Raw genomic sequence first — 56,555 nt, 5'->3', positions numbered from 1 at the left:
GATGACCTCCGCGACACCGTCAGGCAACTGCGCACCGCTACGCCGGTCCAGGGCGCCACGGCCCCGTAGACCGATCAGGTCACGGTCGTGCGAGATTCGGGCGGTACGCGAGTGACCGGTTGCCCGCAGCATTCGCCAGCCGGTCGCCCACCAGGTGGGGCGCGGGATCGGCGACCTGTGGCACCTCCAGCTTCACCACTGGGCGTAGAGGGTCACCGCTCCGGCGGGCGTGGGCCCGGCCTCCCAGGTCAGGCCGACCACGTTCGTCTTGTGTTGGATTACCTGGTGGGCCCAGCCAGGGGCATAAGCCGTAGAGGCAGACAGCTTTCGCGGTGAAGGATGTTGGTGCGCGTCCCACACCGACCCGGTCTTCGCCGCCCGAAACTCTTTCGGCTGATCAGATCGCTGACCGAATGATACCAGCTGGGATGCTTTGACAGGCCTTGTGTTCGCGAGGCACGGGGCGAATGCAGCTGCGGGTGATGCCGGCGGCATCGGGTCAATAGCGGTAGTGCACCATCTTCTGCTAACCGATCATGATGAGGCAGAGAGCGGCGATGGTGGTGCCGGCGACGATGTCGCGTTTGGCGATGAGACGGCGTACGTCGGCCAGGGGTACCCAGTCGACTTTCTGGCTTTCGTGTTGGTCCTCGGGTTTGCCGAGGTGTGTGGCGTCTGTGGCGGTGTAGATGTGGTGTTCGCTGGTCATCAGCCCGGGTGAAGGTTGGGTGTAGAGCAGTGGGGTGATGGGGCCTTGGGCGCGCCAGCCGGTTTCTTCTTCGGCTTCGCGGGCGGCGGCGGTGGCGGGTTCTTCTCCGGGTTGGATGCTGCCTTGGGGGATTTCCCAGCCCCAGGTGTTGGTGATGAAGCGGTGTCGCCAGATGAGCAGAACTCGGCCGTCGGTGACGATGGCGAGGCCGGCGCCCGGTGCGGCGGTGCGGATGAGGCGGTGGTCGAGGTGGCGGCCGTCGGGTAGTTCGACGTCGGCGCTGGCGAGGTGGACCCAGGGGTCTTGGTAGAGGGTCCGTTCGGAGTGGATCTTCCAGCGCATCAGGGTCCTGTCGGGTCGGTGTGGTGGTGTGCTCGTTGCAGGAACGCGGCAACCGCGGGTTGGGTTGCGTAGGGTTTCAGCGCGGTGGCGACCTGGCGGATGCGGTCGGTGAGCCGTCCGGATTCCATGCCGGTGAGCCGGTCGAGCATCTGGTGTCCGGTGTGGCTGGCGCGGTCGAGGTCGCCTTGGGCGGTGAGGATGAGCGCGAGGCCGGCGTGGCGGTGGACCTGGCCGCGTAGGTGCGTGGCGCCGGCGGTGCGGACGGATTCGGTGGCGTAGGTGTGGGCGGCGGTGAGGTCTCCGAGGCGGCGCAGGGCTTCGGCGATCTGGGTTTCGACGAGGCCGGGTTGGACGTAGGACACTTCGGCGGGTCCGGTGCCGGGGTCCAGGCGCGTGGCGAGGGCTTCGGCCTGCCGCAGGTGTTGGTGGCTGCCGGCTGTGTCGCCGATGCGGGCGTATGCCTTGCCGGCGAGGGAGTGCAGGTCGGCGGCCAGCGCCGGGGAGATGACGGGACCGGCGGCGCGCAGGGCGGCTTGGGCGTACTGCACGACGAGCCGGTACTCGTCCAGGTGCAGGGCCTGGGTGGCCATGATCGCGACGACGTAGGCGCCGAGCGGGCGGTCACCGGAGGCTTTGGCCAGGCGCAGCGCGGTGAGCAGGTGACGTTGGCTCAGGGGCTGGTGGTTGGCGTCGTAGGCGCAGACGCCGGCGAGAGCGGCCAGCCCGGCGACGGCTTGGAACAGGTCGCGGCCCTGCCGGTTGTCGTAGGCGTCGCGCAGCAGTGGGGTGGCGTGGCTGGTGAGGGTGGCCATGATCCGTGTTCTGACGGGGACGCCGCCGACCCGCCGGTACATCTCCTGATAGCGGACGCGGGCGTGACGCAGGCGGGCCACGTCGGTGGGGTCGACGCGGCGGCGGCCGGGCTGGGTGAGGTTGTCGTCGTCGGGTGGGTGTTCCCATTCCCACAGCGGCGCGACGGCCTGCGCGCCGGTCAGCACCGCGCGGGGATGTTGGCCTTTCTGGTCGCCGCGCCAGACCGCGGCGGCCCGCTCGACCAGGTGGGCCACGGCCAGGGCGTTCTCGTCGGTCGGCGTGCGGGTCATGCCGATGTCAGCCGGTGTGACGGTGATATTCAGGCGTTCGCCGATGATCCGGCAGATCAGCAGCGGCACCGGGTTCCGGGGGATCGCGTGGTCGCGGATCCACCGGGCCACCGACGCGTGGTCGTAGCGCAACGTGCGGTCGAGGCGGGTCAGCTGGCGGGCCAGACCGGCGTGGGACAGGCCCGCGCGGTCGAGGAGAGCATCGAGCAGGATGTTCACCTCCGCCATCCGTTCAGCGTAGAACCCGTCACCGCCGCGGCGAAGGGGTGTGACGCGCTCACACCTTGTGTGAATGCGCCGCACCGGCTGCCCGCAACACACCCTGCCGGGGCATCGGCGGTAATCCATACCGTCGGAGACAAGCCGGCGCGGCGGTCGACGCGGTGGAACGCTCGGGCGCCGCGCCGGTACACCCCTACATCCAAGGGAGAGGCCATGACGACAACGGTGCGGATGCCGGCCGCCGAAGCGGTGGGCCGGCGAGCAGCGCAGATCCTCGACATGATGCGGGAACACCCCGGGTGGGAGCGGCTCAACGGCTCCTCGATGAGGTACTCGACGTGTTGGGCCACGTTCACCGGCTACCCGACGGTGGCGCAGTGGTCGCTCGAGCGCGACGCGGCACCGCTGCTGGTCGAAGCGGTGCGGGTGCTGGCGCTCAAGGCCGCCGTGTTCGAGCTGACCGGCGGCGACGAGGAAGCCGCGGAGCTGCTGGTGCCGGCCCCGGTGGACGAGATGGTCCACGCCGTGCTGGCCCAGTTCACCCTGATGAGCCAGATGCAGGCCGACCTCGGCGTGATCTTCCCGCACGCCACCGAGTTGGAGGACTTCGGCTACACCAGCGGCTGCATCACCGACGACTACTACACCGCCGCCGGGTGGGGCGTGCCGCCGGCCCGGTACTGGCTCGACGCTGCCGAGGTCGACCGGCGCCTGGCCATCCTCAACGCGCACTACGGCAGCGTCGGCATCGGCCGCGGCGGACGCAGCCACGACCTCACCTTCAGCCCCGACGGCAGCCCGCAGTTGGCCGCCGTCTGACCCCGCGGTCTCACCGGTTGGCCAGCTCGACGGAGAGCACCCGGCGCAACGCCGCCACCACCGCGCCGGGTGCGAACCGTTCACCGGCCAACCTCTCCGCCCGCGCCACCGCCGCGAACAGGCCCTCCTCCGGCGCGACCCGCAGCGTGGCCACCAGCCATCCCTCCAGGTCGTCCAGCTCCGCGGGCAGTTCCAGCGCCGCCGCGCTGGGCGCGGGCCGCTGCCCGGCCACCTCCGGCAGCCGCTCACCCGCCGAGGCGTAACGGCCCGGCGGCAGCCCGACCCGGAACGGATGCACACACACCGGCCGCCCGTCCGGTCCGACCCGCCACCCCGCCGCCGGCCGGTAGGCGTACTGCGGGCCCGGCCGGTCGACCACGTCGAACCGGCCCGGCCCCAACGCCTGTGCCGGGCACACCGCGCAGGTCTCGTCCTCCCACCGCGGCAGTGGACCAGGTTCCATACCCGCCATGCTACGAGCAGCAGGAGGCCCGCACCGTGACCGTCCTCGCCACGCCCCGCCACCCCCACATCACACAGGCACTCACAGATGCCCGCACCTGGTGCCACGGGCACCTCATCGACGACCGGCCCGCCCTCGTACACGCGGTCCGCGTCGCCGTCACCCTCGCCCGACACCTACCCGACCCGCCACCCACCCTGATCGCCGCCGCCCTCCTCCACGACGCCCCCGACGTCGCCCCCGACGACATCGACCTGCCCGACCTCCTGACCCGCCGCTACCACCCCGAGCTCACCCGCATCGTGTACGCCCTACACGCCGAACACACCGCCCTCGACACCCCCCACCCGCCGATCGACACCAGCGACCGCCCGGTCCTGCTCATCTCCACCGCCGACAAGATCGTCGCGTTCACCTCCCTCGTACGCCGCGCCCACACCAGCGGCGACCCCGAAGCGTTCTTCGCCGCCCGGCCTGCCCTGCGGCGCCTGCTGCCCCACTTCCACACCGCGTGCCAGGCCGCCACCGCACACGTACCCGCCACCATGGCCACCCACCTCCACCACGCCCTCACCGCGCTGACCCACGCCGCCGACCCCCGATGCTGACCGCCGCCGCCACCCGAGGACTCGCCCACCTCACCGACACCCTGCACCTGCCCGACGTCACCCGCGAGCCGATCCGGACTTGGTCCCGCAGCGGCGTGGAACGGCTCCGCCTGCCCGACAGCACCACCCTGGTCTACAAGTACGCCGCCGCACCGTTCACCGACGAAGCCACCACCCTGCGCCACCTCGCCGCCCACCGAATCCCCGTCCCCACCGTCCACGCCGCCACCATCACCACCGGCGTGCTCGGCATGATCCTCGACGACCTCGGCCCCACCACCCGCCACCCCACCGCCCAGGACGCGGCGACGGCCGCCGCCCAGCTACACACCGCGCCGCCGCTGCCGTCCCTGCGCACCCTCGACGAGCACGGGCTTCGCGCACTCCCCCACCGGGCCATCGCCCACCTGCGCCAACTCGCCGCCCGCAGGCAACCCACCGCCGACCTGCTTGCCCTGCTCACCGCTCTACGCGCCGCCGCCGCACCCCGCGCCGCCGACGCCCACCTAGCACCCTTCACCATCTGCCACTCCGAACTGCACCCCACCTCCCTACACATCAGCGGCGACCGCTGGCACCTGCTCGACGTCGCCGGCGCCTTCAACGGCCCCGGCATCCTCGACCTCGCCACCTGGCACGGCACCCGCCACCCACCCCAACCCGCCCGCCTACGCCACCTCCTCCACACCTACGTCGACGCCGGCGGCCACCCCGACGCCCTCACCCCCCGCGCGGGACTGCCCGCCGAAACCTGGGCCCTCGCCTGGCACCGCATCTGGGCCGCCGAAACCCTCCTGCACCAAGCCACCCTCACCACCACCCCCGCCACCCCGCACACCCTCACCGCGATCCGCCGCCAAGCCACCGGCGCCCTGCGCCTGTTCACCCCGCCACCCTGAACCCGAGCAGTTCCTACCGCCCCCACGCATACGTCACTGTCAACCCCTCCCGCCCTGCCAGCCGCGCGCGAGGTTCGGCCCCGACGATCGCGCGCGTAGCGCGGCAGTCGAAGCCCGCCGGGATCCCGCGGGGCCTGCTCCAGCGTCATCGGCCGCGCTGACCCGGCATCCTGTCAACCGGTGACCGCGTCGCCGTCGCGGTGTGGCCGCTTGTGCCCACCGCCCGCGTTCGGCGACTCTCATCGGGTGCCAGGGCCCGGGTCGACAGGCGCCGCGCTGTCTCCCGAGGCAACCTCGGATGTCGCCTGGCGGCGTGATTTCCGGTGGCGGTGGGCCGCGTTCGCCGCCAGCGAGTTGGGCGCCGCTGTCGGCTACTCCGCGTTGCCGATCATCGCGGTGCTGCTGCTGGACGCATCCGACCTGCGGGTGTCGATGCTGACCGTCCTGTCCGGCGTGGTCGCCGCCGCGGTCGCCCTGCCCCTCGGGCCGTGGATCGAGTACCGTCCGAAACGACCGGTGATGATCGGCACGGACCTGCTGCGGTTCGTCGCCGTGGCGTCGGTGCCGGCCGCCGCGCTGCTGGGCTGGCTCACCTACTGGCAACTGTGCCTGGTGGCCGTGGCACAGACCGCCGGCACGCTGGCGTTCAACGCCGCGGGCGTGGCCAACCTGAAAGCGCTGGTACCCCGCGAGCACCGCGCCGAGGCGAACAGCCGCTTCGAGGCCACCCTGTGGACCGCGAACACCGTCGGCCCGCCCACCGGCGGACTGCTCATCTCCTGGCTCGGCGCCCCCGCCGCGATGACACTGCACGCCGCCGGCTACCTCGCCTCCGCCGCCGCCATCCGCCGACTGGACACTGCTGAAGCTGCGCCGCCGCCACCGGCCAGCGGCCACCGATGGCGCGCGGACATCCTCGCCGGCTGGCGATACATCCTGCGCCACCGCGGCCTGACCGCCCTGTTCTTCAACGCGATGGTCTTCGGCGGCTGCATCACCGCCGCCTCCCCGCTGCTGACCGTCTTCATGCTCCGCGATCTCGGCTTCGCCCCGTGGCAGTACGGGTTGGTTCTCGGCGTCTCCGCGCTCGCCGGCGTCGCCGGGGCCCTCCTGGCACGACCCCTCACCGGCCGCCTCGGCCCACACACCGTGCTGCTGGCTGCCGGCGTCGGCCGCTGCGTGTGGCTCGGACTCATCCCGCTCGCCCCCGCCACCGCCGCCGGCTTGACCCTGATCGCCGTGGCCGAGTTCGGGCTGCTGCTGTTCGTCGGTCTGTTCAACCCCACGTTCGCGACCTATCGGATGAACGCCACCGCCGACGAGTACCTGTCCCGCGTCGTCATGGCCTGGTCGATCACCTCCCGGACCGTCCAGCCGATCTTCATCGCCGCGGCCGGTGTACTCGCCGCCGCCACCACCGCCAGAACCGCTCTCCTCGTCCTCGCGGCGATCCTGCTCACCGCCATCGCCCTACTCCCCTGGCGCGACCAGGAACGGCAGCGAAGCTAACCCTCCCGCGTCCGAACCCCAGCCCGGCAGGACCGAGGCGAGTCATCCGGCCTTCGGCTGACTCCTGGCGGCGACCCGCGTCCTCCGAGGATCGCGCACGCCGGCAGCCCGCAACCCGGCGAGCGCTGCCGCCCGAACAGGTCGGCCCTGAATGAGCCGGCGGCACAGCGACGCGTCCCCGTGTGCCCGCCCAAACCTGGTCACGGAACACGCATGGCGTGTCACGGATTGACGCCGAAATTGCTGCCGTTATCCGTCGCGTCAGATTCCCCGGGCCCACATCGGCGCGGATCGGCCTATCCCGCCAACACAGCGTCGCCATTCGCCTACCAGGCAGCGGAATACGCACGACAGGGCGGCGGGCGGTCCGCGGCGGGATCGGGTCGGTCAATGCCAAGATGTTCAGCGACTCCTGTTGACGCATCGAGTGCCGCACAAGCTAAGGTGTTTACACCCGTCGTGGGTAACACCGCATTGGAAGGAATGTGCCACCGTGGCTAAGCAGATCATTCATAAGCTGGTCGATGACCTAGACGGCGGAGACGCCGACGAGACCGTGAAGTTCGCGCTCGACGGTGTGCAGTACGAGATCGACCTCTCCGCCCCCAACGCCGAGAAACTGCGGGATGTTTTCACTCCCTACGTCACCCATGGCACAAAGGTAGGTCGCGGAGGCGTTGTCGTCGGTGGCCGTACCCCTCGTGGCGGTCAGGCCAGGAACACTGCCTCCGCCGACCGTGAACAGAATAAGGCCATCCGGGCGTGGGCCCGGAAAGCCGGCAAAGACATCTCCGACCGGGGCCGAATTCCGCAGGAGATCGTGGACGAGTACCACACGAAGGCAGGCCGCTGACCGCCGCCGACCCAGCTCACCCGCGTCCCGGGGCGAACTGAATCCGGGGCTCGACGGGCGCACTGTTCGATCAGGGCTTTCGTACACCTCGGTTCCGCTCCTCGTCGGCGTGCCGTCAGCAGGTGACGGTCCTGGTCCTGTGCTGACCTGCCGCCTCATGATGCGCCCCCGGAGAGCGGGGACGGTTGCGGCGCCGTGGTGTCCACCCCTCGGACCGCGCAGCTCGTGTTCGACGCGGCAGGCGGACCGCGGCGGTTGGGTTGGCGCCGCCTGCTGCTGGTGCGGTTCCGGTCGCCAAGGTGGCCGTGGCGCCGGTAGATGGTCGATCAAGTTTGATGGGACCCTGTGAGCCATGAGGTCTCTGTGCTCGCTCTATGTCGATGTCGGTTACCTGCTCGGCGCCGCCGCCGTCCGGGTGACCGGGACGTCGCTGCGCAACGGGGTGCACATCGACTACGCGCCGCTGATCGACGCACTCGTTGACAAGGCCGAGCGCGTGTCAGGGCTGGATGTGCTGCGGGTGCACTGGTACGACTCGGCCAGAGACGGCGTGCCCGACACCCAACAGCAGCGCATCGGCGGGCTACCCAAGGTCAAGTTGCGGCTCGGCCGGTTCGGCATGGACGGCCAGCAGAAGGGCGTCGACCTGCGTATCGGTTTGGACCTCGTGACGCACGCCCGCAACCGAGCCGCCGACGTCTTCGTCCTCGTCTCCGGCGACGACGATCTCACCGAGGCGGTCGAGGAGGCCCAGGGTCACGGCGTCCAGGTCATCCTGCTCGCCGTTCCCAGCACAGAGAACAAGCCCCACGGCATCAGCCCGCACCTGATCCGGGCGGCCGACGGCCTTGACCTCCTGCCCCCGGAAACCGTCGATCAGAGCGTGACGAAGGTCGAAATGCCGCCGGCGACACCACCAATGCCGCAGCCGGCGGCCGTCGCACCACCAGCCAGGCAACCGCAGGTCACGGCCACACCCAAAGACCTCGCCGGGCGAGGACAACCAGGCACGCCCCGTCCACCCTCACCCATGCCCGTCTACAGCACCACCACCGGCCGCCAGCCATACATCGCCACGGCGTATGAGGACCCCACCGAACTTGCCCACCAGATCGACGTAGTGGTCGCCAACGTCCTGACCGCGTTCCTCACGTCCGCCACCGCAGAAGCGTTGACGGAACTCGCGGCGGGGAGGCCATCGATCCCCCGCGACGTCGACAAGGCGTTGCTCACTGACCTATCCGAGCGCCGTGACGAACTCGACTTGAGTGAGCAGGCACGGCACATGCTTCGGGCCCATTTCTGGAAACGCTATGACGAGACCCGGTGACGCAGGTTGCCCGGTCGCGCTGCGCTGGACCGCACCACCGTCCGCGGCGAGAAAGTTGGGAGAAGCCACAGGCCAACTCCGATCGTGGAACGTCGCTACGCCGCACTGCACCTCCACCACCCGCGCCCAGCACGCACCTCACCCGACAACGTCTTGTCCCCTCTCAGGAGCCGACCGTGGCGGAGACAGTAACGGCCTACCGGCAGCGACTGGCCATCCGCGACAACCTGCCGGAACTACTCGCACAGGCCGCGGGATGGGCGCGGTACGCAACGACCGGATCAGCCGTGACCGGCCGACCTTAAGTTTCGAGTGTCCCTCCACGTCACCGTATGCGCCGCCGTAGACGCGTACCTCATCGTCGGTCAGGTCGACGATGTCGCCGCCGAGGTGCACCTTCCACGTCTCCGGCGTGGGATCCGCCGGCCGCACGTAACGATGCTGGGGGCCGAGACTGAAACCAACCGGGATGATGACGCTAGACACAAGTCCAGCCTTTCCGCGACAGGGCAATGTGGCGGTGACGGGTCACCACGAATTCGATCCTCGACAGGGTAGATCACCCGCACCGGTGACACGGCGGCTCTGCCGGGCGACGAGTTGTCGAAGACGAGCCACCAATCGTTGGGAACCCCCTTGTGCCGCACCGCGGAATCGCGACCGGTCGCGTCATGCGTCACCGTTCGAACACGTTGCTACGGGTTGGGTGATGAGAGTCACCGCCGCGCAGCGCGATCGGTACAGCAACGGCGACTGCCCGGTCCTCGCCCGCGCCATCCAGCACCGCACCGGTTGGCCGGCGGTTCTCTAGAGCCCCGACGACGGCTCCAGCGGTCATGTCATGACCCGCATCCCCGATGGCCGGTACCTCGACATCGACGGCCCCTGCGACAGGCAGAGCATGATCGCTGCCGGCTGGCGCCCCGACGACGAGATCGAGATCGGTGACGTCGACAACCTCGGGTGGGGTAACCTCCCGCCCGTCGACGCCGAAACCGAGACGTTGGCTGCGGCGCTCATCGCGGCCGTGCAGTCGCGAGCGGCGTGCGCCTGCCCGGCATACGCGCCGACGTCCCGATCGGATTCATGGCCGCGCTCGGGATCCTGCGTGTCCTGACCGAGGAACGTGGCCACCACACCGCCGCCCTATCCTGGGACCCAGACCGCTGGCACGCGGTGATCGACGGTGGCGGGTGGGAATCACCGCAGGACATCGCCGCCGAACTGGCCGCGGTCATCGACACGATCCCGCCGATGGCGCGCTACCGGGCATCCCACCCGACTGGCCGCCCGCCTGGGGGGCAACGGCCCGGTCTTGCGGACCCGGCGATCCCCCTTCGCCGCGATGTCCGCGACGCGTGGCAACCGCTGCGCAACCCCGCTGGCGCCCGATGGCTCGCCGGCACCCTGTCCGACATAACGCCGGGCGGGATCGGTCCCGAGGAGGCATTCGACCAGCCGGTGCTGCGCTCGCCGTTCATCCAGCGGTACGGCAGGCAAAGCCTGCGGACCTTCTTCAGCGCACCACTGGGGTACGTGCGTCGGGATCCGACACTGATTCTGGATGCCCTCACCACCGGCACACGAGTGTCCGGCTGCATCGGCGAACTGCTGGACCACAGCGCGCACACGGCCGGACTGGACCCGGTCGACCCAGGCCCCTGGGGCGTGCCCGGTGTGACGTGGCTCGCCACTATGGCGCTGCCCATCCTGCCGGTACGCGTCGACCGTCACGGCGCGCTGGCGCGTTGCTGGTACCGATACCCCGGCACCGAGCATCGGCCGGGCAGGCGGCGCATGGCGTGGCCGATGTGGCGCACGCCGCTGAACCTGCCGATGGTGCAGACCCTTCTCGACCACCCGAACATCAATCCCAACCCGGATCCGACCGTCCGGGTCCGCTGGGAGGTGGACCTCGCCGGTCTGACCTCTCTCGGCGTCCTCACCGTCTTCGGCGGCGAACGCCGGCAAAAGCCCGGCAGCAAGTAAATTTGGCCGCTGTTTCCCGGCCCGAACCCGGACCCCGCCCTACGGCTGGTCGCCGACGAGGCGGCTCGACGCGCCGGAGTCGACACACGCGAATGGACCGCGTGCGTGGCGCGACGCCAGGCCCCCACCGAGGACGGGCACCTCAATTCGGGCCGCCCGTTCTGGTGGTCAACGACCGTCGACCAGTGGCTATCGGTACGCCGGCGCCCTCCCGTGTCCGCCAGCCCGGCGTTACGCGAAGGCTCCTCTCGCTGAATTGTCATCAGCGTCAGGTCAACGAATAGAATGGGTAATCCGCCAAGAACTATTCGATGAGGAGCCTGGCGTGTTGGAGCAGCAGTACCGGTGGATCCCGGCGATGCGCGACACCTACACCAGGCGTCTCGCCGGCCACGAACGGCAGGTACAGGACCAATACCCGGGACTGTTGGAACGGATCAGCGAGGCGCTGCCCGCCATCGCCGCGTCCAGCCCGCCGTGGTGTCCGCTGCCAATCGCGGCCGTCGTTGCCCTCGGTGTTCCGCCTGTCCACGCATCGGCAGTGACAGCCGTCGCCGCCTGGCGTCTCGCTGGCCGCCACGTCGCCTACATTCATCCCAGTCGCCTACCCGGCCCCGTCGAGCGGGTGCCGGTCGCAGAGATCCAGGCGTTGCCGATGCGGTGCCTCTACATGGCGACCAGCGACGCTGACGGACAGCCCGCCAGCGGCTACTACACCTGGTTGGAGGACGACGCGGCCGAGGACCGCACCGAGGTACGGATGCAGGTGGACCACCGAACCGGCGGCGACCTGTGGGAAACGCTCACCGACCCCGTGCACGCGGTACGCGGCACCCTGCGTGACGCCGTGTCCGCTACCCAGACCACCGCCCTGATGCGGGCCAGTGACATCTTCGGCGTGCCCATGCCCCCCGTCGGCCGAGGCACCGACATCGACCCCCTCATCGACCGTAAGGCCCACCACCAAGCCCACCTACTGGCCGCCGTCGCCTACCTCAGCACACCCCAGGCCCAGATCATCGACGCCGCCACAGTCCTCAACGAACCCGACCAGCAGAAATGGTCGCACCCGACCGGCCGCACCGACAGCGTCACCCTCTGGCTGGCGTCCTGACCGACCACGACAACCGGCCTCCCGGCCCGCCCGCAGGCCATCAGCGTCGAACGGCGGCCAGTGTGGTGGGCGCTGGTGGCGGTTCGGGTGGGCGGCAGCGAGGCGCTCCTGGGGTTGGGCTGATCCTGGCGTCGATCACACGACCGTGGACACCTCCCCAAAACTTTACATCCGATACGGGAAGTGTAAGGTTTCTGGTGTCAGGGCGACCCGCACCGAAGGCGGCGCCCCTGCAGACCACGACCGACGGCCCCGGCGACGAAATCGACATCAACGACACCGTCATCCGCCTCTGCCGCCGCATCCTCGCCGCCCCGCGCTGCGCCTGCGGCAACATCGCCCAGCCGGTCGTCGCCGCCGGCCGCGTCTGCGCCGACTGCCCCTGAGACGGAGCACCCGATGGACAAGCTGACCGCGTTGCGCCGCTACTGGACCGCCTACTCCGCCGCCGCCACGGCGCACTGCACATCCCGGGTCGCCCGGGAATGGATGGAGCAGGGCGTCCCCGCCGACACGGCAGCCGCGTGGGCCAGCCTCAACTATCTGCCCGCCGAGGCGGCACCCCTCATCGCCGCCGGTATCACCCCGGCCACGGTGGAGGAGATGGAGCGGCACGCCGAGCAGACGGCCGGAGACCGCGACGCCCTGGTCGCCGAGCGAATCCGGCAGATGGTCGAGCGGGGCGAGATCGTCGATCCGGCCAACGTGATACGGGTGCAGGATCCCACCGACCCGACCCGCGAGATCATCGCCCTGCGCGGCGAGGATCCGCGACACCCATGAACACGCAGCAGCGAATCCGCTACCGCCTCGCCGACGTCATCGACGCCGCCGACCTTACCGAGGTCGGCGACTGTGTCGGCTGGACCATTCGCCGAACCGGTAACCCTGAGGGGGGATTCCGACGGATACTTACCAGTGAGGTGCATGGCGCCCTCGACCGCGTCGCCGCCGAGCTACGGGCGCACGCCGCCGCGCCCTCTTGGTGGGCGCGTCGCTGCCTGCCCGCTGACGGGCTGGAGCCGCGTCCCGGCCGGGCCGTTTACGCCACGCCACCCCGTGGTGCCACAACGGCGATGGCATGGCACTGGGAGGCCGCGCTGAACGCTCACCTCGGGGCAGACGACACGCCGCAGCCGCCCACCTGGACCACGTGAGGTGACCCGGATGCCCACCAGTCTCGACCTCGACAAAGCGCAGGCTCTCGTGGTCGCCGCGTTCATCGACGCCACCCGCGACACACACCACCTCGGTGAGCTCGCCGAGCAGCCGTGGCGGGACGCCTACCGCCGCCGCCAGCTGGGCTGGCTGGACGCCGCGGGGCTCATCGCCGCCCATGCCATCCGTCTGCACGCCGTCGACCTGGTCGACCGCGACGACAGCCCGCCCCTGTGGGCGTTCGAGGTGGCCGAGGCCGGCAACGCCATCGGCAGCGACCCGACGCATGATCCGGACCGACGCGCCGTGACCGCGATGGCGATCCGCCGGGCCATCAGCCGCGGACCAGCAGGCGACCCGGATGCCGAGCCGGGCCGGACGCTCGCAGGCTGGCTGTTCCCCAACGCAGACGCGGACGCCGCCGCTGCTCACCTAGCCGCGCACGTCCTCGCTCACGCCCTTCGGTACCGGAAGTGGTGGGGTCGTCCGGCCTGGTACGCCGCGTTCGGCCTGGATCTGCTCGACGTGCTGACCGAGGACCTGCCTGCCGTCGACCCGGCGGGCGGCAGACCACGCCGGGAGGAGGCGCGGCAGCGCGAGGCGCTGCGGGTCGCCGTGGCGGGGGTCCACGCCGCGCGGATCGCGACCAAGGCGCGGATCGCCGAGGCAGCGGGCATCTCCCGGCCCACCCTCGACAGTTGGCTGGCACGATGACCGAGTTCGTGGTCGCCGAGTACACCCGCCCCTCCGGCATGATGGAGTACCGCGTCGTCCCGGCTGGCGAACCGGCCGCCCGTCCGGAGGCGACCTACTTCCAGCGGGGGCAGGCAGACTTCCACGCCCGGATCCTGTCGGCGCTCCCGGCCCGGTTCACGGTGCGCCTGCGGTTCCGCACCGGCGGCAGCACGTGGGTAATCTCAGGCAACATCCCCGGCGACCAAACCGGCCACCGCCAGGAGTGGGAGGAGGGTCGGCTACCGAGCCCGTCCAGCGGGCACGCGACAGCGGAGGAACTGCTGCTAGCCGGTGTCCGGCGATACGTCATCTCAGCACACGGGCGGCTCGCCGAGCAGCGGCACAAGGCGAAGGTCGAGGCGCGGACAAACCCCCAGCCCGACGAGCACGGCACTCTCATGTACGTCTGGTACAACCCGGACGAGTGGGGGCCATGCGCCAGCTGCGGCGAAGAGTACGGTCCGCACGACATGGTGCAGGACACGCCGCACGGGACCGTGTGCGAGAGTTGCTGCCGCTAGGGCGTGGCTGACTGCCAGCCCACCAGCCACACTTCTTTGTCTCGCGCCGGGGACCGGTAGCGGCGGGGCCGCCCAGTGGTTCCGCTGAGCGCGGTGATGTCGGCCTCTGGCTGGCACAGGTAGCGGGCGATCGCCACGTACCGCTCCACCCGCTCGGCGAGATTCGCCGCGGCGGCGTCGAGGTCCCCACCGTGCACGTCGGCCCCCGGGCCGCGCAGGCTGGCCAGCGTCGTGGCCCGGTAGTCGGCGATGGCCTCGGTGATGCTCGGCCGATCGAGATACACCGGTACCGGCATCATCCCCTCGATGCCGGCGGCGGGTTGCACGTCGAGCAGCAGCCTCAGCTCCGGGCGGCCGGTGTTGACGTCGTGTTCGAGGTGCATCCACACCCCGGCGGCGCTGCCTGCATTCGGCTCGGCGACGTAGATGCACCACTGCGGCAGGTCGGCGAGGTCGCCAACGCCTTCGAGGGCATCGGGTACCTGGTGGAGGAGCCGGCCGAGCAGGGCGGGCTCGATCAGGTAGACGGACCGGGTGTACCGCCAAGCGTATAGGGCGGACATGGCGGCGATGGGGCCGTGCGGTCCGCGCTGGGTGGAGGCGAGCAGGGCCGCAGGAGCGCCCATGGGGAGCAGGCACCAGTCGGGCCATGTCTCCGGCGGGTTGCGGCGGACTTGGTCGAGCCACTGCCATGCGCCGGGCCAGGTGGTGGTGATCTGGCGTTCGAGGGCGGCGGCTCGCTGGTGTGCGGCGCGGCCGGCGGCGCGGAGTTGGTCGCGGTCCATCGCCGGGAAGCTTAGCGGGTTGGGCGTCGACGGGCGAGGTTGGCGCTCGCCGGTTGCCGGGGCGTGGGTCGAGTCGGGGATCGAACGGCACACGTGGTGGGAGCTGCGGCGGGAGCCCACCGGCTGAACAGCAAGGCAAAGCGCCACGCTTGAGAAGTGCTTTACCCACCCCCGACCACGCACTTAGAATGAGTTTAAGCTGATTGAGGGCTAGCGATGACTCACGACACCCACACCATAGAGACAGGGCTGCGGGCAGCCGGGGAAGCGTATGAGGCTGCCGGGACCGCAGCCCGCGCCGCCCAAGCGGAAATCGGCTACTGGCTCCGCGCCAACCAGGCGGCGGAGAACCCGCTCCCCCTCGACCGGGCCGACCCCCTGCACGGACTGTCCCGGCCCACCGCCAACCTCGCCCGCGACAACCCGGACCTGTGGGAAAAGATCGCAGACGCCGCCGCCGCGGTGATCGAAGACGGCGACTCCGACGACCATCGGCGCCTGGGACAGTACATGCCGCGTCTCTACGGCTGGTACTGCGCCATCACCTACCTGTCGTCGCTGCGTACCGCCGGCGAGCCATTTGACCCGTGGGACATCACCGGTGGATCCGAACCGTCGGCTGGCGAGAACGCCCTCTGGGCCCGATACAGGGCCGCTGTCGCCGCTCTCGCGGAGGGCCACCCCGACTGGGTGAACGGCTACCTGGCCGTCCGCGACGCGCCGGTGGACTCGGAGCCGGCGTGAAGGCCGCGTTCGGCGCGGAGGCGATCGGTCTCGGCTACGAGAACCAGTCAACCGACCTGATCAACGGCCTCCCACCGGACCTGCGGGCGCCCGTCGCGGACGCCGTCGGCGTGGAGTGGACGGGCCGCCGAGTCCGCGACCCGATCAACCGCCGCCCCTGGGCTGCCGAGATCATCGGCCTGCACGAAAGGTATGGCTTCGACCGCCGGTTCCTCACCGCGCGAGTCGACTACAGCGACGCCAGCAGCACCGGCAACCGTGGCGTCTGGTTCTGGTGGACCTTCGCGTCGGGCCACGTCTATGAGGTGTCGTACCGCACATCGTGGGGCTCCGGCCACCACCGGCGGTACCTGACGGTCAGCGACGACGGGGACGTCATCGACATGAGCGCCGAGGAGGTGCGGCAATGGCTAAGCGCCCACCCGGCGTCGACGTTCTGACGGCCGCCCGGCAGCACATCATGAGGAGCCCGGCTGGCAGTACCACTATCGGTACGCCGTCGTAGAGCCGACAAACGACGAGCCGGCCGCCGACGAACGCGACGCCGCCGAAGGGGCCGACTTACAGCAGGCCAGCACGGTGCTCGCCATCGCCAGAAGACACATCGCCGTCGTCGACGAGGAGGACCGTGAGCCGCGTGACGATCGACACGGCGTGGCTGCGGCACCGCTACCTCCAGGAGCGGATCCCGGTGGAGACGATCGCCGCCGAAGCGGGCGTCACCCCGTCCGCCGGGCGACTCGGCGAGCCGGGCTGCCCGGCGCGGTCGGGGTAAGCGGCGGATGCCGGAGCACGCCACCACGGAGTGGCTCTCCGATCGGCTCGGCGCGCAGATCACACCCACGGCCATCGCCCGCAAGTTGGACGTCGATCACTCCGCAGTGCAGTGGGAACTGTCCAAACTTGGACTGCTAGAGATAACAGCTCGGGCGTGGGCGACATCGCCCGCACCCCGCTGACCGGCCCCTGCCGGGCCACCGCCGCCGGAGTGCCGGTCGTCGCCGTGTCGGCTGCGCTCGCCGCCCGGGCCCTGCCGTCGCGTCGATCCCGGCGGGATGGCTACGGCGTGCCGGTCGGGGCGGTGGCGGTGGGCGGCGGTGGGCGCGGAGAGTGGCCCGGTTGGTGGTGGGTCGAACTCCCCGTGGAGTGGGGGATGCTCGCGCGCTGCTGGGGCGATGCGATGGCCTTGAGCACGTGCCCTTTGCGGTGGCCCTTGCGGATCCGGAACTGCCGGTGGCGTGGGGTGGGGTCACCGCAGTGGTTGCGGTTCCAGACGGGCGGGGCGGCGGCGTTGGTGATCGACTGACCGACATCGCGCGTAGGTGCGTCTTGTCTAATGCTATACACATCGTCATGTATAGTCCTGGACATGTCAGTGATTACCCTGACGATGCCCGGCGACGAACCCGGCACCATCCGCAGCATCGACCTCGACACCCTCACCCCCCGGGCCCGCGCAATCGCCGAAGCCCTCGCCCAGGCCAAGCTCCCCCGAATCAAGATCAGATCAGTTCGGCCCGCCCGCGAACTCCACGTGCCGGAGTACCTGCCGATGCTGTTCGACGACCCGGACGCACCGGAGACACGCATCCACGACTCGTGGTGGAAGTGGCACGACCTCGACCCCGAGCCCTCCATCCACACGGTTCTAGAGTGGGAGGCGCAGAAGCTCGACGGCTGGTACCCGGTCGCCGACGACGGCACCGACCTGCCGTCATCGCAGGCCGCCCGCGCCGACGACAGCCTCAACCGCGACCAAGCCCTCGCCCTCATCCAGGCGATCTGCCCCGGCGCCGGTATCAGCATCGACACATGGATGCGCAACGCCACGCGAGGGATCAAGGGCTATCCTGCCCCGGTTCGGCACAACGGGCACGTGAGCCTGTGGTCGGAGGCCGCGGTCCGGGCGTGGGCCACCCGCCTCGCCGGACTGGCCGACCTCGGCCGCCAGCGCGAGCGCGTCGAGCAGCATCTGCGGGAGCGGGTCGTCGAGATGGCCGAACTCCCCGACGAGTTGGTAGCGAAGCTGGCTGGCATCACCCGGGTCACGGCCCGCAAGTGGACCGGAAAGGAGTGATCCAGTGCGCACCGACGTATACATCGATGAAGACGGCGAGCCTCACGCCTGGGACGACATCGTGCCGCACGACCCGGAGACCGAGACGGCGACCGGCACCGACGAGCCGCCCTACACCTATTGGGACTCGGTGGTCGATCGAGCGGAGTCGCAGGGCATGACCGTAGACGAGTACCTTGACGGCGACCCGTGGGACTTCGACGACCTGGACGATGATCTATGACCGGCCCTACGCGCCGCCATCGACGGCACCACGATCGTCCTGATCGCGAGGCCGAGCTGCAGCGGCAAGAAGATCCGCTGGACCTGGCACGCGCCGACGCTGGACGTCTACGGCAAGACGTCTAAGGCCGCCCGCCGAAGACGCCGTCGACCACGCCCGCCGCACTCTTGCTGGCCCGCGTTGTGCGGCCACGATGATCGACTCCACCCGCCCCGTCTGCGCCAACTGCATCTGAGGAGAACCCCATGCCCTGGAATCACATGCAGGTCACCATCGAGCCTGCCGACTCGCTGATCCGGCCGATGATCGGTCCTGGCGGTCTGACCCGTGAGCAGGCGATCGGGCAGGTGCAGAGCATCCTCGACCGCCACCCTCACCTCGCGACGACTGCCGGCGCGTGGCGCCGGGGCGCGCACGACGACACCGTGTACTACGGGCCGCTGGTCTGGACGGTCTACGAGTATCCGGAGGGGGAGGATCCGCGTCGGGCCGCACTCGTATGGCTGGAGGAATACGCGGCGACGATGCGCGGAGCGGGCGTTGACCTCCAGGTCGCGCGGCTGCCGTGATGACGGACTGCGTGCAGGTGAACGTCGAAGCCGGCTCCGCGACGAACAAGCTCAGTCCTTTAGGGCCGGAAAGCTGACCGAGGGAAAGACATCGTGAGCCTGTTGAACGAAGTCATCGCCTACCGGGAGCGGTACCTCCGGGCCGGCGACACCGACGCCAGTCGCGTTCGGGCGTGGCTGGACATCAAGGTCGGCCCAGAAGACGCCGTTCTCCTGGAGGGCAAGGGCTACACCCCCGAGACAGTGGCAGCCCGGATCGCCGATGCGCCCGTCCGGTACGGCGACGAACGGGACGCCGAGGCGGCCATCGACAAGATGGTCTACGGGCCGGCTATCTGATGCGCCGCGAGTGGTCAGCGTCGGAATGAGCCATCCGCCATACGAGGAGCCGGTGGGCCAGATCCGCTCCGACTCGGACCCGCTGACCGCGATGTCGGCGGATCGCTGGCTGGCCTTGCCAGCGCCATCGACTCACGGTGGAGTCTGCCTCCTGCAGGACTCCGGTCCCGCCCTTCATTGAGGGGCCGATCTCAGCCTCACGGCTGACGACCGTTCCTGTCTGGGGACCTGCCCCGCCCTCCGATGAGATCCCCCGACCTGTAGGTCGGGGGATCTTTTGTCGTGCTCCGGCCCCGGCAAGTACGGCGAGGACCACAACTGCACCACGAGGTCGCGCGCGCGTACCTCCAGCGGGAAGACCCTGCATGGCGCTGAGCCACCTTGCGGCCCGCCCGCGAGCAGTACCTGCGTATAGGCACGGGCATCGAGTCGTGCGACGCCCTGCTCGCCGGATTGACCCCGAGTTGAGTGCCTCCCTACGGGAGCCCGCTACCGCAGCCGGTGACCGCCGTCGATGACCAGAGTCTGACCGGCAATGAACGCGCCGGCCGCCGATGCCAGGAAGGACACCGCATCGGCGACCTCCTCGGGCATGCCCAGCCGGCCACGTGGCGTCTGGTCGACGACCTGCGCCAGAAACTCCTTCCCAACCGAGCGGGTCATCTCCGTGTCGATGTTGCCCGGGGCGATGGCGTTGACCGTGACCCCGGGGAGCCAACTCCTTGGCGAGCACCTTTGTCAGCGAGGTCACCCCGGCCTTGCCGCGCGAGGGGTCGAAGGGGACGGCCAGGCACGCCGAGACCACCTCGGTCCGGACGGGCAAGACTCCCCAATCCCGCACCCGGCTCCCGCGCCAGCTCCACCTGCGCCGGCTCGATCAGGCCGGCCAGTGCGAGTGCCTGCTCCACCGGCGGCAGTGGGGCTACCCCCGCAATGTCCGGCCGCCCGATCCAGCAGCGGCATCGGCTCCCCCATCGCCGCGCCCCTCAGTCTCGCTCCGCGCGGCCACGGCGTCGGCCAGCCAATCAGCCAGATCAGCGCACACCCAATCAGGCAGATCAGCGCACACCCAATGGTCATCGACCCGCTGCACACGGATGTCGTCTCTGCGTAGGTTCGCCATGGCCTTAGCCGCTTCGGTCTTGGCTCGGCTGCCGTAGCTGGCACCGGGGGCGTGGCGCGGCAACACCGGGCATCGAGGCGCTCATCGTCCCGGCGGTCCCGGAACCGCTGGTATCGCTTCGGGTCAGCTGATGAGCGACGCCGAGGGTGGACATCAAGCTGGGTTCAGGTGATCGGGTAGCCTGACAGCACAGAGGGCCGTTAGCTCAATTGGCAGAGCTGAGGACTTTTAATCCTTAGGTTCTGGGTTCGAGTCCCAGGCGGCCCACGACATTTCGCCCCTGACCTGCGACGGCACCTACACCGCTCCGGTCTTCCTCGGGACACGACCGACTGGATCAGCGCCTACCCGAGCGCTGCCCGGGCTGCGCGCTTCGACCGTCAGCAGGGCCGGGTCAGCGGGCCGAGGTCGCCACACAAGACGGCGGCCTCGGACAATTCCCGAACCACAAGGATGGGGATCTAGCCTCTATTGCTGAAGGCGGGGCGGGTCGGGATTGGTGCGTCCGCCTCATGGTCGGGGTGGTCCGGATCAGCTTCAGCTGCCTCGATCTCATCAAGGGTCATCTGCATGCCGCGGTCGACGAGCGGGTTCCCGGTGGGCACGTGCTTGATGTCATCGAGATTGATGACCTTGCGTCGATCTCTGTGGGTGTCTGTCGTCGTAGCTTCTTGTTCGTCGCTCATGCCGAAGATGTTCGCATTGTCGGGGACAGGCCCGACGCACGGACATGCCGTGATCCGGCCGGGGACCCGCCTTGACTGGTAACCCAGCGTGAGTGGCCGAAGGCAGCTTGGGCTACGGCCGTAGCCCAAGCGGCAGGCAACCCCGCCTGTGTACCTCTGGCGTACCTGGCTCTGTACTTCAAGCCGTACCCCGACATCAGGGATCTCACCGGCTGCCGTCTACGATTGCTGGCCTAGCCAGCGTCCACTTAGCGATGCTTGCTTCCTGGCTGCTTAGCGGCCCTCCTACTTTGGTGAACTCCCTTTCAGTTGCCGAGTGAGGTCCCCGATGCGATGAGGAGCAGGAGGCGATCAACCAGGAGTTCCGCAAGGTCCTTGCTGTGGCTGAGCTTGGAGACGTCATCGATCGTCACAAAGAGAACCCTTAGCCCGTCGCCTTGAGCCATCGCTACCTTATGGTGAGCTGCGGATAGGGAACGAGGATCTCCTGTGATTCCGTTTGCCGCTACTAGGATGCCCAACTCTACGCGACGGTTACGCATCTTGTCGATAAAAGTGCCAACCGTTGGTGCGTCGACCGGGGCCGCCCAGTTCTTGCATTCGACGAGAAACAAATTAGGAAAGCAGGCTAAGCCGTTATTCATGCGTGTGTTGGCCACTGCGATATCGATCTCCTCGCTGCGGAAGGGATCAATTGAGTTTGGCCGCGAGATCAACCCTGGAATTTTGTTGAGGAGGTACTCGAAGAGCTGCTGTAGTGCCATGCCGCGCTGGGTATTGGTAAGGCTCACGTCGTTGCAGCGGGCAAGGAACCCCTCCATCTTGATCCTTGAGTAGTTGGCCACGTCGATCTCACTCCGGAGATTCCGAGAGTCGGTTAGCGATTACGCGCTTAAGATCATGGCCGCGCAGCTCGTGAAGCAGGTCCTTGACTTCGATTGCGAGCACTGGAGGGAAGGAAAAGTCTATATTGAAGCGTCGCCCTAATTCATCGTGGTATATGAGTAGACCAAGGCCAACGTTTCTGCTGAGCACCGACGTCTGGAGACGGCGACCGAAATGATTCAGCTTATAGGGGTCAAGCTCGCCAGTCTTTACCTCAACCAGCACGATGTCTGGAAGTCCGTTGCCGAGGGTGAATGCTGCATCGTATCCAAGATCCCCCCTCATGTGGTCTGGCGTTTCGACTAGGTCTACACCTTGCTCGCGCAGGAGCTGCAGGACTAGGCCGTCGAATCGGTTTTTGCTGGCTTCGGTCGCCGATTCGATCCATCGCGCGAGATCTTCTTCAGAGGTCGAGACAGGGCCTGCCGGCGACTTTCGCCTGCCGACGCTTCCCCTGGTGCGGGGTTGTGGACGATTCAGAGTCGCAATGAAGGCCCAAAGGTGGAGTTCGAGTGCGGCATAGTCGTCGACTGGGCATGGTGCGACCACAAGGGAGCCGACAGGGGTTGGCGCGGTTAGAGGGGGAGGCGCCACGATCAGAACTGGGGTCCCCCGCTCGACGAACCGTCCTAGCCGAAGGATCACGTCTTCGTTGGTGAACCTCTGTGACTTGACGAACTCCGAATCGCTCTCGTGACCAGCGTGGCTGGTCATGCTGGACGGATCAAGGATGCCGACGACCGCGTCCGGCCGATGTTTGAGGACCCCATCGCTTAAGTGGCTCCGCACGAGGGTCTGCTCCGCCACCCCCACGCTTTCGAGGGTGAGCCGCAGAGCGCGGATATCGACCCCCGACGCGGCAACCACTACCGCGGATAGGCGCACGGCCTTTCTCCGTGCGGCTCCCCTCTGCCGTAGCTCGACTCCACTCTCCATGAGCACTCGGTGGATGAAGCCATACGATCTGCCGGTCGAGGCAGCCAATGCGCGGATACTCTCCCCGGACGTATAGCGCCTCACCAGATCCTTGTAAAGGTGTCCCTTGCTGCGATCTTCTGTACCCGCTTCCGGTTGCAGTGACTGCGACCGTTCGGGTGAGCGGGATGCCATCGACATCGCTCTCCTCTCGCTTGACTCATCGGGGCGACGCTGTTCGGGTAACAATCGTTTGCGCACCATAGAAGTCGCAATCGTGCACGTTACATATATTGGGCGTAGCGTGTCGCGATCTCCTCAGCCGGGCTGCAGAACCGAAGTATTTGCTTGACCTGGTCGGCGGTGCGGAGGGTGATGGGGTACCGGCCGTCGAGTTGGGACTGGTTCCAGTTCATCTTGCTCAAGGCGAGGACCTCGGTTGCAAGTTCACGTGGGCTGATCGTGAGTCGAGCCGGGCGGAGGCCGACTGGTCGGGGCACGTACATCCCAGGGTAGGTGGAGTAGAAGTCGACGCTGCCCTTGGTGTAGACGAGGTGTTCCGATGCCGAGAGAGTCATGAAGGTTCCCCGCAGGGGTGGCGCCGCCCCGGGGCGGAACAGTAGGGCGTCCTCGCTGTTGGTGATCCAGATCAAGTCGAGGGCGTACAGCTCTCGATCGTCGGCTGCGGCGGTGAACCCGGCGACCTCGTCGGGGTTAAAGCGGGACGACTTGTGGATGGCTACCCGGGCCGGAAGGGTGCGGTGTTCCCGCTTGTAGACGGCGAGTGCATTGAGCAACAGGTTCTTGGCGTCGGTGGCGAGAAGGTAGGGCTGCTTGTCGTCACGGCTGACATGTGCGGTGCCGCCTCGGACGATGACGCCATCGCCGCGCTCGTTGAAGATGTGTGCCACTGCGGTGTCGAGGGCGTCGGCGGAGGCGGTGCGGTAGAAGGAGATGCCTACGTAGCAGGTGGGTAGATCGGATGATGTCCGTCGCAGACGCCACGGCACCCCGCCGGCCTTGTAGTAGAGCGCGACGTGCAGGTTCCAGGCTCGGGTGGCTTCGTCCTGGCGACTGCGCCTTGGGGGCGGCGGTGCTGACTCGTCCCAGGTGCTGCGACGCAGGATTTGCAGGGGCTTGCCGAGGCGTAGTGCCCGGGCTTTGAGGAGGTCGTGGAAGTTCGCGATGACTCGTGTGGTGGCCCGGCCACGCCGGCGGCGGGTGTCATCATCCTCGGGCTTTGGCGCGGCAGCGAGGTGCACGTCGTCGAGGGTGTCGGGGCGGGCTACCACGATGACGTCGACTCGGTTGTCCTCCGCAATGGCCTCCAGCTCGTCCATGTAGGCGTCGACCATGGCCTTGACCGCGAGTTCGCCTGGCAGGCTGGCTGCCTGCTCAAGCGCCCGCGGGGAGACCTCACGGCAGTTGCGGTCAGCGAAGGTCAGGGTGGTGAAGAGGCCGACCTCCGTGTCGCAGCCGGGAAATGCGGGAAACAGGTGTGGGTACTTCGCGTCCTTGGCATCGATCGGCTGCCGGCAGCGATCGATCCATCGGCGGAGCCCGTCGAGGTGGTATCGGGGCCCGACGAGGCCGAGCCGGATGGCGGTTGGGGCGCCGTCGAGTCCAAGGTCGGCCGGACCGTAGGTAGAGATGCCGAACCTGGGATCGACGTGGCGCTGCCCGCCGCCGAACTCAAGTTCGGGTTCGCTAAGGACATCTATCTGCATCAGTTGCTCTTCCGGCTGTCGTGGCCTCGGGGATGTGGCGCTCGTTTCGTCGCGCGGCGGGGCGAGCGCGGGTTTTTCACCTGAGCCTGCGGGTCGGCGGCTTCGGCCATCTCATTCAGGAGCGATAGAAGGTCATTCTGGTCAACCCCGGCCCGGTGTAGCGCCGCGTCTTCCCTCAGGTCGGTACGGTCGTCGCTGGAATCGTCGTCAGCGCCAGTGCCGGGTGTCGGCCCCCACCAGTGATCGTCGATGCCGCGGTCCACCTCGAAGGTCAACAGCCTGCCGAAGGTGAGCAGGGAACCGGTAGTCAGTAGGTCGCCCTGGAGATGGCCCTCCCACATACGAGTCCAGCCGAGAACCGACGGGTGTCGCTCCAGCCGCTTGATGCCGGCGAGCAACCCGTCGGCGAAAGAAGACTCCTTCCATCCATCGTGGGTAAAGCAGTAGTCGACGCCGAGTTGGCAGAGCCACTGCCCGTCGATCCGCCGGAATCGTGGGTTGAGAGCGGCGTGGTGGTAGTAGCTCACCCGCTCCGGCTCGGTCTTTGAGTAGTGCGGCCCGAACACGGTACGACCCCGCCTGCCGTTACCTCGCCCGACCACACGGGGAGCCAGATCGTGAGTTGCCCGAAAGTGCAGGTGATGGCGGTCTTGGTGCCACTGCACATCGCGTCTGCGATCGTTGACGAGCGTCCGACGCAGCAGGTCACCGAACTGGTGCAGACGATCGTCGTCGTCGCTGTCGGCCCACTCGACAGCGTCAATTCGCTCAATCCCGCCATCACACAGCCGGCGAAGAGGGCGGCTGCGTAGATCGCCGAAGCTGATGATCATCTTGTCATGCAGGATCCACGCCGCCGCCCCGCCCGGCGTGTTCCGAACGACATCCCAGGCTGCGCCGTAGTCGTCAACAACTGCTGGCGCGACGAAGATGTGCTTCGGGAAGGCCTCGACCGGCAGCAGGTTCGACGTCAGCAGCTCCCTCTTCGGCGGTGGAGGTAGGAAGAGACCAGAGTCACGGGGCACGCCGATACGCAACATCGCCGAGGCGGCGGACTTGTCGAAGACCTGGGTGTGCTTGTTGACAATCACCGTCCGCTCGGTGCGTCGCCGGGGGTCGCTGAACTCCGCCCGGATGTCTATCCACCAAGCCCGATCCTCAGAAGGTCGGGACAGCACCACGATTACCGGCGCATTGCCGCCGAGCCAGTAATCGAGGTCCTCCGGCCTCGGCGTCCATTGGAAACTATCGGCCGTCTCGAAGATGTGGGGACGGTTGCTGGCCTTGCTCTGCACCATGATGACCTGGTTGAGCGCGGTGCCGTCCGCGACGAGTTCGATCTCCCCATCGATGCCGTGGTCTACCCGCCGGTCGTGATACAGGAAGCCCATCTCGTTGACGCGACGGCTGATCATCGAGACCCCACCCTCGCCGATCAACGTTTGCGAACTCACCCTCTTGCTCCGCTTCGGCGGCACGGCCATCACCCCACGTCTCTGACTGACCCGCCCGCCAGGAAGGACGTACGAGCCGCCCTCCAATTATCGGAGCGGGGTACGACAGTTCCGAGCGTTGGTCAACTAGGGCCATTCCCGCTTCTACCCGCTCGACCCGGCCAGATTCCGGCATGACCCCTGGCCGCATCGACGATAACTCCAGGTAGTGAACCCAGCACGTCATCGAGTAAGGGCTAGTCGCCGGGCGGCCCGGCGACCACCCCATCGGCAGGGGTGGACGGCGTCACCTCGCCCGACAGGCTCTCATGACGGGAATTTGTTTTAGAGAGCGTTTCGCATGTCTGTCAGTCGGGTGTGTTGAAGATGCGGCGTTGTTGGCGGGTGGCGGGTCCGCCTCGGGCGAGACGGGCGAGCATGCCGGCGATGGCGGCCCAGTGGATCATGGCCTCTGAGGTGGTGGGGCGGGTTTCGTAGTCGCGGGTCGGCGACCAGGTCTGGTGCGTCGGGCCGCAACCGGCGGCGAGCTTCCTCGCCATATTGGTACAGCCCCGCGGCCTGCAACGCCGCATTGCGCGCGTTCCACCATCGCTCGCGCCACTCGTCGTACTCCGAAGAGTAGTCACCCAAGCCCGGTCGGATCGCGTTCTCGGCCAGCCGCATGATCGGCTCTTGGCGTCGTACCTCGCGGTCGAGAGCCGCGGGCAGTTCCAAGGCGCGGACCCCGGTGAGGTTCCTCGGTTGGCGGCAGCAGGCAGGTCGGGTGGCTGCTCGGAAACCACCCGACCCGACCTGCTCGGGCGTGATATCTCACGCGGCCGGCCGCTGGCCGCGTCGGTGGCGGGGGAGGAGTTTGGCGGCGGCTTCTGCTTTGGCGCGTTCGACGTCGAGTTCGACGATGACAGAGGTATAGACGTCTGTCATGGCAGCTGAGGAGTGGCCGAGTAGCTCCTGGATGTCTTTGAGGTCTGCGCCGGCCGCCTTGAGGTAGGTGGCGGCGCAGTGTCGCAGGTCGTGCAGTCGGATCGGGGGGAGTCCGGCGGCGTGGACGAGGGCTTCGAATCGGTCGGTGACAGTGTTGGGGTGCCAGGGCTGTCCGTCGGGTTGGACGAAGAACAGTCCGGTGTCCGGCCATGCGGCGCCGCAGGCCAGTTTCCATCGGGCTCGGCGGGCGTGGTGGGCGCGCAGGACGGCGCCGGTGGGCTCGGCCAAGGCCATCACGCGGTTGCCTGAGTCGGACTTGACGTTCTTGATTACGGGCGTGTAGCCGTGGGTGGCCATTTGCTGGGTAACGCTGAGGATGAGGTTGTCGAGGTCGACGGCGGTGTCGGGTAGCCCGACGGCCTCGCCGCGGCGCAGCGCTCGGTGGAGGATCAGCGTGAACAGCGGGTACAGGACGATGTCGTGGTACTCGGCGTAGTCGAGGAACTCGCCGGCTTGCTGCGGCGTCCACACCATGACAGGGCTGGGTCGCTCGCCGGTGTCGCGCCAGCGCTGTACCGCTTTGGCGGTCCACACCCGGGCCTTGGGGCGTACCCCGGAGGGTAGGTTGATGTGGGCTGCGGGGTTGAAGTCCATGAGCCGGTTGTTGCTGCGGCGGATGGCGTCGTTGAGCGCCTTGCGCAGCGTGGCGCGGATGCGGTGCATGGTGGCCGGGCCGGTGGTGCGCAGTCCCCGGACGCTGGCGCGGATGGCGGGATCGTCGCTTTGGCGGGCGATGTCGATGGCGGTGTTGCGGTCGGCGATGGCGGTGAACATGGCCTCGATGTGCTCGACCCGTAGTTTCACCAGGGGGATGGCGCCGAGGTGCGGGGTCAGGTGTACGTCGATGTGCGACTCGTTGGCGATCAGGGTGCTGGGTTGGACGCTCTGTAGGTTGCGTCGCGACGTCAGCCAGGAGCGCAGGTACTCGCCGACCGTGGTGGTGACGGTGGCGGGCAGCCCGGCGCGGACGCGGCGGGCGATGGTGTCGCGGTCCGGTAGCGGGGTGCCGGAGAGTACGGAGAGGAGCATGTCGGCGATTTCGACGGCGACGGTCGGCTCGTCGCTGGCGAGGGCGAGCAGCGCCCTGGCGTGCTCGCGTTCGGCGGTGGCCGCGTCGCGGGTGTCGAAGGTGCTGCGGCGTAGTTGCCGGCGTCGTTGGCCGGGGTGGGTGGGCAGTTCGAGTTGGTAGGCCCACCGGCCGTGGGTGGGGTTCCACGCTCCGCCGGGTCGGCGAAGGTTGGGGCATCGTGTGCCGAGTTTGCGGCCGTCTCGGTCTCGGCAGGAGCAGCGTTTGAACACGGATTGTGTCGACATGGTTAGGTGGTTCCTCCGGTTTTCGTGGGTGCCAGGCGGAGCCTGTGGATTCGGCGTGGGTTGATCGACGTATGACTGCCGCCGCTGATCAAGTCGTCGTCAGCAGGCTTGGGGTCGGCGGCGGTGAGCAGGTGTAGGGCCTGCAGGATCGCCGCGACCGGCACCCGGTAGTTGCTGCCGAAGCGCAGCACCGGGATGGGGAACTCGTTGCGTTTGGCCAGGTCGTAGGCGAGCGAACGGGACAGCCCGAAGATCCGGGCGGTGGTGGCCAGGTCGGTGACCGGGCCGAGGGCGCGGATCCGTTCGGCGGTCCAGATGTCTGGTGGGACGTCGCTGGCAGGGTGTGCCGGCTGCGCCTGCTCGTCGTGGTGTGCTGGGGTGTTCATCGCGCGGGTGGTCCTTTCAGGGATCAGGTCAGGTGGAAGGCGACGGTGTCGCCGGAAGGGTCCGAATCGGGTAGCGGTGAGGTGGTGCGCCGCTGTGGCGCTGCCCGGCGGCGGTCGGGCGGAGGGACGCCGATGGCCTGCCTGGGCGGTGGCCCGTTCACCGGTTGACCGGTGGCGGACCGGCCGGCCACGACATGGCCAGACCGGTATCGGCCGGCGGCCGCGACAGGGTGGTTCGGTTCGGCGAGAGAACGGTGTGTCCGCGGGCGGCCGGTGGTGGGGCGCCAGCCACCGCCGGGTTCGCTCGCCTGGCCGACGGGACGGGGACGAGGCGAAGCATCGCCTGTGTATCCGACGTCGGGGGCGGGCAGGTGGAGGGCGAGGCGGGTGAGGGGCTCGTCTGGATCCGCGCCGCTGCGTCGACGGCGTATCGCGGGCGAAGTCGCCGTGCCGTTAGGCCGGTCGTGCCGGCGCCGGAGAGCGAATCAGCACCGGCCCCGCGCGGGGAGCGAGGCCGACCGCATGGCGCGGCGCGCTGCCGCGCAGCCGGTGCCGGGGTTGGGCGGGGTCAGGGTCTGCCCGTGGGCGGTTGGGTGCCGGCAGGCTGGTTGACGTCGTCGAGCCAGGACAGCAGGCGCGGCAGGTTGTGGTGAGGCGCGTAGATGAGGTAGGTGCCGTCGACCGAGTTGCAGCCGATCGCGGCGGCGTGCCGCAGCCGGCGTAGCGAGTTGACACGCCCCATGTGGACGGTCACATCGCGTGCGCGGGCCTCGGCGGCCAGGTCGGCGGCGGCCGAGCTCAGCTTCCATTGCGTGGTGCCGCCCAGGAACAACCCGTCGGTCAGCTCCCAGGGCACCGGCAGGCGTTCGAGACCGTCCTGCGCGACGAGTGCGGCAGGAAATCCGGCCGCGCGGATGCGGGGCAGCATCGGCACCGAGCGGGCCAGCGTAGCGGCGGCGTCGCCGACCACATCGGGGGCGGCGGCGAACGCGCACCGCGCCGCGTGCACGGCGTGGCGGGCCAGCCACGCCAGATACTTCTCGTCGCCGGGGTAGCGGCCTGGTGTGAAGCAGCCGTTGTCGGCGCACCAGTCCACGCCCTCGATCACCCTGTTGCCGGATGCCGGGGTGGCGATCATGCCGAGCCGGCCGGCGCGCATCACGTCACGGACGATCGGGCCGGAGGCGGTGGCGTAGTAGCGCATGGGCGGCCAGCACGGCGGCGACGGGGATAAGGGTGACCCAGGCCTTGACCCACATCTGGCCGGGCAGCGCCGACCAGACCGGGAAGCCGGCCAGGGTGAGGAACACCACCGTGTCCAGCGGCGCACCAACGGCGTTGGAGGCCAGCACCGCCAGCAGGAACCCGCGGCGGCGCAACGGCTGGTACACCAGCAGATCGGCCAGTTCCGACACCGCGAACGCGGCGGCGGAGGCGAGGGCGAGCGCGGGTGCGGCGAGGACGGCGCTGAGCACCGCCCCAGCGGCGATACAGGCCAGCACGGCACGGCGGCCGACCACCTCATGGACCCAGTCCCGGGCCAGCAGCGTGTACCCAGCGGCGGCGGTGCCGGCGGCGGCGGTCATGCCGAAGCCGACCGGGACGAGTTCGTAGGTGGAGGTGAGCCAGTTCGCGGTCATGACGCCACCGGCGAAGGCCACCATCGCCGCACCACGGTGCCGGTGACGGACCGGCCGGGTTGGCCGGCGGTGGCGGACGCGGTGGGCCTGCGCCTGCCGGGGTAGAGGTGGCGAGGTGCGGTGGTGGGTTCCGGCCGGGTGGTGGTCGGCCGGCGTGGTGGGTTGCGTCGGTCGTCGGGTGGAGCGGGCCATGGGGATGCCTCGTCTTCTGAAAGAGGAGGACCCGCCGCAGGTGCGGCGGGTCCGTGTGGCGTGGTCTCGGGTGTGGATGGCGGCTCAGGATTGCTGTGCTCGCTGGCCGCCTTCTCGTCGCTGAACCTGGTCGGGCAGTCGCCGGATGCGGCGCGGACGCGCCGAGGTTGGGCACCACCAGCGGGGTTGGGCATGGGAGGACGGCGGCGCAGGCGTGTGCTGGGTGAACGTGACGCGGATCGTGTCCGTGTCGCCCGGGCCGAACCCGCTGGCGCAGACGAGTTAGTACAGCTCACGGCGGACACCGTCGCGCCAGGCGCGGTGCGTGGCGGTCAGTGCGCGCCGCTGCCGGGTCGAGATCGCTGATCTGGTCGTGCGAGCACCGTGAGCTGATCCAGAGCCGCGTGTGGGTCACCAGGCCTTCGCCGTGGGCGAGATATGACCTCGAAGAGGCGCCGCTCAAGCACCGTCAGTTCCGCCGCCCGCCCGCTGGTCTCTCGTTGCCAATGCATGCTATAGTTTCGGCGTAGACCCCGGTCCGCCTCTGCCTGCAAAGGCATGCCGCCGGGGTTTTGCATGTACAGCCCTTGCCTTGAGGCAGGGCCTATAGCTGTCATTCCCACCAATCTGCCAGCGCGAGCCGCCCTTGCGGCGGACGTTCAGCGGGGTCGGGCGCGGAGGACGGCGGCGCCGGCGTGTGCTGGGTGAACGTGACGCGGATCGTGTCCGTGTCGCCGGGGCCGAACCCGCTGGCGCGGACGAGTTAGTGCAGCTCACGGTGGCGCTAGGCGCCGTGCGTGGCGGTCAGTGCGCGCCGCTGCCGGGTCGAGGTCGCTGATCTGGCTGTGCGTCTCGGGCGAGCTGACGGGAAGCCCCGCCTCGACGGCGGGGCTTCCCCACGGCAAGTATGAAACGTCATCTTTTCTGGTGGTGTCGTGGCGCGGCATCCGGCGGCGGACGGATGGGGTTTACGTGTCTGGCTCCCACCGCAGCCGGGCGGTGTGCGCGGTGCCGTCGTCGTGCCGGGGCCGGCTGGGTCTGGACCAGCCGGGTGCGGGTGGCCGGGCGGCGACCACGCGCCACCCGACCGCCCGCAGGCTGGCGCCGGACTCGCCCTGCTGGGTGTAGGTGACCATGCGGCGGTAGCCGAGGGCTTTGCCGGCCTGCCACGCCGCCGCGTACAGCAGGGAGCAGGCGTTGCGGTGCCCGTCGGTGGCGACCCGGGTGACCTCGAGCGTGTGGCCGTCGTCGAGGTGCCGGGCGATCGGCCGGCCGACGATGGCCACTCCGACGAGGATGTCTCCGTCGGCCACGCCGATGGAGAACTTGTGTCCGCGCGGTGGCCGGTGGTGGCGGTGCCAGTCGACCACGAACTGCCCGGCCTGTTTGAACGACACCGGCACGGTCCGCAGGCTCATCTCGCCACCGGCCCTGGGTTGGGCAGGTGGGGGGTGAGCCGGGTCAGCGTCTCGTCGAGGAACGGGGCGCTGATGTCGATGCCGGCGAAGCGGCGTCCAAGCTGCAGCGCCGCCAGTCCGGTGGTGCCGGCCCCGCAGAACGGGTCGAGCACCAGGCCAGCGGGCGGACAGCCGGCGGCGACGGCCCGCAGTGGCAGGTCGACCGGGAACGGCGCGACGTGCGCGCCCCGGTACGGGCGGGTCGCGATGCGCCACACATCGCCCGGATTGCGTCCTCGGGGATGGGCGGCGGTGTGGGCACGCCCGAGCGGCACGAGGTTGCCTCGGCCGGCCCCTGGCGCCACGCTCGTGTCGGCGGTGTGCTTGCCGCCGTAGCGGCCTCCCCGACGCCGGGCGGTGGCGTTGATCCCGCCGGCGGTGCCCTTGCGGGCACCGCCGAACACCCGGCTGCCGTCGGCGGCCTCGGGCTGCTTGAGCGGCAGCCGAATCGGATCGAGGTCGAAGTGGTACTGCGGGGATCTGGTCAGCAGGAACAGGGTCTCGTACGTCGAGGACAGCCTGTCGCGCACCGATTCTGGCATCGGATTCGGTTTGGCCCAGATGACCGCGTTGCGCAGGAACCAGCCGGAGGACTGCAACGCGAACGCGACCCGCCACGGCACGCCGAGCAGGTTCTTCGGCGCGACGAGGTCTTGGGCGCGGGGCCGGGTGGCGCGTGCGCCGTCGGCTTGTCGCCGGCCGCTGGCCGGGGCTCCGCCGGCGGCGGAGCTGTAGCCGTCGCCGAGGTTGAGCCAGCACGTGCCCGCCGGGTCGAGCACCCGCCGGATCTGGTCGAAGACTGCCACCAGGCGGGCCACGTAGTCGTGCACGGTGGGCTCCAGCCCGTACTGCGGGTCGCTCCACCCGGCGCCGCATGGTGGGCACACCGCGCCGTCGACCCGGGCGGCTTTCGGGATCCGGTGCGGGCAGCCGGGGTTGCCGCCTGTCCACCGGCCGGTGCCGTAGTCGCGCAACCCCCAGTAGGGCGGTGAGGTGACGACCGCGTGGACGCTGGCGTCGGGCATCGCGGACAGCACCCGGGTGGCGTCGCCGAGATACAGGGCGACCGGTCCGGCCCGGCGGTATTCGTAGCCGGATAGCGGGTCGTCGAGGTGCTCGGTCATGCCGGCACCTCCCACCGGCGCGGACACAGCAGCAGCCGCAGCGCGGCGGCGGCCTGCTGCGGGACGACGCCGTTGCCGAGGACCCGCAGCGCGGCGGTGCGCGGCAGACCCAGCGCGGTGTCGGTCACCCAGTGCGCGTCGAGGCCCATCAGCCACTCGACGAACGGCGGCGCGAGCACGGGCTTGCCGTGCGTGCCGGTCTGGGTCGGCTCCGGTGCGGGCCGGCCGAGCAGCAGCTCCCAGCGGGCGATGGCCGCGGCGTAGACGCCCCACCGCTGCTCGTCGAGCCCGGCGAGGTCCTCGGCCAGGCCGGCGACGGTGGTGCGCAGGTCCGTGCCGCCGTCGCCGTGTCGGCCGGGACCCCGCGCGTCGGACGCGCGGGGGGTGGGCAGGGTGCGGGCGGGTACCCGCACCGCCGCCGAGGCCAGGGTGAGGTCCCCGTGCGAGCCGCGTTGCCCCGGGCCCCCCTTCGTGCCGTCGGTGGCCCGTGGGGTGGGTAGCAGCACCTGCCATAGTGGCGGGCGGAACCCGGTGCCGGCACGCCGGCCCGGCGTGCCGGTGTCACTGGCCCTTGGGGTGGGCAGCAGCCGGGTCGCGTCGGTCAACGTCCGTCCCGGGTGGTCGGCCGGGTGGCTTCGGCCTGCGGTGAGGTTGGCCGACGAACGGCTGTCGGCGGCGGTCGGGGTGGGCAGCGGCGCCTGGGGATCCGACGGTTTCCCGCCCGGGTGCGGTCGGTAGCCGCGGACGGCGGATGCGAGGGTCGGGCGCCACGTGTCGCGGCGGGTCCCGCTCATGTAGCCGGTACCTGTCGCGGCGGTCGGCGTGGGCAGCAGCTGCCCGGCGATGCCGGCCAGGCCCGGCCGACGGGTCGCACCCGCCGACGGGGAGCGGTTGGATCCGTACTGCTGGGCGGTGGGTGTGGGCAGCAGGTGGTGGCGGCTGCCGGCGGGTTCGACAAGGTCGGGCAGCCCGTACTGGTGGCCGGGGCCCTTGCCGTCACGGGCACACGGTGTCGGCAACGTCCGCACCCCCTCGCCCAGCAGGGGTGGCCAGCAAGAACAGGCGGTCGCGTCGGTGGGCGGCGCCGATGTCGGATGCGCGTAGGCATAGCCAGCTCGTGTCGTACCCGAGCGCGGCCAGGTCGGCGTGGACGACGTCGAGGCCCCGGCGCAGGAGTGCGGCGACGTTCTCCACGAACACGAGCGGCGGTCGAAGATCGCGAACAGCTGCCGCGACGTGGGTCCAGACGCTGGAGTGCGCCCCGGTGATACCGGCTCTTCTGCCGGCGTTGGAGATGTCCTGGCAGGGAAAGCCGGCGGTGAGGATGTCGACCGGCTCGACGCCGGTCCAGTCCACGGCGCGGATGTCGCCGAGGTTCGGCACAGCGGGCCAGCGGTGGGTGAGGACGGTGCGGGCGTGGCGGTCGGTTTCGGCGTACCAGGCGAGCTGGCCGCCGAGCACCATCTCGACGGCCAGGTCGAGGCCGCCGTATCCGCTGCACAGGGATCCGATGCGGGGCCCGGCCGGCGGGGCGGGAAGGGCACTCACGCCACCTCCCGCATCGGCGATCCCGAAACGGCAGGTTGGGCGTGGGGTTCCACCTCGGGGTGGGGGCAGGTCCACGGCCCGCAGCCCGGGGTGTGCGCGTCGGCCGGTCGGGGGCGCAGCCGCACCTCATCGAGCGGGATGCGTTGCCGGTGCACGAAGAACTGGCCACGTAGCGGCTGCCCGGCGGCGTTGGCCCGGGCGGAGCCATGCCGGATCGCGTGGTCGAACGCGACGGCGTCGGCCCACTGCGTCGGGCTGTCGCTGCGCAGCCGGGCCCATTCGGCGTCGGTGTGGTAGGGGCATCCCACGCAGGCGCTGCGGGGGGTCGCGCCGAGGCCGTGCTCGGCCAGGTAGGCGATGCAGTCGCCGCGCCGCCACCCGAGGTTGAGCAGCGGGAACGTGTTGCGCATGTAGGCCACGTCGGCGTCGCGGGCCCGATGGATCTCGTCGACGGAGATACCGATGGCCATCTCGGCGACCACGCCGGCGGGTACCCGTCGTGGGTGGGGGTAGCCGAGCCGGCGCCGTACCTCCGCCTTGATGGGTTTGATCTTGTACTCGCCGGTGCACTGCCTCCTGGCCATTCCGCGTTCGCCGGCCGGGCCGAGGGTGAACAGGGGCATGGAGGCGAAGCGGTGCGCCGGATCGAGCGCGTCAGCCCGGATGTTGCCGGCGCTGACGCGCACGAGCGGTATCCCGGCCCGATCGGCGATGGTGGCCAGCCGGTCCAGATGCCGGTACACGGCGTCCGGCTCCCAGCCGGTGTCGGCGAAGACGGCCGCGTCGAACGTCGGAATCCGGCCCTGGGCGGCCAGCAGCAGGACGGTGGAGCTCTGCACGCCCGCCCCGAGGCTCAGGTACCTGGCGGTGGGTGCGCTCATCCGACCACCCCGCCGCCGGTCGTGGTCCCCGGATCCCGCGGGGTGTGCGGTCGTTGGAAGATCAGCACGTCCTCGTGGGTGATCAGGTGCATCGGCGTGCCGGTGTTTCGGGCGCGGCGGACCTGCTGGAGCTGAAAGAACGACGGCCGGGCGACCAGGCGCCCGTCGCGGACGGCGGCCAGCAGCGCGACGCACCGTTCGGTCGGCACCAGGCCGGCGCGCGTTCCGGCGGCGATCACCGCCGAGGGCAGGTCGACCAGCTGGCCGTTCTTGCGCCACGGGCGAGCGGTGACCACCACGGTGCCGCCGGGGCGTAGCAGCACAGCGCAGCCGGACAGGATGTGCTCGAACCCGTCGGCGAGACCGGTGAGGTCCCGGTAGGCGAGGTTTCCCCGATCGCTGCCGTCGCTGTAGGCGTTGTGGCTCTTCGCCACCCCGTCGGCGCCGGGCCGTACCAAGCCGTGCACCGTCGGCCCGTATGGCGGTGACGTGACCACGAGGGCGCACCGCCCGGCCAGGGCGGCCGGCAGCAGGGACCGTAGCTGGGTCGCGTCCCCGCGGACCACCGACGCCCGTCCGGTCGCCCCCTGGGCGTGGGCGTGGGCGATGTTGGCGTCGGCGATGTTGGACCATCGCGGCTCGTACTCCACGCCGATGGCATCGCGACCGGCGTGCACGGCCTCGACGAGGGTGGTGCCGATGCCGCACATCGGGTCCAGGACGAGATCGCCGGGCCGGGTGTAGGCGTGGACCGCGTGGGCGGCGATCGCCGGCAGCATCCGGGCCGGGTGCTTGACCGACTCCGGCACGTACCGGCCGCGGCGCTGGACCGGCCCGGTGCGCTGCGCCGTCGCCCACACCGACAGGCTCTCGGGCCCGCCCGCGGCGCGGTGCCGGCCGGTGTCGCCGCGGCGCCGGCTCTCGCCGGTGCCAGGCCGGTGGCCAGAGGGGTCGCCTCCCGCGCCGGTCGATCCGTGCTCTGCGGTGGGCGGCGGGATGTGGTCAGTCACGGCGACCGCCCGTCCGACGTCGCCCCTGCCGCGGGTGCGGTGTCTGCCGCTGGGAGAACACCAGCAGGTCCGCGTGCACGCGCAGGTGCGCTACCGCCCACTGCTGGTCGTTGGCTTGCTGGGCGAGGGTGAGCAGTTCCTCGTCGGTGATGTGGTACACGAACGTGTCGCCGTCGGTGCCGGCGCTGACCGCGACGATGTGCTGCAGGTAGCCCAGCCCGATGCCGGCGGCGGCCCGCACGACCGGGGTGAAGTCCTCCGGGGTGACGCCGGTCGGGGCGGTGACCACGAGGACCAGGCAGCCGCCCGGGCGCAGCAGCGTCGCGCACGCGGACAGCAGCCAGGCCAGGCGGACCCGGTTGGTGGCCTCGGCGTCGTCGAGAGGCCAGTCGGCGACCACGAGGCTGGTCCCACCCGGCAGCGGCGCATCGGCCGGCGGGTCGGCCGCGGCGCCGCCGGCCGGGGGCAGATCCGGGTCGGTGAGGTCGTCGCCGAACCAGGCGCCGGGGTCCGGCAGGTCGTCCTCGCTGTCGTCGGCATCATCGGCCGTGGGTTCGGCCGGTGGGCTGGCCGCGCCGATGATCATGCTCGGGGTGTCGGTGAACCACGCCGGGTGGTGCCGGCGTCCGCCCTCCGCGCAGGCGGTGGCCACACGGTGGCCGGCGGTGAGGTCGACGACGACCTCACCGGGTCGGCTGTAGGCGGACACCAGCCGGTAGGCCAGCCGGACGCCGACGCCACGGTCGGCGTCGCCGCCGGTGCGGGCGGTGCGCCAGACGGAGATCGGCACCGGCGGGTCGCCGGAGACCAGATCGATCGCAGGGATGGGGGGGATGCCGCCCGGGTGGGCGGACTGCGGCATGGAGTGCTCGCTCATGTGGTGTCGGCTCCGCGCCGCGCCGTGATGCGCTGACGTCTACCAATCGGCGGTTGTCAGCCGTGGCGAACACTTCACGATCTGACACGGCGGCGGGATCGTCTGACAGCCGCGCGTCCCCGCGGGTCCTCCGGTCCCGGCCCGGCCGCCCCGGCTCGCCCTCGGCGCTGACAGAAACTCACACCATCCGCCGCGCCCACGGCTCCTGTCGCGTCCGCCCGGTGCCGTTCTGACACCGCCGGTCGGGTCGCCCGCGGGCTGTTGACACCGCCACCCCGACCATGGACAGATGCAGTAACCCGCTGTCCACGCCGGACCCGCGAATGTCATCGACAACGGTCGTTGACATAGCCGGCGAGTGACAGACGATTCGTGTCGATGTCATTGTCGCCGCTGTCATCGGTGACGCCAACGTGTCCGGATGCGGCAACGGCCGCGTCCAGGCGGCCGTGACGACGCGCGTCCGTGCTCCGCTGGCGCGGCCGGCCGGCGCGACCCGGCCGGTTCGCCCGGCGTCGCGGCCTCGACCGACTTCTTGGCGCCGGCTGCAGGTGGTGGAGCCGCGATCGATGACACTCACCTGTCAGCGGTCGGTACGGCGGCGGCTCCGGTCATCGACATTCCTCGCGGCCGGTGGTCGCCGGCCGCGACCGATGTCACCGACGCACCCCGCTGGTGCTGGTCGTGTCTGCCGCTGCTGACGCAGGCGGCACACCTGTGGCACGGTGCGCGCGTCAACGCCATCCGCCCGGCCGGGCCGTGACGCCCGGGCGCTCCGGTCCGGTCAGATGTCACTGCGCGGGGAAGTCGCCGACGCCGACGTGGCTGGCCGGATCTGACAGCGTGACACCCCTGTCAGATCCGGCCGACCGCTCGCCGGACACCGTCCAGGGCCGGCGCGGTCGAGCGAGCCCGCGCGGGCGCGGCGGTGACCTGCACTGTCAGGCCCGTGACAGACATCGGTGGCCTACTGCCGGCACGCACCTGCCGCTGCTGGTCGGCGGCATCCCGTTTGTCCACACCGTTGGGAGTCTCCGACATGTCCGCATCCGGCATCCCGGACTGGCCCGCTTCTCACCTCCACGCCGCCGACACGGCGTTCGTCGCGCTGACCCGCGACCCGGCGCCGCTGGCGCTCGACTGCGACAGCCTGTCCCGCAGCGCCGACCTCGGCCTGCCCGCCGGCACCGTCGCACTGCCCGCACTGCGCGACTGGCTGCTGCACCACCCGCGCGCCTACGCCGGCCGGGACGCGGTATGGCAGGAGCTCGTGCTGCGGGCGCGGCTGTACGGCAAGGAGTGGACGATCGCCGCGGTCGGCATGGCGATGCCCGCTCTCGTCCGCATCGCCGCACATCACTCCGCCGGCTACCGAGGCGACTCGACCGACATCGACAACGAGATCCTCACCGGATTCCTGGAAGCGGTGCGCGATCACGCCGACCTGACCCGGCCAGCGCTGTACGCGTCGTTGACCATGGCCGCGTGGCGCGCTGGACGGCGACTGCGCCTGGACAGCGAGCAAGCGGTGCCGATCGACGACATCGAACACGCTGTCGCCGGCTCCCTCGCCCCGATGGTGCCCTACGGCCACCCCGACCTGCTCGTCCACCGGGCCGTCACCCTGAACGTCATCAACGAGGTCGACATGCAGCCGTGGATCGAGGTCCGGCTCGGCCGCCGCGCCCCGGAACCCATCGCTACCCGCCTCGGCATCAGCACCGACGCGCTGCGGATGCGGCTCGCCCGCGCCGACGCCGACCTCGCGCGGGCCGTCACCGAGGGCACCCTCAGCGCCCTCACCCACACCGACCAGGCGGCAACGAAGGCCAAGCGGAGCGCGAGCATCCGCGCCGGCAAAGCGCCCCGGCGCAGCGCCCCGTCACCCGCGACGGCGGTCGACGGCTGAGGCACCCCCGACTCCACTGCCGGTGGGCCTGGGCGCGGCACCGCTGCCCCAGGCCCATCGCCATGTCCACCGTGAAGCCGGCACACGCCCGCCGCTCATGCCACCGCAGCGCAGCCAACACATCACGAGGCACCGACCTCGGGTAGCCGCACCGCCAGGTGACACCCCGCCACCGAGGGACATGCACTCGACTCACACGGCCTCGCGCCCGGGCGCAGCACCGCCGCGGTCACCGTTCGGATGGCGATGTCGAGCACCCCGGTCGCCTCCACCGGCCTGGTCGTGCCGTCGTCGAGCAGCACGGCCAGTGGTGTGGAGTCCATCTCCATCAGCTCACCTGGGGCGAACACCCCGAGGCCGGGACAACGGCGCCGACGGGGCCGCCGCCAAGCGGACGGTCCGGGCCGGGCCGAATCCGTCGTGTGCAGCCCGACGGCCAGCTTGTCCACCAGCCGATACGACGTCGCCGGCGACGGTATCGCCACCAGGCCGTGGTGGCGTTGCTCGAGGATCTGCCGCGGCCGCCCCCACACGTCACCGCCGGTGCGGGTCGAGTCGTCGGTGGCCCCCGTGACCGCCGCTCGTACCGCCTCCACGACCGGCGTGTCGGTCCGACCGAACCTCGACGGCCGCCGCAGCAGCCGCTGGTCGACCAGCGGCTGCTGCCCCGCCGACCTCGTAGCGCCGCGTGAAGGTCGGCACCGTCGCCGCGTGTCCGGCTGCCCGCAGTTCTGCGGCCTTGACCTGCCCCGCGCCGGTCACCATCGTGACCGCCGGGGTCAAAGCCATGCCTGGCCACCGCGCCGGCCGCAGCGTCCGGCGCCGAGCCGTGGATGACCTCCGACACCTGCCGCTCCCACCGCTGCCCCTTGAACATCGGAAACCCTCGCGCCGGCGTGACGCCCTCACACCGCACCCCGCCGCACCGCGCCAGCGGCTCACCGCGCACCACACCGTCCACGCCGACGAACTCGATCATGACATCGTCCGCGGCGACGACGCCGACAGCGGCGACGGAACCTGCGGCACCGCTCGCAGACCTGACAGACGAACGTCGGCACTGTCAGAAACCGCCTGACGGCACCCCTCCACAGGCAGCGGGATCACCTCGACTGAGCAAACCTCCCAGTCGGATCACCTCGACTGAGAAAACAGCAGGTCAGCTGAGAAAGAACAGCCGTAGCGGCCCCGCCTGTCAGACGTCGCGAGACGCCTGTCAGAGCGCTGCCAGATCGCCGAGTGTTCGTCACGTCTGACAAGCGCCGATTGGAGGGTGCGGGACCAAGGAGATCGACCAACAACGGTCACCCCGGTCCCGCCCGCCGTCGAGCACGGGTGGCCTTCTCCGTGCCGCCCCGGGTGCCGCGCCATCAGATGCGCTGACACCTCATCGATGACCGCACCCACCCACAAGGGAGGACGCGCTCCTCTCGGAGACGGTGCGGGCCGGTTCACCTCGTGCCCGGCGGCGGGTTCCCCGCCCGCCGACATTCGCCCGCCCTTCGCGCCGCTGGCGCCCAGGGCCGGGCGGGAGGTGACCCGCCATGCTCCAGATCCGCGCTATCACGCCCGGCAAGCGCCCGGGGTGGCGCCCCGTCGTTCACGCTCTCGCCGCCCTGGCGGCGGCGGTGTTGATCCTCGCCCCACCCGCCGCCGCATACGCCGCGCCGTCCGACGCTGTCTTCCTGGCGGCGAACAGTCTGCCCCGGGTCATCGAGAACATCCGGTCGCAGATCATGTTCCTGCTGTTCGGGATCGCCACGCTGTTCCTGGTCATCGCCGGGGTCTATTGGACGACCGCGGGCGGGGACCCCGGACAGGTCGACAAGGCCAAGGGCGCTCTGCGCAACGCGATGATCGGATACGGCCTAGCCGTCCTCGCGCCGATCCTGATGACCATCGTCCGCAACATCGTCGGCCAGTGAGTCCCATGAACACGGTCACAGCGTACTGGCTCGACAGGGCTCTCGAATGGCTGATCAGGGCGGTCCTGGCCTGCCTCGACGCGGTGTTCGGGCTGATCACGGACGTGCTGCTCACCACGCCGCAGGTCACCGGGCTGCCGCAGGTGCGGGCGATGACCGAACGGTCGGTCTGGATCGTCGACACCGTCTTCGTGATGATGTTCGTCGCCGCGGGGATCATGGTGATGGTCTCCGGCGGCGACGAACGCAGCCGGTACGCGGTCAAGGATCTCGTGCCGCGTCTGGTGGTCGGCTTCGTCGCCGCGCACTTCTCGGCCCTGTTCTGCCGGGAGTTGGTCAGCCTGTCCAACGCGGTGGCGGGCGCGGTCAGCGCGGACCGCTACGACGAGAACACCGCGTTCGCCGCCATTCGCCGCCATGTCGAAGCCGGCCGCGATCCACTCGCGCCGCTGCTGTTCCTCTTCCTCATCCTGGTCATCACGGTGCTGGTCGCGACGACGGCGGTGCAGTTCATCGGCCGGTTCGTCGCCCTGATCGTGATGACAGCGATCGCACCGCTGCCGTTGGCCTGCCACGCCATACCGGCGCTGGACGGCATCGCCCGCTTGTGGTGGCGGGCCTACCTGGGCTGTCTGGCCATACCCGCCGGGCAGGCGTTCACGCTGACGCTCGGGCAGTGGATGCTGCTCGATCCCGCCCACATGCTGCCCGTCCTTGGCATCGACGGCGATCCGGCCGGCGTGGCGAACCTGCTCGTCGTGATCGTCGTGCTGTGGACGACTGTCAAGATCCCCGGCCTCGTCGGCCGCTGGGTCGGCCAGAGCGGCGGCAACACCATCCTCGGCACGGTCGTCCGGGTTGCCGTGGTCAATCAGGTCTCCCGCGCCGTGCCCGGACTGCGCACCGTAGGAAGGACTGTCTCATGATCACCAATGACGTCGCCGACAGCATCGACCGGGCGCGGATGCCCGCCGACGTCGACGCGCCCGACAAGGTCGCCTACGGGCTGACCTGGCGGCAACTGGCGATCCTGGCCGTGGCCGCCGTGCTGTTCTACGGCGCGTGGAACGTGCTGCACACCGTGCTGCCGCCGCAGGCCATCGTCTTCGCCGGCGTGATCGTCGGCGGTGTCGTGTTCGGCCTCGTGGTCGCACGCCGCGACGGGCTGCCGATGGACGTGTGGCTGCTGCACGCCATCCGCCACACCCGCGCACCGAAGGCGCTGTCGAACTCCGACGAGACCGGCGGCGGTGTGCCCGACTGGATCGACCAGCCGAAGGCACGTGTGCCGCTGCCGGCTCCGCTGAGGCTGCCCGCCGACGCGATCGCCGACGACGGCGAGATCACCCTGGGCGGCGGGCGGGCGGCGGTCGTCGCGGCGACGAGCATCAACCTGGGCCTGCGCACCGCCGGCGAGCAGGCGGCCCTGATCGAGGGGTACGGCCGATGGTTGAACTCGCTGTCCACCCCGACGCAGGTCGTGGTGTCCGCTCAACCGGTCGACCTCGACTCCCACGCCCGGGCGGTCGCCGAGGCCGCCCGCACGCAGCCGCATCCCGCCCTGGAGGCGGCCTGCGCCGACCACGCGGCGTTCCTGGCCGACCTGGCGGCCCGCCGCGACCCGTTGCGGCGGCAGGTCCTCGTGGTCACCCGCGCTGCCCCTGGTGAGCAGGGCGGCCACGCCGCGCGTCGGCGCGCCGACGACGCCGCCCGGGCGTTGTCCGGTCTCGGGGTCACCGCCCGCGCGTTGGACGGCGCGGCCGTCACCGCGGCGCTGGTCGCCGCCGCCGATCCGTACCGACCCGCGCGGCCCGGCGGTCTGGCCGCCCCGGACACCGTGATCACCGTCCCGGCGGGCACCGCCACCAGGAAGGAGACGTGATGATGAAGAACTGGCGTACCAGAACACCGCGCCGCGGCGAATCGCCCGCGTCTCGCCGCTCGGCGGCGGGGCTCGCGGCCAGCGTCGCACCGGCCTCCGTGGAGGTGACGCCCCGCTGGCTGCGGGTGGGCGACGGCTACACCGCGACCCTGGTGGTCACCGGCTATCCCGCCGAGGTCGGGCGGGCCTGGCTGGAGCCGCTGCTGTCCTATCCCGGCCGGGTCGACGTCACGGTGCACATCGACCCGCTGCCCGCCCCGATCGCCGCCTCCCGGCTGCGCACCCAGCGGGCCCGGCTGGAATCCAGCCGCCGCGCCGACGCCGAGCGAGGCAAGCTCACCGACCCCTACACCGCCGCGGCCGCCCACGACGCGGCGGACCTGGCCGACCGCGTCGCCCGCGGCGCGGCCAAGCTGTTCCGCGTCGGCCTCTACGTGACCGTGCACGCGCGGTCGGAGGAGGAACTGCTGCAGGCCTGTGACCGGGTCAAGGCCGCCGCCGCGTCCACCCTGCTCGAGGTGCAGCCGGCGACCTGGCGGCAGCTCGCCGGCTGGACCACCACCCTGCCGCTGGCCACCGACGGACTGCGGATGCTGCGCACCATGGACACCCAGGCGCTGGCCGCCGCGTTCCCGCTCGCCAGCCCCGATCTACCGGCGCCGCTGCCCGGCGAGCCGGCGGCCAGCGGCGGGGTCCTCTACGGCATCAACCCCTCCGGCACCGGAGTGGTGTGGTGGGACCGCTTCGCCCAGGACAACTACAACCAAGTCGTGCTGGCCCGCAGCGGCGCAGGGAAAAGCTTCTTCGTGAAGCTGGAAACGCTACGCCAGCTCTACACCGGCGTCCGGGTGGCCATCGTTGACCCGGAGGACGAGTACCTGCGCCTCGCCAACGCAGTCGGCGGCACCGTGGTGCAGCTCGGCACGGCCGGTGTGAAGGTCAACCCTCTCGAACTGCCGGCCGATGACAGCCGCCCCGACGTGCTCACCCGCCGCGGCCTGTTCCTGCATACCCTCATCTGCGTCCTGGTCGGCCAGCTGCCACCCCCGGCCGAGCGGGCGGCCCTGGACCGGGCCATCCTCGCCGTCTACCGCGACGCCGGGATCACCGCCGACCCGCGCACCCACCGACGGCCCGCCCCACTGCTGCGCGACCTCACCGCCATCCTCGCCGCCGACCGCGACCCGGCCGCCACGCAGCTCGCCGCCCGCCTCTCACCCTGGGTCGCCGGATCGTTCAAAGACCTGTTCGACGGGCCCACCACCTCCCGACCCGACGGGCACCTGATCGTGTGGTCACTGCGGCACCTTCCCGACGAGCTCCGCACCGTCGGCATCCTGCTCGCCCTCGACTCCATCTGGCGGCAGGTCGACACCCCGCCCGCCAGCGGACCGCCACCGCGCCGACTCGTCGTCGTCGACGAGGCGTGGCAGCTCATGCGCGACGGCGAGGGCGCCAAGTTCCTGTTCCGCATGTCGAAAGCGGCCCGGAAACGAAACACCGGACTGACCGTGTCCACCCAGGACATCGCCGAGCTCCTCGGCACCGACCTCGGTCAGGCCGTGGTCGCCAACGCCGCCACACAAGTCCTGTTCCGGCAGGCACCGCAGGCCATCGACACCGTCGGCGACGCCTTCGGACTCACCGGCGGGGAACGGCGCCTGCTGCTCGCCGCCCGCCCCGGACAGGGCCTGCTGATCAGCGGCACCAACCGCACCGCGTTCGAGGCTATCTCCAGCGACACCGAACACGCCGCGGCGACCACCGATCCCGCCGACCTGATCACCGACATCGACACGTAGCACCACATTCCGCCAGCACGGCCACGGCGGTGGTGCCGCACCCGAAACCGGGCGCGGCACCACCGCCGTCGTCGTGTCCGCCCAACAAAGGACACCCTGTGATGATCCCGCTTCTTCCGGTGGCCTCGCCGCCCGAGACCGACCCCGTCGACCCGGACACCAGCATCGTGGAGCCACCGGTAACCCGCTGGGTTCTGGACGCCGCGGACTGGACCCTGCAACGACCCTGGCTCCTCGGTGTCGCCGCCTGCCTGCTCCTGGCCTGGATAGCCGCCCGCACCGTCGTCGCCGCCTGGCGCCACCGCCACCACACCGCCGGTGCCCGCCTGGTCACCATCGCACCGCCGCCGCTGGTCGACGAGTCCAGCGCCGCCGCCCTGTGGGCGAACCTCGCCGGCATCCTCACCCCCTCGCGCCACCGCCGGCTGATCTTCGGCACCCCGCACGTCACCTGGCAGTACACCTGGACCGGCCGGCACCTCCTCATCTCCCTGTGGGTACCCGGCACCGTGCCGCAGGGCGCCGTCGAAGCCGCCGTCCGCGCGGCCTGGCCCGGCGCCGCCACCACTACCGAACCCGCCCGCGACCCCGTACCCGCCGACCTGGCGGCGGTGGGCGGTCACCTGCTGCCCGTGGCCCCCGAGTGGCTTCCCCTGCAAAGCGACCACGACGCCGATCCGCTGCGTGCCCTGATGGCCGCCGGAGCCCAACTACACGACCGCGAGTACGCCTGCGTGCAGATCCTCGCCCGGCCGGCCGCACCCCGCCGCGCCGGGCGGGCACGGCGCGCCGCCGGGCGGCTACGGCAGGGCAAGGCCGCCGCCCCGTCGATCAACCCCGCCGCGCCGGTCGCCGCGCTGCTCGACCTCCTTCTGCCCGGTCCCACCCGCGGGCACACCGGCGTGCCCGCCGCACGCCGCGACCCGACGCTCGACCGTGACGTGCGCGCGATCCTCGACAAGACCGCCCACCAGCTGTGGGAGACGGGTGTGCGCTACGCCGTGGCCGGCCACGTCCACCGCGACGGCACCCGCCCCCGCCACCGGCTGCGCGGCGTCGCCGACGCGATCGCCTCATCGTTCGCCGTCTACGCCGGCCGTAACCGGCTCGCCCACCGCTCCCGCATGCCCCGCCCCGTCGCCGTGCTCGCCGCCCGTCGTCTCGGCGCCGGGTTCCTCACCAGCGCACCGGAACTCGCCGCGATGGCCGCGCTGCCCCGCGATCTCGCGGTACCCGGCCTTGACCGCGCCCGCGCCAAGTCGATGCCGGTCCCCGTCGCCGTGCCCAGCGGGGGGCGCAACCGCAAGGTCCTCGGCGAGGCCGAAGTCGGCGGCCATGCGGTCGCCCTGTCCGTGCCCGACGCCCGCTACCACACCCACATGGTCGGCCAGACGGGCTCCGGCAAGACCACCCTGCTTGCCAATCTGATCATCGACGACATCACCGCCGGACGCGGCACCATCGTGCTCGACCCGCACGGCGACCTCGTCCTCGACGTGCTCGACCGGCTGCCCGCCAGCGTGGCCGACCGGGTCGTGCTGTTCGACCCCGCCCAGCCGAACCCGCCGGCGCTGAACCCCCTCGAGGGCGACGACCCCGACCTGGTTGTCGACAACCTCGTCTCGATCTTCGGGAGCATCTTCTCCAAGGCGTGGGGGCCGCGGATGGACGACGTCATGCGGGTGTCCTGCCTGACCCTGCTGCGGCACGCCAACGTCACCCTGCAACACATTCCGCCGCTGCTCAACAGCGCCCAGTTCCGGTCGGCGATGACCGTCGACCTCGACGACCCGGACGGGCTGCACGGCTTTTGGCAGTGGTTCGACGAGCTGTCCCCGGCGCTGCGCTCGCAGATCATCGGCCCCGTGCTCGCCCGGCTCCGGGCGTTCCTGTTGCGGGATTTCGTGCGCCGCACGATGCGCTTCCCCAAGTCGAGCTTCGACATGGGCAAGATCCTCGACGGCGGGGTCCTGCTGGTGCGCATCCCCAAGGGCGAACTGGGCGAGGACACCAGCCGGCTGCTCGGCTCGCTGATCCTAGCCCGGGTCTGGCAGGCGGCCACCGCCCGCGCCAGCGTGCCGGCCGAGCGCCGCAAGGACTGCTCCATCTATCTCGACGAGGCGCAGAACTTCCTCACCCTCGCGGCCAGCCTGGACACGATGCTCGCCGAGGCCCGCAAGTACCGCCTCGCGATGACCCTGGCCCACCAGGATCTCGCACAGTTCCCTCGCGAGTTGCTCGCCGCGATCTCCGCCAACGCCCGCAACAAGATCTTCTTCTCGGTGGCGCCGGAGGACGCCCGCGTCCTGGCCCGCCACACCCTGCCCGAACTCGACGAACACGACCTGACCCACCTCGACGTCTACACCGCGGTCGCCCGCCTGCTCGTCGATGGCCGGCAGGCACCCGCGTTCACCATGCGGACCCGCCGGCCACGGCCGGTGATCGGCGAGGCCACCGCGATCCGACAGCGGGTATCCGAAGCGGTACCCGCCCAGAATGCCTCGGCGGTCGATGCCCTGGTCAAGCAGTACAGCCAGAAGCCCGACGACCGCCGCCGCAGGAACGACACCAAGCAGCCCTGAGGAATCTGTCAGCAGCGAGTCGTCGGCTTCCGTAGCCCGATCCGCTGGGAGATCCACCACCCCTTCCACCCCGATCACCTGCATCCGCTGACAGATCAGCGATGCCGGGCTGTTCCCGCCGCACAGCGGCGTGTCAGACGGCCACTGTGGTCGAACCCCACTCAGACACCCTCCGAATGGAGGGCATCGTTCTCCCCAGGAGATCCCATGTCCCGGCGTCCTCTACCGCCTCGTACCGCCAAGTCCGACCCCTTCCATTTCACCCGCTACCTGACGCGTCGTGACCGGCGTCTGCTGTCCTGGCTCGCGGAGCACTATCTGCTGTCCACCGGCCAGGTCACCAAGGCGCTGTTCCCCTCCGGCCGCAGCGCCCGCCTGCGGCTGACCCGGCTACACCGCCTGGAGGTCCTCGACCGTTTCGTCGACGATGAGTCCGCCGAGTCGTCGCAGTACCTGTACGCCCTCGGGCCGAAAGGCTTCACGATCAACCGCGACGCCTACCACGATCCCGACAATCCGACGGCCACACCGGCGCGCAGCAGTCGCGAACGCGGCAACCGCATCGTCGGTAGCAGGAAGCTGCAGCACCTGCTCGGCGTGAACGACTTCTTCTGCGACCTGCTCGCCCACGCCCGCACCAACCCGCAGGCGCGGCTTCGGCGCTGGTGGTCCGAACAGCACGCCACCGACGCCTACGGCGCCGCCGGCGTCCAACCCGACGGCCACGGAGTCTGGACCGTCGGCGACACCACGGTCGGGTTCTTCCTGGAACACGACCGCAACACCGAGCCCCTCGGCACCGTGCTGCGCAAACTCCGCGGCTACGAGCGGGTGACCGAGTTCGGACCGACCTACCCGCTCCTGCTGTGGGTGCCCGGCCGAGGACGCGAACGCCACCTGCTCGACGCCCTCGCCGGTGTGGACACCGCCATGCCAGTGGCCACCGGCGTACACGGCACCGACCCGGCAGGCCCGGTATGGACCCTGGCCAGCGACCCCGGCCGCCCTCGTCACCTGCACGAGCTGCCCAGCGACCACGGCCCCTACACGGCCACCAACTCCAGCCGATTCATCCAACCCGACGACGCGTAGGCGGGCTTCACTGACCCGCCGGCCCGCTCACAGCCACTCACCCCGAGGGGTCAACACCACTGTGGGCGGGCCCGCCGCTCCCACCAGAGCCGCTGGCGTCGGCCGATGATCCTCCCACGTCTGCAGGCCGGCCCGCAGACGTGGACCGGCGTGCCCGCGCCACCCGGCCGGAGAACCCACACCGCCACCGGCGCGGCGTCGACGGTACGGGCACGGCGCCCCACAGGCGGCTACACACCGCAGCTGTCACGTCACACAGAATCGCTGTCAGGTGAAGGGGATCTGACAAGGGCATCACCCGACGTCCTTGTCAGATCCCGTGCCTCTGACAGCGCAGGTCAGCGGCTCCTGCGCGCACGTCGGCCCGTCCGGCGCTGACAGATCAGGCCGCTACCGTTCACGGCACCACAACAACCCACATATATCTCCACCCCGCAGGTCCCACCTCGGACCACCTCGCCGCATCCCGGCATCTGACGCCCACCCGCCCTCACCGGCCGGTCGGCCCACACGCCGCGCGACGAGCCCCGACGGTCGCATCTGCCACCACGCACCAACCCACATCCCCCGCGGCCGAACCACGAACCCAGTGGCTCGGCCACCTCCGCGTGCCCGCACATCGCACGCCCCGACCTCAGAGGAGGCACCCCCATGCCCAACAACCCGGCCCGCAACGCCACCAAGGCCACCCCGGCCAAAGCCGCCAAGGCCACCCCAACCAAGGCCGCCAAGGCCACCCCGGCCAAGGCCGCCGCGGCGAAGACCGCTTCGCCGACCCCGGCAGCTACGGCTGTCCCGGTCGCGACGATCCTTCCGCGCGCGAACGCTGGCACCATGATCGTCTGCGTTCCTGATGACCTGCACCAGGTGCTGACCAGCACCCGGCAGCTCGAACGTCACTTCGGCGTCTCGGGCACCAGCTGCCCCCGGTACTGGGCCTCTCCGGCCCTGCGCCTGTGGCAGCGCCGGCAGCTCATCGACCTACGCGCCAAGACGGCCGGGCCCCGGCACTGCGCCGGCGGGCCCATCCGCCTGCTCGACCTGGACGGCATGCGTCACGGCGCCTACGTCGGCGCGAGCCTGCGCCACGCACAGTGGTCCGGCGTCGTGGCCGGAACGCCGCACGCCACCCCGTGGCCGGTCTTTTTGCAGAAGCACCTGAACGACCCGTCGGGTTACCCGATGGACACCGCGACCCATGAGTTTCACCGGCAGCCGCGGGTGAAGGCCATGCGCATGCACAACGCGGCCACGTACGGCCCGAGGTTCGATGTCGGTGACCTGGAGATCTTCCAGTCAGGCCCTAGCGCCTACGCCAGCTACCACGCCCTGTGGGCCGTGTGCACGGATGCCTTCCTCACCGCGGACGGCAGGCGGCTGGAATCGGCCAGCGCGCACTTCGCTGACCGGATCACCTACCTCGAGCGGACGCGACGCTACCTGGAGTCGCTCGACGGGTCTCAGCGGCTGCTCGCCGTCACCCTGCACCAGAACTGACCGCAGGCCGGTCGGGCCGCAGCGCGAACCCCTGTACCCGAAGGGGTGCCTCGCCGCGACCCGACCGGTCCCGCCCTCGGGCGGAGCCCGTCAACACCGTCAACCCCGCGATGATCGGAGGAACCCGATGCTGCAGGTCGTCAACCTGACGCCGCACCCTGTCCGAATCTACCCGCCAGACACTCCGGATTACATCGCTCCGGACAGCGTCGCACCGCTGCGCGTTATCGCATCATCCCCGCAGCACGAACCGGCGAGGTTGGGACAGCACGTCGTGGGACCTGACGACCTCGACATCGGTGTTCCCGTCGAGCGAGTCGCCTTCGGCGCGGCCGACCACAGCGGTCCACCGCTACCGCCGCCAGCTGCGGACACCTACTACCTGGTGTCCCTGGTCGTCGGCCTGGCCGCCGACGACCGCGACGACCTGCTGGTCTGCCACCGGACCGTCCGAGACCTGGACGGCTCGATCATCGGCGTCCGCATGCTCGCACGTCCGCATCGCGGCAACCCGCATCACCGCTGACCGCACACCCGTCAGCCGGAACCGGTCGGGCACCCGCCGTCCCTGCACCCAGGGGATCAGCTGCTGCCCGGCCGGCTCCACCCCCTCCCTGCCCACGAGAGGAATCCTCATGCCCGCACGACTCTGGTTTCACCTGCAGACAGTGCAACGCCTGGCCACACTGGCAGCCACCGCGCGCTGCCGGGTCGACGTCGACAGCACCGTCGCCGCCGACGTGCCGCCCGCGCTGCATCTGATGCGGGAAAAGGACACCGACCGCCTGTACATCGACGGGAACTTCCACCCGAGCCTGACCGCAGCACTCGACATCAACGCGGAACCGTTCCGCAGAACTCGCCGTCGCCGCTACGTGCACGGCATCACCTGGACGCAGTGGCTCGGCGGACCCCTGCGTCGGCACCGTCCGGTACAGGCGCGCGTGCCGCTGACGCGTGAGCGCCATGGCGGCGGGCTCGTCGACCTGCTTCGCGCCGGTCACACCGCCGGCTTCGACATGCTCACCATCGACGTCCAGCCCGACGGCGACCTGCGAGTGGCCGTCGCCCGCCGTCGCCCCCGCACCTCGCTGGGGCGCCGGGCGCCCCGGGCCGGGGCATCGCCGAGCGCCCCGGCCGCGCAAGCGCCGCCCTATACCTCTTCCTACCCGAAGCGCCAACGCCAGTCGCCGCCAGCCGCGACGACGCCGAGCTGAGCACTCCTCGCGCCGGCAGGCGCCGCCCGCATCCTCCTCGGGCCTTCGCGCCTGACCCCTGCACACCCGCTGCGGCGGCCATCTGACCCCGCCAGCGTGACGCCGCCACCCGACCGCACTCGCACGACCTGGCCGTTGCCCGGCCACCGCGTATCCGCGCACCCCGGGCACGGCCGACAGGCCGCGCCCGGGATTCCCCATCGTTCTCGCAGAAGGGAAACCCCATGCACGCGACCTTCACCCCCGCCGTCGCCGGCCCCCGGCCCAGACCGCTGGCCGTCGCCGTAGTCGGCGGCAGCCTCACCGGTCCCGTCGCCGCCCTGCTGTTGCTGCAGGCCGGCTTCGACGTCACCGTCTACGAGGCCACGCCCACGTCGACGCCACTGGGCGGCGGCCTCATCGCCCTGGAACACGCGGCGCTCGACGTGCTCGACCGGCTCGGCATCGACCAGCACGAGTTCGTCACCCACGACTCGGAGACGATCCTGCAGATCGCTATCCGCGACCGCCAGCCTGCCCACACCGTGCGCCGCACATACCCCGGCCGCAACACCACCTGGACTCTGCTGCACCGGGCGCTGACTGCCCGCGTCCCGGCGGGTGTCCTCCGCACCGGAATGCGTGTCACCGGCCTGAGCGCGCACACGGGCCGACCCACCCTCTGGTTCTCCGACGCCGGCAGCACCTCGGCCGACCTGGTCGTGTTCGCCGACGGGCGCTCCTCCACCGGCCGCCACCTGCTGGATCCCGATCGGGCGCTGCGCTACGCCGGCTACGTCGCCCACCGCGGTATCACCACCGGCGTGCCGCAGCCCGACCTGCGGGACTTCCTCCGCCTTGACCCGTGTCCCGGAGCCCAGTTCAACGTCGCGCCGGTGCCCGGCGGCTGCGACTGGACGTTCTACCTCGGCTGCACCGCGCAGGAGTACCGCCAGCACTTCGGCGCCAGTCCGCGCCGGCGGCTGTTCGCCCTGCCGCAGCATGTCAGCCCAGCTGCCCGCGCCCACGTCGACAGCCGCGCCGCTGAGCTCCTCCCGGGCGATCACGCGGCCATCGTGCGGGCCACCGAGAACCGGATGGCCGTGCCCGTGCTCGACATCGAACCGCCCACCCGCATGGTGTGGCCGGTCGGCGACGGCCACGCCGTCCTGCTCGGCGACGCCCTCGCCCCGGTCCGCCCGCACACAGCCCGAGGCGCCAACAACGGCATCGAGCAGGCCGCCGGCCTCACCGCCGCCCTCACTCAGCACCACAAGTACGACGCCGACCTGGGCGCGGCGCTGCGCGGCTGGCAACGCCGGCACCTCCCCGCCGCGATCGCCGCCGTACAGCAGGGGCCCGCCATCGGCAACCGCATCGGCCTCGGGACCACATAGAGGAACGCCACGTCTCGACATGGGCAGCAGTGCGGTAGCTGGGGCGATGACGGCACCGGAGCCGGGCGAAGAAGGCCAGCGCCGGAGCGGTCGTCAACACGGCCACCACGCTCGCCGCGGACAAGCCTGGCCGTGCAGACCCGTCGAGCAGCCCGCCACCTACCAGCTGGCCCCCACCACCAACCAGTAACCCCGTCAGGTAGCCCGGGGGAGGGCGTCCACGTTTCGCCGCGTTACACGCCCGCCCCCGGTGCTCCTTCACATCCAAGGAGCGTCACCGATTGTCTTCCATCCTGCACGCAATCGCTAGCAACGTCGGCTGGATCCTCGTCGGCATCGCCCTGTCCGGGCCCCTGCTCTGGCGTCAACAACGGATGATCCACGAGTACCGCTACCAGGCCCACTACGACGACATCACCGGCTTGCCGAACCGGTGGCTGTTCCTGACCCGGCTGCACGCCATGCTCGCCGCCGACACGCCGGTCGGGGTGGTACTGCTCGACCTCGATCGCTTCAAGGCCGTCAACGACACCTTCGGCCACGAGTGCGGCAACGACCTGCTCCACCAGATCGGTCGACGGCTGGCCACCCTGCCCACACCGGTGGCCGTAGCCGCCCGGCTCTCCGGCGACGAGTTCGCCCTGCTGGTACGGGGCACCGACGAGGACACCAAGGCCGCCGCCCACGCCGCGTGGCAGATCATCTCCGCCACACCGATGCAGCTGGTCAACAGCAAGATCACCGTGCTCGCGTCGGTCGGCTTCACCCATACGGGCCGTCGCGGCGCCAGCGCCCGCCAGCTGCTGCAAGAAGCCGACGATGCGATGTACACGGCGAAAAAGGAGGGCGGGGTGAGCCGGTACGACCCGTTCGCTCCGCCCCGCGGACGCAGCCGCGACCGGCACGCCCGCTGACCGAATATCACCCGAGGGGCCTCGCAGCCATGGCTGCGAGGCCCCTTTGCCGTCCCCTTGTTCAGCCTCAACGATGCGGAGACCTGATGTTGTCCTTCAACGACGTACACGCCCTCACCGGCTGCCTCCTCACCGCCGAAACCGACACCCACGCGTACGGCTGGCACCAGTCCCCGACGCTGCTGCTCATCCACCACCAGCCCCGCACCGGCGCCAGCACGCTCGTGGTGGACAGCGTGGCGTTGCCGCTGCACCGCGACGATGCGGCCACCGACCCTGCCGGCCTTCCTAACCTGCTGCACCGCCTAGCCGCCGATCTCGACACCCCCGACACGCGCTCGCCGTACCAGGTCACGTTCCGCACCGTCGTCGCGCAGATCCGCGTGGCCGAGCCCGACACCGCGCTGCTGGCCTGGGCCATCTGCTACGAGGACATTCCCACCGTCGACCACCCGCGTCCGGTCCGCCGTCTCGACGCCGTCGACACCGATCGGCGCCTCTACCAAGTCAATCGGGTCCGGGGTGAGGACCACGCCCAGGTTGACGTCGACGACACCCCCGAGCCCGGCGACGCCCCTGCCACCTACGCCGGCCTGACTGCCCTGCTAACGGCGACCTTGCGTCCCACCGCCACCTCGAAACCCCCGCTCGCCGGGACAAGCGACCAGTCCTGACGGCGACGCCCGAGGGCATCCCCGCGAGCAAACGCCGGTGAACGTCAGACATTCACACCGCCCTGCGGCCTGACGCCCATCGACCCATCTCCCACAGCGCCAGCTCCACCGCCACGCCCGAGCCCCCTTCTACTAAGGAAAGCCGATGACATCCGACAAGACACACGACAACACCTCCGATCACACCGACGAGGCAGAGCTGGCCGTCGGTCAGATCGTCACCGTCACCACATCGGACGACGTGGCCGCCGAACTCGGCAACTACCTACACATCGTCACCGACGTATTCGGCGACCCCGTGATCGCCATCGCGCGTATGGGCGGGGAAGACGGATTCGGGTGGACCGTGCCGCGCGACCGTCTGCACCGGGTGGCACCAGAACGGCTGATCCGGGTCATCGCTGCCGACGGCGGCACCGCGTACATCGCCGGCTAGCTAGCCGGCCCGCCACGGCGGCGACCAGGGCCCACGGCGATCTGCCCGAGGCCGGAGATCGCCCTGGGCCCCGCACGCTGCCCGTCTCCCGGCTGCCGCACCCGCCCGAGGAGATGCGACGGCCTCACCACGTCACGGCGGTCGGCGACAACCCGCGTCTGCCGACCTCTGCCCCACTTGAGAAAGGACCCCTTGATGATCCAGCTGACGATGTGCGGCAGCTGTCGCACGCCCGTGGTCGACCAGCCCTACGAGAAATGGACCAACGCCGCGTCCACCGGCCAGTCGCGCCTGCGGCACGTTGCGGACGACACGCCCATCTGCCGTAACGCGCACGGTCGCCCCGCCGAGGTGGTGTTCATCGAGGACGCCATGCCGGCCGATCCGGCGGCGTCTCCCTGGCTCGCGGCGATGAGCGAACTCTTCGCCCTCGACGGCCCCTACGACCCCGGCCGTATGGCAAGCGCGGTCGACGCGGCCGAACATCTCCACCACTGGCTGCGCATCGTGACCGGACCCGCCAGCGCCCCGGTCGCCCTCGTCAACCCATCCGCCACCGCCTTCCTGATCGGCCACGTCTACCGCACCTCGCAACTGCTCGCTCAGGTGCAGGCACAAGCCGGGGACCACGCCGTCGAGTACGTCCGCCACCGAGGCTTCACCGGCGACACCTCGACGCAGGTCTCACCCGACTCCATCAACGCGGCGCGGCGCCTGCGCGTCCTGCTGTTCGATGCCGCGGACCTCACATTCGAGTCGGCCCGACACTCGGGCGCCGCCTGGGCCCACGTCCGCGAGATGGCCGCCGGCACCGACGACGCCAACCGACCGCGGCCGGCCAGTGGCCGCATCACACACGACGCGCCCGACACGGCCCCGCTATCCGCGGCGCACCTGGCCGAGCAGATCGGTCGGGCCTTCGCCGACGAGGCAACCTTCAGCCCCGAACAGACGCGCGATGCCTGCCGGGCCATCGGTACCCTGGCCAGCTACCTCGCCAACTGCCTGGGCGCAGCGCGGACCGCCGCGATCGCCTCATCGGGGGACCTCGCCGCCGTCGCCACCTCGCTGACCTACCTGACACACACCCTGCACGGTGGGCTCAAGCGCCTGGCCGACAGCCCACCGGGCAGCGAAAGTGACGGGCTCGGCGACACCGCCGCGCACGACATGCGGGCCCTTCTCCACGACGCCGCCGAGTACTTGCTGTCCGCCACGGCCCGCCTCGCCGCCCTCGCCAACATCGCCGGCGACCCCGGCACCGACCCCGAGCCGCCCTGGTGACCTGGCGCCGGCCGCGCACCGAGCCAGCCGCCAGCGCCTCCCGCAAGGTACACCGAACGCCGCGGCCACAGTATCCGCGACGCCCAGACCCTGGCCCGGGGAACGGCCGGCCGAGGCTGCCCCACAGAACCCTACGAGCCCAGCCCCTCCCACAACACCAGCGGCACGCACCGGCCGGCCGCCCCTGGCCAACGTCCCGGCCCACCGGACGGCGCCATCGCCGTCGTCACTGGTAACCGGAACCGATCCCACGCCACAGCCCCGAGCGGAGCACACCTGCTGCCGCCGGACCGCGCCGACCTCACCACCACTACCCCGCAGCCCTCCCGGGCGTCGGGGGCCTTCGCCATGCCCGACAAGGAAAGGAAGCAACAGTGGCAACGAAGACGATCGTCGTGATCAGCGACGACATCGACCACAGCACCGACGACGTACACACGCTCCGATTCGTCCTCGACGGCGTCGAGTACGAGATCGATCTCGCTCCGCACAACCTCGCCACGATGCGGAAGAACCTCGCCCCGTACGTCGCGGCGGGGCGCCGGCTTGGCAAGCACACCGCTGCCCGGCCCCGGGTCGCCCCGAGCCGGGACCACCACCCCGGTACCCCGCCGCGCCAGCAACCGCTGCCCCGCCGAGGCCACAGCC

General features: G+C 70.4%; 60 protein-coding genes, 1 tRNA gene and 2 pseudogenes (2 of these 63 running past the window's edge). 40 read left to right on the top strand and 23 right to left on the bottom strand.

Annotated elements, in window-relative coordinates; translation table 11 throughout:
* Positions 1–69, top strand: partial view of a hypothetical protein gene (locus tag O7615_RS14670; protein ID WP_278178115.1) — the end only. The gene continues 546 nt to the left of window position 1, outside the view; the window shows 69 of its 615 coding nt (coding positions 547–615); its start codon lies beyond the left edge, outside the window; the stop codon is at positions 67–69.
* Between the two features lie 457 nt (positions 70–526).
* Here the strand turns inward: O7615_RS14670 and O7615_RS14665 are convergent, their stop codons facing one another.
* Positions 527–1,051: an NUDIX domain-containing protein gene (locus O7615_RS14665; RefSeq protein ID WP_278178114.1), complete on the bottom strand. Its 525-nt coding sequence runs from the start codon at positions 1,049–1,051 to the stop codon at positions 527–529.
* A complete protein-coding gene (locus tag O7615_RS14660) occupies positions 1,051–2,382 on the bottom strand; it encodes a hypothetical protein (RefSeq protein ID WP_278178113.1) in 1,332 nt (443 codons plus the stop codon). Before O7615_RS14660 ends, O7615_RS14665 begins: the two co-directional genes overlap by 1 nt.
* A 207-nt stretch (positions 2,383–2,589) precedes the next feature.
* Between O7615_RS14660 and O7615_RS14655 the strand changes: the two genes are divergently transcribed.
* Positions 2,590–3,195, top strand: a complete 606-nt coding sequence (locus O7615_RS14655) for a hypothetical protein (protein WP_278178112.1) — start codon at positions 2,590–2,592, stop codon at positions 3,193–3,195.
* A gap of 10 nt (positions 3,196–3,205) precedes the next feature.
* Here O7615_RS14655 and O7615_RS14650 read toward each other — a convergent pair whose 3' ends face one another.
* Positions 3,206–3,658 carry a hypothetical protein gene (locus tag O7615_RS14650; RefSeq protein WP_278178111.1) on the bottom strand — a complete coding sequence of 151 codons (453 nt, stop codon included), beginning with the start codon at positions 3,656–3,658 and terminating at the stop codon, positions 3,206–3,208.
* Here O7615_RS14650 and O7615_RS14645 point away from each other — a divergent pair.
* The 13 genes from O7615_RS14645 to O7615_RS14585 all read left to right on the top strand — a co-directional run bounded on the left by O7615_RS14645 (position 3,643) and on the right by O7615_RS14585 (position 14,374).
* A complete protein-coding gene (locus tag O7615_RS14645) occupies positions 3,643–4,266 on the top strand; it encodes a metal-dependent phosphohydrolase (RefSeq protein ID WP_278178110.1) in 624 nt (207 codons plus the stop codon). The genes O7615_RS14650 and O7615_RS14645 overlap by 16 nt on opposite strands.
* Positions 4,260–5,165 carry a phosphotransferase gene (locus tag O7615_RS14640; RefSeq protein WP_278178108.1) on the top strand — a complete coding sequence of 302 codons (906 nt, stop codon included), beginning with the start codon at positions 4,260–4,262 and terminating at the stop codon, positions 5,163–5,165. The genes O7615_RS14645 and O7615_RS14640 overlap by 7 nt, the downstream gene beginning before the upstream one ends.
* A 246-nt stretch (positions 5,166–5,411) precedes the next feature.
* On the top strand, positions 5,412–6,674 hold the full coding sequence (locus O7615_RS14635; protein ID WP_278178107.1) for an MFS transporter: 1,263 nt from the start codon (positions 5,412–5,414) through the stop codon (positions 6,672–6,674).
* A 493-nt stretch (positions 6,675–7,167) separates the two neighbouring features.
* Positions 7,168–7,527, top strand: coding sequence for an Lsr2 family protein (locus O7615_RS14630; protein ID WP_278178106.1), 360 nt, complete (start codon positions 7,168–7,170; stop codon positions 7,525–7,527).
* Between the two features lie 415 nt (positions 7,528–7,942).
* Positions 7,943–8,857 (top strand): NYN domain-containing protein, encoded by a 915-nt coding sequence (locus tag O7615_RS14625; RefSeq protein WP_278178105.1) that lies wholly within the window; start codon positions 7,943–7,945, stop codon positions 8,855–8,857.
* Between the two features lie 841 nt (positions 8,858–9,698).
* Positions 9,699–9,974 carry a hypothetical protein gene (locus tag O7615_RS14620; RefSeq protein ID WP_278178104.1) on the top strand — a complete coding sequence of 92 codons (276 nt, stop codon included), beginning with the start codon at positions 9,699–9,701 and terminating at the stop codon, positions 9,972–9,974.
* A gap of 137 nt (positions 9,975–10,111) precedes the next feature.
* Positions 10,112–10,846 carry a hypothetical protein gene (locus O7615_RS14615; RefSeq protein ID WP_278178103.1) on the top strand — a complete coding sequence of 245 codons (735 nt, stop codon included), beginning with the start codon at positions 10,112–10,114 and terminating at the stop codon, positions 10,844–10,846.
* A 325-nt stretch (positions 10,847–11,171) separates the two neighbouring features.
* On the top strand, positions 11,172–11,960 hold the full coding sequence (locus O7615_RS14610) for a hypothetical protein (RefSeq protein WP_278178102.1): 789 nt from the start codon (positions 11,172–11,174) through the stop codon (positions 11,958–11,960).
* Between the two features lie 197 nt (positions 11,961–12,157).
* Positions 12,158–12,346, top strand: a complete 189-nt coding sequence (locus tag O7615_RS14605; protein ID WP_278178101.1) for a hypothetical protein — start codon at positions 12,158–12,160, stop codon at positions 12,344–12,346.
* Between the two features lie 13 nt (positions 12,347–12,359).
* A complete protein-coding gene (locus tag O7615_RS14600; protein WP_278178100.1) occupies positions 12,360–12,743 on the top strand; it encodes a hypothetical protein in 384 nt (127 codons plus the stop codon).
* A complete protein-coding gene (locus O7615_RS14595; RefSeq protein WP_278178099.1) occupies positions 12,740–13,117 on the top strand; it encodes a hypothetical protein in 378 nt (125 codons plus the stop codon). The genes O7615_RS14600 and O7615_RS14595 overlap by 4 nt, the downstream gene beginning before the upstream one ends.
* Before the next feature lie 10 nt (positions 13,118–13,127).
* Entirely contained in the window at positions 13,128–13,832 is a 705-nt protein-coding gene (locus tag O7615_RS14590; RefSeq protein WP_278178098.1) for a hypothetical protein, read from the top strand.
* The gene (locus tag O7615_RS14585) at positions 13,829–14,374 is read left to right on the top strand and encodes a hypothetical protein (protein ID WP_278178097.1); all 546 of its coding nucleotides are present in this window, start codon (positions 13,829–13,831) and stop codon (positions 14,372–14,374) included. The genes O7615_RS14590 and O7615_RS14585 overlap by 4 nt, the downstream gene beginning before the upstream one ends.
* Here O7615_RS14585 and O7615_RS14580 read toward each other — a convergent pair.
* Entirely contained in the window at positions 14,371–15,159 is a 789-nt protein-coding gene (locus O7615_RS14580) for a hypothetical protein (protein ID WP_278178095.1), read from the bottom strand. The genes O7615_RS14585 and O7615_RS14580 overlap by 4 nt on opposite strands.
* A gap of 216 nt (positions 15,160–15,375) precedes the next feature.
* Here O7615_RS14580 and O7615_RS14575 point away from each other — a divergent pair, with 216 nt between their 5' ends.
* From O7615_RS14575 to O7615_RS14540, 8 genes are all read left to right on the top strand, one after another.
* The gene (locus O7615_RS14575; RefSeq protein WP_278178093.1) at positions 15,376–15,903 is read left to right on the top strand and encodes a hypothetical protein; all 528 of its coding nucleotides are present in this window, start codon (positions 15,376–15,378) and stop codon (positions 15,901–15,903) included.
* Positions 15,900–16,343, top strand: a complete 444-nt coding sequence (locus O7615_RS14570) for a hypothetical protein (protein ID WP_278178092.1) — start codon at positions 15,900–15,902, stop codon at positions 16,341–16,343. The genes O7615_RS14575 and O7615_RS14570 overlap by 4 nt, the downstream gene beginning before the upstream one ends.
* A gap of 197 nt (positions 16,344–16,540) precedes the next feature.
* Entirely contained in the window at positions 16,541–16,678 is a 138-nt protein-coding gene (locus tag O7615_RS14565; RefSeq protein ID WP_278178091.1) for a hypothetical protein, read from the top strand.
* A 156-nt stretch (positions 16,679–16,834) separates the two neighbouring features.
* The gene (locus O7615_RS14560) at positions 16,835–17,209 is read left to right on the top strand and encodes a hypothetical protein (RefSeq protein WP_278178090.1); all 375 of its coding nucleotides are present in this window, start codon (positions 16,835–16,837) and stop codon (positions 17,207–17,209) included.
* A gap of 63 nt (positions 17,210–17,272) precedes the next feature.
* Complete coding sequence (locus O7615_RS14555; protein WP_278178088.1) at positions 17,273–17,980, top strand: hypothetical protein; 708 nt, start codon at positions 17,273–17,275, stop codon at positions 17,978–17,980.
* A gap of 4 nt (positions 17,981–17,984) precedes the next feature.
* Complete coding sequence (locus tag O7615_RS14550; RefSeq protein WP_278178087.1) at positions 17,985–18,203, top strand: hypothetical protein; 219 nt, start codon at positions 17,985–17,987, stop codon at positions 18,201–18,203.
* Positions 18,204–18,448: 245 nt separating this feature from the next.
* On the top strand, positions 18,449–18,772 hold the full coding sequence (locus O7615_RS14545) for a hypothetical protein (protein ID WP_278178086.1): 324 nt from the start codon (positions 18,449–18,451) through the stop codon (positions 18,770–18,772).
* A gap of 93 nt (positions 18,773–18,865) precedes the next feature.
* A complete protein-coding gene (locus O7615_RS14540; protein ID WP_278178085.1) occupies positions 18,866–19,111 on the top strand; it encodes a hypothetical protein in 246 nt (81 codons plus the stop codon).
* Between the two features lie 489 nt (positions 19,112–19,600).
* Here the strand turns inward: O7615_RS14540 and O7615_RS14535 are convergent.
* Positions 19,601–19,810, bottom strand: a pseudogene (locus tag O7615_RS14535) (SDR family oxidoreductase); the annotation flags it as partial.
* Positions 19,811–20,428: 618 nt separating this feature from the next.
* On the opposite strand from O7615_RS14535, the gene O7615_RS14530 reads away from it, so the two are divergent.
* Positions 20,429–20,501: transfer RNA gene (locus O7615_RS14530), tRNA-Lys, on the top strand.
* A gap of 194 nt (positions 20,502–20,695) precedes the next feature.
* Here O7615_RS14530 and O7615_RS14525 read toward each other — a convergent pair.
* The 17 genes and pseudogenes from O7615_RS14525 to O7615_RS14445 form a co-directional block, all read right to left on the bottom strand.
* Positions 20,696–20,920: a hypothetical protein gene (locus O7615_RS14525; RefSeq protein ID WP_278178084.1), complete on the bottom strand. Its 225-nt coding sequence runs from the start codon at positions 20,918–20,920 to the stop codon at positions 20,696–20,698.
* A 305-nt stretch (positions 20,921–21,225) separates the two neighbouring features.
* Positions 21,226–21,765 (bottom strand): restriction endonuclease, encoded by a 540-nt coding sequence (locus O7615_RS14520; RefSeq protein WP_278178083.1) that lies wholly within the window; start codon positions 21,763–21,765, stop codon positions 21,226–21,228.
* Positions 21,766–22,693: 928 nt separating this feature from the next.
* Positions 22,694–22,915, bottom strand: a pseudogene (locus O7615_RS14515) (helix-turn-helix domain-containing protein); the annotation flags it as partial.
* A gap of 89 nt (positions 22,916–23,004) precedes the next feature.
* Positions 23,005–24,447 (bottom strand): hypothetical protein, encoded by a 1,443-nt coding sequence (locus tag O7615_RS14510; protein WP_278178082.1) that lies wholly within the window; start codon positions 24,445–24,447, stop codon positions 23,005–23,007.
* The gene (locus O7615_RS14505) at positions 24,447–25,862 is read right to left on the bottom strand and encodes a DUF4365 domain-containing protein (RefSeq protein WP_278178081.1); all 1,416 of its coding nucleotides are present in this window, start codon (positions 25,860–25,862) and stop codon (positions 24,447–24,449) included. Before O7615_RS14505 ends, O7615_RS14510 begins: the two co-directional genes overlap by 1 nt.
* Before the next feature lie 386 nt (positions 25,863–26,248).
* Positions 26,249–26,440, bottom strand: coding sequence for a hypothetical protein (locus tag O7615_RS14500; RefSeq protein ID WP_278178080.1), 192 nt, complete (start codon positions 26,438–26,440; stop codon positions 26,249–26,251).
* Between the two features lie 271 nt (positions 26,441–26,711).
* The gene (locus tag O7615_RS14495; protein WP_278178078.1) at positions 26,712–28,199 is read right to left on the bottom strand and encodes a site-specific integrase; all 1,488 of its coding nucleotides are present in this window, start codon (positions 28,197–28,199) and stop codon (positions 26,712–26,714) included.
* Between the two features lie 2 nt (positions 28,200–28,201).
* Entirely contained in the window at positions 28,202–28,585 is a 384-nt protein-coding gene (locus O7615_RS14490; protein WP_278178077.1) for a DNA-binding protein, read from the bottom strand.
* 568 nt (positions 28,586–29,153) lie between these two features.
* Positions 29,154–29,789, bottom strand: a complete 636-nt coding sequence (locus O7615_RS14485) for a hypothetical protein (RefSeq protein ID WP_278178076.1) — start codon at positions 29,787–29,789, stop codon at positions 29,154–29,156.
* Entirely contained in the window at positions 29,749–30,417 is a 669-nt protein-coding gene (locus tag O7615_RS14480; protein ID WP_278178075.1) for a VUT family protein, read from the bottom strand. The genes O7615_RS14485 and O7615_RS14480 overlap by 41 nt, the downstream gene beginning before the upstream one ends.
* A 968-nt stretch (positions 30,418–31,385) precedes the next feature.
* The gene (locus O7615_RS14475) at positions 31,386–31,835 is read right to left on the bottom strand and encodes an XF1762 family protein (protein ID WP_278178074.1); all 450 of its coding nucleotides are present in this window, start codon (positions 31,833–31,835) and stop codon (positions 31,386–31,388) included.
* A complete protein-coding gene (locus tag O7615_RS14470) occupies positions 31,832–32,998 on the bottom strand; it encodes a site-specific DNA-methyltransferase (RefSeq protein WP_278178072.1) in 1,167 nt (388 codons plus the stop codon). The genes O7615_RS14475 and O7615_RS14470 overlap by 4 nt, the downstream gene beginning before the upstream one ends.
* Positions 32,995–34,026: a hypothetical protein gene (locus tag O7615_RS14465; RefSeq protein ID WP_278178071.1), complete on the bottom strand. Its 1,032-nt coding sequence runs from the start codon at positions 34,024–34,026 to the stop codon at positions 32,995–32,997. Before O7615_RS14465 ends, O7615_RS14470 begins: the two co-directional genes overlap by 4 nt.
* A complete protein-coding gene (locus O7615_RS14460; protein ID WP_278178070.1) occupies positions 33,995–34,546 on the bottom strand; it encodes a DNA cytosine methyltransferase in 552 nt (183 codons plus the stop codon). Before O7615_RS14460 ends, O7615_RS14465 begins: the two co-directional genes overlap by 32 nt.
* Positions 34,543–35,427: a hypothetical protein gene (locus tag O7615_RS14455; protein WP_278178068.1), complete on the bottom strand. Its 885-nt coding sequence runs from the start codon at positions 35,425–35,427 to the stop codon at positions 34,543–34,545. The genes O7615_RS14460 and O7615_RS14455 overlap by 4 nt, the downstream gene beginning before the upstream one ends.
* Positions 35,424–36,437 carry a DNA methyltransferase gene (locus tag O7615_RS14450; RefSeq protein WP_278178066.1) on the bottom strand — a complete coding sequence of 338 codons (1,014 nt, stop codon included), beginning with the start codon at positions 36,435–36,437 and terminating at the stop codon, positions 35,424–35,426. Before O7615_RS14450 ends, O7615_RS14455 begins: the two co-directional genes overlap by 4 nt.
* A complete protein-coding gene (locus O7615_RS14445) occupies positions 36,430–37,314 on the bottom strand; it encodes a hypothetical protein (RefSeq protein ID WP_278178064.1) in 885 nt (294 codons plus the stop codon). Before O7615_RS14445 ends, O7615_RS14450 begins: the two co-directional genes overlap by 8 nt.
* A 1,039-nt stretch (positions 37,315–38,353) precedes the next feature.
* Between O7615_RS14445 and O7615_RS14440 the strand changes: the two genes are divergently transcribed.
* On the top strand, positions 38,354–39,223 hold the full coding sequence (locus O7615_RS14440; RefSeq protein WP_278178062.1) for a hypothetical protein: 870 nt from the start codon (positions 38,354–38,356) through the stop codon (positions 39,221–39,223).
* A 122-nt stretch (positions 39,224–39,345) separates the two neighbouring features.
* Here the strand turns inward: O7615_RS14440 and O7615_RS14435 are convergent, their stop codons facing one another.
* A complete protein-coding gene (locus O7615_RS14435) occupies positions 39,346–39,819 on the bottom strand; it encodes a hypothetical protein (RefSeq protein WP_278178060.1) in 474 nt (157 codons plus the stop codon).
* A gap of 948 nt (positions 39,820–40,767) precedes the next feature.
* Here O7615_RS14435 and O7615_RS14430 point away from each other — a divergent pair.
* From O7615_RS14430 to O7615_RS14360, 15 genes are all read left to right on the top strand, one after another.
* Complete coding sequence (locus O7615_RS14430) at positions 40,768–41,148, top strand: pilin (protein WP_278178058.1); 381 nt, start codon at positions 40,768–40,770, stop codon at positions 41,146–41,148.
* Between the two features lie 5 nt (positions 41,149–41,153).
* The gene (locus O7615_RS14425) at positions 41,154–42,074 is read left to right on the top strand and encodes a hypothetical protein (protein ID WP_278178056.1); all 921 of its coding nucleotides are present in this window, start codon (positions 41,154–41,156) and stop codon (positions 42,072–42,074) included.
* Positions 42,071–43,030 (top strand): PrgI family protein, encoded by a 960-nt coding sequence (locus tag O7615_RS14420; protein WP_278178054.1) that lies wholly within the window; start codon positions 42,071–42,073, stop codon positions 43,028–43,030. Before O7615_RS14425 ends, O7615_RS14420 begins: the two co-directional genes overlap by 4 nt.
* A complete protein-coding gene (locus O7615_RS14415) occupies positions 43,030–44,832 on the top strand; it encodes a conjugal transfer protein TraC (RefSeq protein ID WP_278178052.1) in 1,803 nt (600 codons plus the stop codon). The genes O7615_RS14420 and O7615_RS14415 overlap by 1 nt, the downstream gene beginning before the upstream one ends.
* A gap of 101 nt (positions 44,833–44,933) precedes the next feature.
* Complete coding sequence (locus O7615_RS14410; RefSeq protein WP_278178050.1) at positions 44,934–47,417, top strand: DUF87 domain-containing protein; 2,484 nt, start codon at positions 44,934–44,936, stop codon at positions 47,415–47,417.
* 207 nt (positions 47,418–47,624) lie between these two features.
* Complete coding sequence (locus tag O7615_RS14405) at positions 47,625–48,509, top strand: replication-relaxation family protein (RefSeq protein ID WP_278178048.1); 885 nt, start codon at positions 47,625–47,627, stop codon at positions 48,507–48,509.
* Between the two features lie 651 nt (positions 48,510–49,160).
* On the top strand, positions 49,161–50,006 hold the full coding sequence (locus O7615_RS14400; RefSeq protein ID WP_278178046.1) for a hypothetical protein: 846 nt from the start codon (positions 49,161–49,163) through the stop codon (positions 50,004–50,006).
* Positions 50,007–50,280: 274 nt separating this feature from the next.
* Positions 50,281–50,532: a hypothetical protein gene (locus O7615_RS14395; protein ID WP_278178045.1), complete on the top strand. Its 252-nt coding sequence runs from the start codon at positions 50,281–50,283 to the stop codon at positions 50,530–50,532.
* Between the two features lie 109 nt (positions 50,533–50,641).
* Positions 50,642–51,223 carry a hypothetical protein gene (locus O7615_RS14390; RefSeq protein WP_278178043.1) on the top strand — a complete coding sequence of 194 codons (582 nt, stop codon included), beginning with the start codon at positions 50,642–50,644 and terminating at the stop codon, positions 51,221–51,223.
* 224 nt (positions 51,224–51,447) lie between these two features.
* Positions 51,448–52,599 (top strand): FAD-dependent monooxygenase, encoded by a 1,152-nt coding sequence (locus O7615_RS14385; RefSeq protein WP_278178041.1) that lies wholly within the window; start codon positions 51,448–51,450, stop codon positions 52,597–52,599.
* 281 nt (positions 52,600–52,880) lie between these two features.
* Positions 52,881–53,513, top strand: coding sequence for a GGDEF domain-containing protein (locus O7615_RS14380; RefSeq protein ID WP_278178040.1), 633 nt, complete (start codon positions 52,881–52,883; stop codon positions 53,511–53,513).
* A gap of 86 nt (positions 53,514–53,599) precedes the next feature.
* Positions 53,600–54,187 carry a hypothetical protein gene (locus O7615_RS14375; protein ID WP_278178038.1) on the top strand — a complete coding sequence of 196 codons (588 nt, stop codon included), beginning with the start codon at positions 53,600–53,602 and terminating at the stop codon, positions 54,185–54,187.
* A gap of 145 nt (positions 54,188–54,332) precedes the next feature.
* Complete coding sequence (locus tag O7615_RS14370) at positions 54,333–54,623, top strand: hypothetical protein (RefSeq protein ID WP_278178037.1); 291 nt, start codon at positions 54,333–54,335, stop codon at positions 54,621–54,623.
* Positions 54,624–54,818: 195 nt separating this feature from the next.
* Positions 54,819–55,907 (top strand): hypothetical protein, encoded by a 1,089-nt coding sequence (locus tag O7615_RS14365; RefSeq protein ID WP_278178036.1) that lies wholly within the window; start codon positions 54,819–54,821, stop codon positions 55,905–55,907.
* A 374-nt stretch (positions 55,908–56,281) separates the two neighbouring features.
* On the top strand, positions 56,282–56,555 hold the 5' portion of the coding sequence (locus O7615_RS14360; RefSeq protein ID WP_278178035.1) for an Lsr2 family protein. The gene runs 68 nt beyond the window's last position; only the first 274 of its 342 coding nucleotides appear in the window; its start codon is at positions 56,282–56,284; its stop codon lies beyond the right edge, outside the window.

It is taken from the genome of Micromonospora sp. WMMD1082, assembly GCF_029626175.1.
Lineage (GTDB): Bacteria > Actinomycetota > Actinomycetes > Mycobacteriales > Micromonosporaceae > Micromonospora.
The sequence above is the reverse complement of the archived record's forward strand: the minus strand, read 5'-3'. Positions and strand labels throughout refer to the sequence as shown.

Excerpts from the sequence above, each read along its gene's own strand:
- O7615_RS14490 (WP_278178077.1), bottom strand. The coding sequence starts at position 28,585 with ATGAACACCCCAGCACACCACGACGAGCAGGCGCAGCCGGCACACCCT.
- O7615_RS14585 (WP_278178097.1), top strand. The coding sequence starts at position 13,829 with ATGACCGAGTTCGTGGTCGCCGAGTACACCCGCCCCTCCGGCATGATG.
- O7615_RS14580 (WP_278178095.1), bottom strand. The coding sequence starts at position 15,159 with ATGGACCGCGACCAACTCCGCGCCGCCGGCCGCGCCGCACACCAGCGA.
- O7615_RS14485 (WP_278178076.1), bottom strand. The coding sequence starts at position 29,789 with ATGCGCTACTACGCCACCGCCTCCGGCCCGATCGTCCGTGACGTGATG.
- O7615_RS14665 (WP_278178114.1), bottom strand. The coding sequence starts at position 1,051 with ATGCGCTGGAAGATCCACTCCGAACGGACCCTCTACCAAGACCCCTGG.
- O7615_RS14455 (WP_278178068.1), bottom strand. The coding sequence starts at position 35,427 with ATGAGCGCACCCACCGCCAGGTACCTGAGCCTCGGGGCGGGCGTGCAG.
- O7615_RS14445 (WP_278178064.1), bottom strand. The coding sequence starts at position 37,314 with ATGAGCGAGCACTCCATGCCGCAGTCCGCCCACCCGGGCGGCATCCCC.
- O7615_RS14655 (WP_278178112.1), top strand. The coding sequence starts at position 2,590 with ATGACGACAACGGTGCGGATGCCGGCCGCCGAAGCGGTGGGCCGGCGA.
- O7615_RS14425 (WP_278178056.1), top strand. The coding sequence starts at position 41,154 with ATGAACACGGTCACAGCGTACTGGCTCGACAGGGCTCTCGAATGGCTG.
- O7615_RS14405 (WP_278178048.1), top strand. The coding sequence starts at position 47,625 with ATGTCCCGGCGTCCTCTACCGCCTCGTACCGCCAAGTCCGACCCCTTC.
- O7615_RS14430 (WP_278178058.1), top strand. The coding sequence starts at position 40,768 with ATGCTCCAGATCCGCGCTATCACGCCCGGCAAGCGCCCGGGGTGGCGC.
- O7615_RS14545 (WP_278178086.1), top strand. The coding sequence starts at position 18,449 with ATGCCCTGGAATCACATGCAGGTCACCATCGAGCCTGCCGACTCGCTG.
- O7615_RS14370 (WP_278178037.1), top strand. The coding sequence starts at position 54,333 with ATGACATCCGACAAGACACACGACAACACCTCCGATCACACCGACGAG.
- O7615_RS14410 (WP_278178050.1), top strand. The coding sequence starts at position 44,934 with ATGATCCCGCTTCTTCCGGTGGCCTCGCCGCCCGAGACCGACCCCGTC.
- O7615_RS14555 (WP_278178088.1), top strand. The coding sequence starts at position 17,273 with ATGTCAGTGATTACCCTGACGATGCCCGGCGACGAACCCGGCACCATC.
- O7615_RS14505 (WP_278178081.1), bottom strand. The coding sequence starts at position 25,862 with ATGATCAGCCGTCGCGTCAACGAGATGGGCTTCCTGTATCACGACCGG.
- O7615_RS14525 (WP_278178084.1), bottom strand. The coding sequence starts at position 20,920 with ATGAGCGACGAACAAGAAGCTACGACGACAGACACCCACAGAGATCGA.
- O7615_RS14575 (WP_278178093.1), top strand. The coding sequence starts at position 15,376 with ATGACTCACGACACCCACACCATAGAGACAGGGCTGCGGGCAGCCGGG.
- O7615_RS14650 (WP_278178111.1), bottom strand. The coding sequence starts at position 3,658 with ATGGAACCTGGTCCACTGCCGCGGTGGGAGGACGAGACCTGCGCGGTG.
- O7615_RS14510 (WP_278178082.1), bottom strand. The coding sequence starts at position 24,447 with ATGCAGATAGATGTCCTTAGCGAACCCGAACTTGAGTTCGGCGGCGGG.
- O7615_RS14375 (WP_278178038.1), top strand. The coding sequence starts at position 53,600 with ATGTTGTCCTTCAACGACGTACACGCCCTCACCGGCTGCCTCCTCACC.
- O7615_RS14495 (WP_278178078.1), bottom strand. The coding sequence starts at position 28,199 with ATGTCGACACAATCCGTGTTCAAACGCTGCTCCTGCCGAGACCGAGAC.
- O7615_RS14660 (WP_278178113.1), bottom strand. The coding sequence starts at position 2,382 with ATGGCGGAGGTGAACATCCTGCTCGATGCTCTCCTCGACCGCGCGGGC.
- O7615_RS14640 (WP_278178108.1), top strand. The coding sequence starts at position 4,260 with ATGCTGACCGCCGCCGCCACCCGAGGACTCGCCCACCTCACCGACACC.
- O7615_RS14620 (WP_278178104.1), top strand. The coding sequence starts at position 9,699 with ATGACCCGCATCCCCGATGGCCGGTACCTCGACATCGACGGCCCCTGC.
- O7615_RS14590 (WP_278178098.1), top strand. The coding sequence starts at position 13,128 with ATGCCCACCAGTCTCGACCTCGACAAAGCGCAGGCTCTCGTGGTCGCC.
- O7615_RS14600 (WP_278178100.1), top strand. The coding sequence starts at position 12,360 with ATGGACAAGCTGACCGCGTTGCGCCGCTACTGGACCGCCTACTCCGCC.
- O7615_RS14595 (WP_278178099.1), top strand. The coding sequence starts at position 12,740 with ATGAACACGCAGCAGCGAATCCGCTACCGCCTCGCCGACGTCATCGAC.
- O7615_RS14500 (WP_278178080.1), bottom strand. The coding sequence starts at position 26,440 with ATGGCGAGGAAGCTCGCCGCCGGTTGCGGCCCGACGCACCAGACCTGG.
- O7615_RS14385 (WP_278178041.1), top strand. The coding sequence starts at position 51,448 with ATGCACGCGACCTTCACCCCCGCCGTCGCCGGCCCCCGGCCCAGACCG.
- O7615_RS14480 (WP_278178075.1), bottom strand. The coding sequence starts at position 30,417 with ATGGCCCGCTCCACCCGACGACCGACGCAACCCACCACGCCGGCCGAC.
- O7615_RS14475 (WP_278178074.1), bottom strand. The coding sequence starts at position 31,835 with ATGAGCCTGCGGACCGTGCCGGTGTCGTTCAAACAGGCCGGGCAGTTC.
- O7615_RS14420 (WP_278178054.1), top strand. The coding sequence starts at position 42,071 with ATGATCACCAATGACGTCGCCGACAGCATCGACCGGGCGCGGATGCCC.
- O7615_RS14470 (WP_278178072.1), bottom strand. The coding sequence starts at position 32,998 with ATGACCGAGCACCTCGACGACCCGCTATCCGGCTACGAATACCGCCGG.
- O7615_RS14390 (WP_278178043.1), top strand. The coding sequence starts at position 50,642 with ATGCCCGCACGACTCTGGTTTCACCTGCAGACAGTGCAACGCCTGGCC.
- O7615_RS14400 (WP_278178046.1), top strand. The coding sequence starts at position 49,161 with ATGCCCAACAACCCGGCCCGCAACGCCACCAAGGCCACCCCGGCCAAA.
- O7615_RS14415 (WP_278178052.1), top strand. The coding sequence starts at position 43,030 with ATGATGAAGAACTGGCGTACCAGAACACCGCGCCGCGGCGAATCGCCC.
- O7615_RS14440 (WP_278178062.1), top strand. The coding sequence starts at position 38,354 with ATGTCCGCATCCGGCATCCCGGACTGGCCCGCTTCTCACCTCCACGCC.
- O7615_RS14615 (WP_278178103.1), top strand. The coding sequence starts at position 10,112 with ATGGCGCGCTACCGGGCATCCCACCCGACTGGCCGCCCGCCTGGGGGG.
- O7615_RS14365 (WP_278178036.1), top strand. The coding sequence starts at position 54,819 with ATGATCCAGCTGACGATGTGCGGCAGCTGTCGCACGCCCGTGGTCGAC.